Source organism: Flavivirga amylovorans (assembly GCF_030540875.1).
Lineage (GTDB): Bacteria > Bacteroidota > Bacteroidia > Flavobacteriales > Flavobacteriaceae > Flavivirga > Flavivirga amylovorans.
On sequence record NZ_JAUOEM010000002.1, the window covers coordinates 620,624 to 678,294 of the forward strand.

A 57,671-nucleotide genomic window follows, 5' to 3' on the forward strand; every position below is an offset into this window, starting at 1 on the left:
TAAATTCCCGGTTTCAGTATTGAATTCGAGTTGATAAATGCCTTTGCTATCACCATTGGTATAGGTGCCGACATATAAACGAATATTTTGCGCTTGGATATTTAGAAGGATAAAAACAAAACTAAGAAAGGATAATTTAAATTTCATGTGTTAAAGATAAAAATGACTTTCAAAAGTAACATAATTAAAATTAAGTTTTTTTGTTTAAAACTGTTCATAACTTTCATTTCCATAAATTATAATATTCTGTATTTTTATAAACTGCGTTTAATAATTCTAAACGGCTTAACACCAAACATCTAAATATATATGTACTTAATTTTCGATACAGAAACTACTGGATTGCCAAAACGTTGGGATGCACCCATTACCGATACAGATAATTGGCCAAGGTGTATTCAAATTGCATGGCAATTACATGATGCTATGGGGAACTGTATTGAACATCAGGATTATTTGGTGCAACCGGATGGGTTTAATATTCCGTATGATGCAGAAAAAATACATGGTATTTCTACCGAATTAGCTCAAGAACAAGGTATTCCATTAGCGAAAGTTCTTGAAAAATTTAATGATGCTTTAAGTAAAACAAAGTTTGTTGTTGGGCAAAATGTGAAGTTCGATTTAAATATTATGGGCGCCGAATTTGTTCGAGGTGATGTTTCAAACCCATTACAAGAATTACCCGTTTTAGATACTTGTACAGAACATACAGCAAGTTTGTGTCAGATTCCAGGAGGACGTGGTGGTAAATTTAAATTGCCTACACTTACAGAGTTGCATGAGTTTTTATTTAAGACTCCTTTTGCAGAGGCGCATAATGCTACAGCTGATGTTGAGGCAACGACACGTTGCTTTTTTGAGTTGGTTCGACTGGGGGAGTATACCAAAGAACAACTTGATGTAGAACCTGATTATTTTCAGAGTTTTAACGAAGCCAACCCGAAAGAAATTGAGCTTATAAAATTAAAGCACGTTAATCTTAAACAAGAAAGTGCTGAAATTCGAAAGCGTCTTCAAAGTCTTAAGCAAGAAACAGTTTCTACAGAAGATATTAAGAAAAATATATCTGATTTAGCAGATGCTAGTTTTGTACATCTTCATAACCATTCACAGTTTTCTGTATTACAATCAACTATGAGTGTTGTTGACATTGTAGCTGCTGCTGCCTCTCATAACATGCCAGCTGTGGCGCTTACCGATCATGCAAATATGATGGGGGCATTCCATTTTATAAATGCTGTTAACAAACAAAATAGTAGTATAAAGGCGAGTATAGCAGAAGCAGAGGAAAGAGGGGAGGCTTCAGAAAAAAAACTGATAAAGCCAATTGTAGGCTGTGAGTTTTTTGTCTGTGAAAATCATGAGGATAAATCGAGAAAAGATAATGGCTATCAAGTCGTATTAATAGCTAAAAATAAAAATGGTTATCATAATCTAGCAAAACTATCTTCTCATGCCTTTGTTAATGGGTTTTATTATGTCCCTAGAATAGATAAAAAATTGATACAACAATATAAGGAAGACATTATAGTACTTACTGGGAATCTATACGGTGAAATACCAAGTAAGGTTCTTAATATTGGTGAAAAGCAAGCAGAAGAAGCTTTGTTATGGTGGAAAAAAGAGTTTGGAGATGACCTGTACGTAGAACTGATGCGTCATAATCAGGAAGATGAAAATCGCGTAAATCCAACCTTGATAGCATTGGCTAAAAAGCATGATGTAAAATTAGTGGCTACAAATAATACGTATTATCGAAAACAAGATGATGCGAATGCACATGATATTTTATTATGTGTAAAAGATGGAGAAAAACAAGCAACACCAATAGGTCGAGGAAGAGGATATCGCTACGGACTCCCTAATCAGGAATATTATTTTAAGTCTCCTGACGAAATGAAACAATTGTTTCAAGATCAACCTGACGCTATTTTAAATATTGAAGAGTTAGTAGATAAAATTGAAGGGTTTCAGCTTGCAAGAGATGTTCTTTTGCCTGCTTTTGATATTCCTGATAAATTCAAGCATGATGAAGATTTAGTTGATGGAGGAAAACGTGGAGAAAATGCTTATTTAAAGCATTTAACATTTGAAGGCGCTAAAAAACGTTATGGAGAACCGCTTTCAGAAGAAGTGGTTGAACGGCTCGATTTCGAATTAAGTGTTATCGAAAATACGGGATATCCCGGATATTTCTTAATTGTAGAGGATTTTATTCGAGAGGCTCGAAATATGGATGTATCTGTTGGTCCTGGGCGTGGATCTGCTGCTGGATCTGTAGCAGCATACTGCTTGTGGATTACCAATATAGATCCGCTTAAATACGATTTGCTTTTTGAGCGTTTTTTAAATCCGGATCGTATTAGTATGCCCGATATTGATATCGATTTTGATGATGAAGGAAGAAGCCGCGTTATGGATTATGTAATTAATAAATATGGAGCTAATCAAGTAGCACAAATTATTACTTACGGTACTATGGCAGCTAAATCGTCCATTCGAGATACAGCTCGTGTTTTAGATTTACCTTTGTTTGATGCCGATAGAATTGCAAAGTTGATACCTAACATGTCTAAGCTCAATAAGATTTTTGGGTTAGACGAAAAAGCGTTGGCCGGTAAGTTTAGAGCAGAAGAATTAGAAAAGGTTAATGAGCTTTTAAATATTTCTGAGGGATCAGGTTTAGAAGCTGAGACTGTTAACACCGCAAGAGCTTTGGAAGGTTCTGTTAGAAATACGGGAATCCATGCCTGTGGGGTGATTATAACACCTGACGATATTACAAAATTTGTTCCTGTATCTGTAGCTAAAGATTCCGATTTATATGTCACACAGTTTGATAACTCGGTTGTTGAGGATGCTGGTTTATTAAAAATGGATTTCTTAGGATTAAAGACACTAACTTTAATTAAAGATACTGTTAAAATCGTAAAAGCAAAACATAATATTTTGCTGGATCCAGAATCCTTTCCTTTGGATGATGAAGAAACATATGCCTTATTCCAACGAGGAGAAACAGTAGGGGTATTCCAATATGAATCTCCTGGTATGCAGAAGCACCTTAGAGATTTAAAACCAACAGTCTTTGAAGATTTAATTGCCATGAACGCTTTGTATCGTCCAGGGCCTATGGAATATATTCCGAGTTTCGTTAGAAGAAAACACGGAGATGAAGATATTGAGTACGATTTACCAGCCATGGAAGAATACTTAAAAGAAACGTATGGTATTACAGTATATCAAGAGCAAGTAATGCTTTTGTCCCAAAAATTGGCTGGATTTACAAAAGGTGAAGCCGATGTATTACGTAAGGCAATGGGAAAAAAACAAATTGCGGTACTAGATAAAATGAAACCAAAATTTGTAGAACAGGCGAGTGCCAACGGCCATGATGCTAAAGTATTAGAGAAAGTATGGAAAGATTGGGAAGCTTTTGCAAGTTATGCCTTTAATAAATCTCACTCGACATGTTATGCTTGGATAGCTTACCAAACAGCCTATTTAAAAGCGCATTACCCTGCAGAGTATATGGCTGCTGTATTATCCAATAACATGAACGATATAAAACAAGTTACATTCTTCATGGAAGAATGTAAACGGATGAAGTTGGACGTGTTGGGGCCAGATGTTAACGAATCGTATTATAAGTTTTCCGTGAATAACGACTATGCGGTACGTTTTGGGATGGGAGCTATAAAAGGTGTTGGTCATGGTGCTGTAATGACCATTGTAGAGAATAGAAAAGAAGATGGACCGTATAAATCTATCTTCGATTTAGCAAAACGAATCGATTTAAGAGCGGCGAATAAAAAAGCTTTTGAAAATTTGGCTTTAGCTGGAGGTTTTGATTGTTTTGGAGGTACACATCGCGCGCAGTATTTTCATAGAGAAGGAGATGGCATTACCTTTTTAGAAAAAGCAGTCAAATATGGAAATAAACATCAAGAAAATGAAAACTCATCTCAGGTAAGTTTATTTGGAGCATCAAGTGATGTACAAATAGCAGAACCAGAAGTACCGCCTTGCGAAGAATGGGGAACTATGGAAAAATTAGCTCAGGAACGTGAGGTTGTAGGAGTTTATATTTCGGGCCATCCATTAGACGATTTTAAAACGGAAATGAAAACATTTTGTAATGGAACCATTGCTATGTTTAATAATTTAGAACCTTATGTAAACAGAGAAATTGTTTTTGGCGGCGTTGTAACCGATGTACAACATCGTGTGAGCAAGCAAGGAAAAGGATGGGGCATGTTTACTGTTGAAGATTACACCGATAGTTTTGAGTTTAGGATTTTTGGTGAAGAATATTTAAAATACAGACACTTCCTAATGAAGAATAACTTTGTATTTGTAAAATCGTTTATTCGAGAAGGTTGGGTTAATAAAGACACAGGGAAAAAGAGTGACCCAAGATTGCAGTTTAATAGTTTTCAATTATTACATGATGTCATGGAAAACTATGCTAAAAAATTGTCCATTCAGCTGAACATTAAAGACTTACATGAAGAAAGTATTTTGCGTTTAAAAGAATTATTACAAATGCATCCAGGAAACCAAGCATTAAATTTTGTAGTGTATGACAATAGGGAGAAAATAAAATTACAGATGCCTAGTAGAAGACAAAAAGTTAAGGTGTCTCAAGAATTGCTTAGTGAATTAGAGAGTCAAGACGTAATGTTTAAGTTAAATTGATAAATCCCTGCGAAGGCAGGGATCTCATTTCCTGAGCCACCCTTTTAAGCGTTAAGAAAGAATCTGATCGATTATTGAAAGGTTTATTTTTTCGTCTCTAAAAAGTTTTTCAAACCGTTAGTAATAAAACGATCCCAAGTATTAGAACATACGTCATAGCAATCAATATTTGGAGTAAGCCCAACTTGATGAAAGTTAATCACACATTTTCCATTTTGTTCTTCTATTTCCCAATGTAATACGTGACCGATCCATTCTTTATTAAAATCAGGTTCACCATCAATACATTTCCAAACCAATTCCAGATTAGGAGTATATTCAATAATTTTAAAAGTCCACCAATACTCATTTTCGAATTGTATAGTGAATTGCCCACCAGCTTTAAATTCAGAATTACTTATTTTTCCCCACCATGAATGGAGTCCTTGGTTTAATGCTAAGAACGCTTGTTCTGAACTAGTATTGACTTCTAATTTGTTTTTATAGTTCATATCCAGATCTTCCATTAAATTTGGGTTATTATTCATTGTCTTTTGTATTTAAATAATTTTCCAAACCTTGTAGTGAATTATCCCAGAATTGTGAGTAAAACTCAACCCATTTACTAACTTCCTTTAATGGTTTAGCATTGGCATTACAAAAACGTTCCCGTCCGTTTGTATTAATATTAACAAGACCAGCTTCTTCCAATGTTTTTATATGTTTAGTAACGCCTTGCCTGCTAATATCAAACTGACTGGATATTTGTGTAATAGATAAGGCTGAGGTTGCTATAACCAAGGCGTGAAAAATATCACGCCTTGTTGGATCTGCAATAGCTTTAAATAGTTTTGTTATTTTATCCTGCATTAACTAATTGTTTTAAGTAATCTGTTAATCCATTTATACAGTTATCCCAACCACCGTTGAAGCTTTCAAACATTTTCACTGCAGTTTCTCCTTCGTAATTAGAAATACCTGAATGTTCTAGATATAATTTAGTGCCATCTTCAGTAGCTTCTAATTCCCAGGTTACTGTAGTTTCTGTTTTAATTTCAGCAACTACCCAGGTATAAACTAATTTGTAAGGGTTAGATTCTTTTACTTCTCCGCTAATAGTTGTGCATCCTTTTTCGTTAGGTTCTGAAGTAAAGGTGTATTGATATCCTTTTTCAGCTTTAAAATCAGCTTGAATAAACCAAGCAGAGATTTCTTCAGCTTTTGAAATGGCATTCCATACTTTGTCTATGGAGTGCTTAAATACCTTTTCTTTTTTGATAACATCATTCATAATAAGTTCGATTTTAATTAATATGCAACTTTATGGTTGCTAAACTAAAATAAATATTTTTAATACGCAACTTTTTGGTTGCTTAACGTGATTTTAATCTAAGTAAAGAATTGCATAAAACTCTGAAAGGCTAAGGTTTATTGTGTGTCTGTTTTGTTGTTTTGGTAGCGTGGATTTATCTGAAGACTATATTTCATATGGCTTGAGAGTATTTATATAAATATAATAGTGCTAAACAATGTTGATATAGATAAAACAAATTGTTAGTTTGTAAGCTTTCGTAAATATTTTGACTAATTTTGTGATAATAAATAATGAAATACGAACTTAAAACATAAATATTATGGCATTAGAAATAACAGATGCAACGTTTGAAGAAACTGTATTAAAAAGTGATAAACCAGTATTAGTTGACTTTTGGGCAGCTTGGTGTGGTCCTTGTAGAATGGTAGGGCCAATTATTGAAGAAATTAGTGGAGAATATGATGGTAAGGCTGTTGTTGGTAAAGTAGATGTAGATGCTAATCAAGAATTTGCTGCTAAATACGGTGTGCGTAACATACCTACAGTTTTGGTTTTTCAAAACGGAGAGGTTGTTGGAAGACAGGTTGGCGTAGCACCAAAAAATGCATATACAGAAGCTATAGATTCGCTTTTATAGTCAATACATTAAAAGAATATTGAAAAGGTTTGCCATTAAGGTAAACCTTTTTTTATTTTAGATGAAACTTAAAAAGTACATTTACAAAATGAATCTTTTTAAGATTTTTAAAGAGCTCGCTAATTGGTTATGCGTGTTCTCAATTTTATTATTAATTTTAAAAAAAATAATAATGTTTAAACGAGCAAAAATTAAAAATAGATATGAGTAAAGAAATAAAAGTACAAAATGCTATTGATAGTAAATTAATAGAAGAACGTAAAGTGTTTTTATGGGGACAAGTTGATGATGATTCAGCAAAGCACGTCATAGATCGCTTAATGTATTTGGATGCATTAGAAACTAAAGATATTCATTTATATATAAATAGTCCTGGAGGTTATGTAACTTCTGGTTTTGCTATTTACGATTGTATGAAATCTTTAAAGAGTGATGTTTCTACAATTTGTACAGGATTTGCAGCATCAATGGGCTCTATAATATTATCTGCTGGAGAAAAAGGTAAACGTTTTATACAACCTCATGCACGTGTTATGATTCACCAACCAAGTGGTGGTGCACGTGGGCAAGCAAGTGATATAGAAATTACAGCTAAAGAAATTATTATTACTAAAGAGTTAAGTGCGCAACTATTAGCAGATAATTGTGGGCAAACTTTTGCTAAAATAATGAAGGATTTTAATCGTGACCATTGGATGGGAGCAGATGAGTCTGTTTCTTATGGTATTGTTGATGCTGTCTTAAAATAATTTTTACTTTATAAACCTTGAACTTACAAGCAGAACTTAATAAAGCCGATGGTTTTAAAAACCTAGAATTACTTGCAAAACAAGTAGTAGAAGGTTTTATAGCAGGAATGCATAAAAGTCCGTTTCATGGGTTTTCTGCTGAATTTGCTGAGCATAAAATTTACAATCAAGGAGAGAGTACACGCCATATAGATTGGAAACTATTTGCTAAAACGGATAAGTTGTATACCAAGCGTTATGACGATGAAACGAACTTACGTTGCCACATTATTATAGACAATAGTAGTTCAATGCATTATCCAAAAATGGATTCTTTTTCTATTGATAGTTTAAATAAAATAGGGTTTTCTGCATTAGCTTCGGCATCTCTAATGCATATTTTAAAAAAGCAAAGAGATGCAGTTGGCTTAAGTATCTATAGTGACGATTACGACTATTATGCGCCGGAAAAGGGTAGTGAACGTCATCATCAAATGTTATTGAGTCATTTAAGTGATGCGGCAATTTCTAGGTCTTTAAATAAAGAAACGGAAACCTATAAGTATTTACATGAAATAGCTGAAAAGATTCATAGACGTTCCATGATATTTTTATTTACGGATATGTTTCAAACATCGGAAGATGAAGTAAAATTGTTTGAAGCATTACGTCATTTAAAATACAATAAGCATGAAGTGATTTTATTTCATGTATTTGATAAGCAAAAAGAATTAATTTTTGATTTTGATAATAAGCCTAAGCGTTTTATTGATGTTGAAACAGGTGAGTATATTAATTTATATGCAGATACTATAAAAGATAATTATAAAAAGGACGTAAGTAATTATTTTGAAGCCTTGCGTTTAAAATGTGCTCAGTATAAAATTAAATATGTTGAAGCAGATATTAATAAAAATTTCAATAACATCCTCACAACATACATGATAGAGCGTCAAAAGTTCGTGTAGGGTTATTACAGGAAACATTTTTTAAAAATAAAATCCAAAAAACTTTAAAAAACATTTGAGATATAAAAAAAGGCGTGTATATTTGCAACCGCAATAAAGCAACGGTCTGGTAGTTCAGTTGGTTAGAATGTCGCCCTGTCACGGCGAAGGTCGCGGGTTCGAGTCCCGTCCAGACCGCAAAAATTGCAAAAAAGAAAGCTCTGAGAAATTAGAGCTTTTTTTGGCAATAAAAAGAAGTTGTGTTGTTTATCTCAATGAAAGTTGAGGTAAAAAGGTAGAGTTGCTGAAATAAATTCAGCACAAGCCAATGAGAAGCTTTCCTTTTTTCTTTATAGAAGATTGGGATGCTTTTTTGTTTTAGTGAGGTTTCTATGTGATTTTTATTCATCATGTGTGTTTAAATTGCTATTAATAAATAAAAGATTTGCTATGAAACGCATATTTTTAAAAAGAAAAGCTGTAATTTTTTACAGTTTTTTTACTTTAGGGAGAAGCTAAATGAGAAACTTTCTTTTTTTATGTTTTCCGCATAAAAGAGTATAAACTAGGTCGTACTCAAACTTGTAAATATTTATTTTAATTGTGCAGATTTAAATAAAGATATCGACGTCAATTTAATGATGATGGGGAAAATAAATTATTAAAACATAAGCAGTAATTAGATTGATTTAGAAATGATATGGATTGAAAACACAAGAAAATTAATCTTAAAATACATTTAATCAATATAATTTAACCGTTGAACTAATAATTCTTAGTAGTTAAGATGTAAACAACTAAATTGGTCTCACCATAACATAAGTAGGTTAAGTTCATGGTAGATTTGGGGCAAAAAAAGGTGAACATTTAGTTCACCTTTTTTTATTGAAGGGCATTATGTGACTTTTTATTACATCCTGTGTCTTATTAATATTCTTAATTATTATTAAACCCTTATAAGATGGCAAAATTTGAAATTTATAAAGACAAAAGAGGAGAATTTAGATTTAGATTAAAAGCAGGTAATGGGCAATCAATTTTAGCAAGTGAAGGTTATGCTGCTAAACCTGGCTGTACTAATGGTATTGAATCTGTGAAGAAAAATTCGAGAGATGATGCAAGATATGAACGCTTAGAGTCTAAAGGAGGGAGTCCTTATTTTAACTTAAAAGCTACAAATGGACAAGTTATAGGAACCAGCGAAATGTATTCATCTACAAGCGCCATGGAGAATGGAATTGCTTCTGTAAAAAAGAATGCATCAGGAGCAAGCATTGATGATTTATCTTAAGACTAATTAGATTACTCATAATAGATTGTTTTAGGGTTACAAGAAATTGTAGCTCTTTTTTTGTATTAAAAAGGGTTGCAAAAAAGCAACCTTTTTATCTTTCAAAATTTATTTGTTGACTAACTCAAATAATTTACACTAAAACAAAGTTTTATGAAAGATTCTATATTCTTACTTTCCCCTTTTTTGTTAAAAAAACTCATCCTAACTGATAGGTTTTCAATTAATTCACCCGAGTTTCCTAAAAAGAAGAGCCAAATGAGTTTGTGAATTTGAGATACGAACTCCAAGAACAACTCAAGATGCTTCAAGACAACGTTATATCAATTTATTGTTTAGTTGATGACCTCTTGAGCAGTTTTCTTACTTTTTTATTTGAAGTGTTTTTCTTTGAAAAGTCTTCGTAGGCAGCTAAAGAATCAAATATTAAATCGTTATTCAATGTGTTATGAATAGATAGATGATCTTTAAAAATTTTAAGGGTATCTTTTTTCCAACCATTCGCTTAAAGCATCCATTTCAACTTTTGTAGCTTTACTATTAGTATATTTAGAAATAATATTTTCTATGATTTGGTATGAATAGTCTGTGTATTTGTATGAATTTATTTGTTAAATTTGGAATGTAGAAGTAATGTTGTTTTAAATTATTAAAATTAGTTATGAAAAATATTATCCTATTTACTGTTATTTTAATTTCAATGCTTTCTTTCTCCCAAAGCAATTCGATTAATACAAAGTTTTCTTATGAAGAAAAAGGGCTGGTACCCAGAAACTTTATTGTAGAGGTGAAAGGAAAGAATAAAGATGAATTACTATCTAAAACAGAAGCATGGCTTAAAGAAAAATACAAGGAACTAAAGAGCGATAACGATGATAAAAATGATAAGACGGATAAAACCGATAAAACAAAAAGAACTATTATTGGTTATGAAGTTTTTAAAGATGATGAGTTAGATGAAGCAGATAAAAGCGACGCAGGAAAAGCAAATAAAAATATAAAATTGCGTTTTACTGGTTTTACAAATAATGCTATTTGTTTTGGTGATAAATCTAATTTCAGTTGTGAAAGACTTGAATATATTATAGAGTTAAGATTTAGAGATGGAGATTATAGGTTTAGGCCTATAAAATTGATCTATAAAACAGCTTCTGATAAAAAGGAGCAAACCATAAATTTGAAAAAGCATAAGTTTTATTCTAAGGATGGAATCATAAAAAAAGGCTATGAAAAGGTTTCATCACAAGTAGAAGATTTACTTAATAAAATGAATAAAAGCCTTTTAAATTATTTGACTGACAAACCGCAGGAGGATGAATGGTAATTCATTATAAATTGATTAGGTGATCAGAGGATAAATCATCTTTAATTGAAGTTTTTTCTTGCTTTCCGAATAAGTTAGGGTATACTTTATGTTAAATAAAAGCTTTTGTGCTAATTTTAATATAATTAGACTAACTTTATTTTTCTTAATTGACTACTAAGAATGAAATACTACCTATTAGCCCTATTACTATCTTTAACTTCTATCGATTTAAGCTTTTCCCAAGCTAAATCCTCAACAGAAACATATTATAAGTTATTCGATTCGTTTTTTGAATACGATAATAGTAGTGTTTTTAATGGTTTAGAGTACGTGGATCATTATCCAGGTACTTTAAGAACTATAGAAACTAATAATAAATTTTATAAGTCATTTAACTTTCAAAAAGGGTTCGTAATTTATGATGGGCAACCCTATTATGACTTAAAGATGAAGTATGATTTGCTTAATGATCTAGTAATCTTAGAATATGTAAATAAAAAGGTTAATTACTTAAGTCTTAATTCAACAATTATTAATCAGTTTGAATTAATGGGAGGTAAATTTATACGATTAGAAAATAATCCTGTTTTGAACTCAATTTATGGGAATGGATTTTTTGAAGAAAAATATAAAGGAAAACTGTCCTCCCTATATATTAAGCATAAAAAAAATAAATTCGAGAGATTAAGAGGCAAAACAGTGTCTTATGTTTTTAAAACATATAAATTTTATGTGGTAAACATTAAGGACGAATTTTATAGAATAGATTCAAAAAAAGACATACTTAAAGCACTTCCTTTTAAAGAAAAAGAAATTAGAGCCTATTATAGTAAAAATAAGGTCGTCCTCAGAAAAGATAAAGATCTATTTTTAGTGGGGCTCTTAAAATCTTTAGATGCATCGCATCTCTCAAAAATAAGCAAGTAAAGAATATAGATAATGAAAATAATTAAAATCACATGCTTATTCATTTTACTTTCTCATGTGGCTTTTTGCCAATCTAAAGAAAAAATCTCTATTACTTTTAACGAAGTTGAAATTGTTGAAGCTTTATCTGAATTAGAGCGTGTTTCTAGCTATAAGTTTTATTTTAATAAAACATGGTTTAATAATAGTTTTTTGATTTCAAAATCATTTAATGATGTTAGCCTTGAAGACGTATTAACGGAAATTTTAGAGGACACCACCATCAATTATTTTGTGTTAAATGGTAAAATAATTTTAACAAACAACAATATTATAAGGGATAAATTACCACCCAATTTTTTCGGTACTGAGCTAACTGTTGAAGCTGAAGAGATAGAAGAGGAAGTTGATAAGGTTCCTGTGCTTAAAAAACAATATCTTAATAGATCTAAAATAAACAAAACCAAGATTTTTTATATAGGTAAAGAAAGTGAATCATCATCTCAAAAAATGATTACACTATCAGGTTATATTAAGGATGAGAAAACAAAAAAACCAATACAAAACTTAGATGTATTTATCCAAGGAACTAGTATAAATACAGTAACCAATAATCTAGGATACTATTCTCTTAAGGTACCCATGGGTTTTAATGTTTTAGAAATAGCCTCATTAGCTTATGGAAAACATCAAAAACAAATTGTTGTTTATGGGAAAGGAACACTTAGTTTTCAATTAAGTGAAGCCACTGAACAATTGGAAGAAGTGGTGATTAAATCAGACAGAAATGAAAATATTAAAAGTGCTACAGTTGGAGTAACTAAGATAGATGTTAAGGGTATAAAAAACATCCCATTAATTCTAGGAGAAAGAGATGTTTTAAAAGTGGCAACAACAATGCCAGGGATAAAAACGGCAGGAGAAGGTGCATTAGGATATAGTGTTAGAGGCGGGAAAGTAGACCAAAACTTAATCCTCTTTGATGGCGCCGCTATTTATAATCCGTCTCACTTTTTTGGAGTATTTTCTGCAATTAATCCGTTTGCTACTGGAAGTGTCGATATTTATAAAGGAAGTATTCCAGCCGAATTTGGAGGAAAACTGTCCTCAGTTATAGATATTTCTACTAAAGAAGCAAACATGGAAAAGTTTTCTGGGGAAGGTAACATAGGACCCGTAACAGGAAACCTTTTGATTGAAACACCTATAATTAAAGATAAAATATCTGTTTTGGTAGGAGGAAGGGCAACATATTCGGATTGGGTGCTTAAAGCTATTTCAGAAGAATCTATAAAAAATAGCAAAGCCAATTTTTATGATGCCATTATAAAATTCAATTATAAAATTAATGAAAAAAATGATTTACAAGCTACGGGGTATTACAGTAACGATGAGTTTAGTATAACTTCGGATTCTGTTTATAATTATAGTAATCGGATAGGGTCGATAAAGTGGGATCATAAGTTTAATGATAAAAATAGACTTACTACACAATTAGCTTCGAGTCAATATAAATTTAATATTATTTATGATGGGATATTTAATAGGAATTTTGATTTTGGCTATAGTATAAATGAAACAGAACTTAAGTTAAAGGCAAAATATTTATATAGTAAAAAGCATAAATTTAGTTATGGGCTTAGTAGTAAGCTATACAGTATTAAACCAGGGGATATAGTGCCCTTGGGAGGTGAATCTGTAATTGAAAGAAAAAGTGTTGACAAAGAGAGAGGTTTAGAATCTGCTTTATTTATATCAAATTTGTTTGAAGTGAATGATAAGTTGTTATTAGATATTGGTTTTAGATATTCATTCTACGCAGCATTAGGAGCAAGTACTCAGAATGTTTACGATCCAACGGTGCCAATAAGTGCGGAATCTATTATTGAAACTAAGACTTATGAAGAAAACGAGGTTATAAAAACTTACGGAGGTCCAGAAGTCCGATTTTCAGCTAGATATTTTTTAACGCCTAGTATTTCAATAAAAGGTGGGTACAATAGAACCATTCAATATTCTCACTTACTTTCTTCTAATACCACAGCCTCCCCTGTAGATTCATGGAAATTATCAGATTTAAATATTGAACCTCAGAGAGCTGAGCAATTTTCGTTAGGCTTGTACAAGAATTTTGATGATGGTATACATGAACTTAGTATTGAGGGTTACTATAAAAAAATGAAGAATCTTTTGGATTTTAAAATAGGAGCAGAATTACTGTTAAATCAAGATATTGAGACGGAACTATTGCAAGGTGATGGGAAAGCATATGGAATAGAATTCTTGCTTAAAAAGAAAGAAGGTAGGTTGAATGGATGGTTAGGCTATTCTTATTCAAGATCTTTTGTTAAATTAGATAGTGAATTTTTAACGAATCAAATAAACAGTGGCGACTATTTTGCTGCTAATCAAGACCGACCACATGATGTGAGTTTGGTGTCTAATTATAAACTCACCAAACGTTACAGTTTTTCGTTAAATTTTAATTATCAATCAGGGAGACCCATAACATATCCAGTTGGGAAATATATTTATAATGGCGAAGAACAGGTGTTATATAGTGATAGAAATAAGTTTAGAATCCCCGATTATTATCGGTTAGACCTTGGTGTTAATATAGAAGGTAATCACAAAAACGTAAAATTAGCGCACAGTTTTTGGAATATATCGGTTTATAATGTTTTAGGAAGAAATAATCCGTACTCGGTGTTTTTTGTAAATGAAAATGGTCAGATAAAAGGTTATAAGTCGTCCATTTTTTCAATCCCAGTTCCTACTATAACATATAATTTTAAATTTTAAAATGAGATTAAAGAAGATATATTATAATGTATTGTTTCTAGTTTCACTGTTATGTGTTTTTAGTTGTACAGAACCGTTTTCTTTGGTTACAAAATCTTTTGAAGATGTAATTATAGTTGAAGCTACCATTACAGACGAGCTAAAACATCAGCAAATTAAAGTCTCGCGTACATTTTTATTAGAAAGTGACAAACAAGTTTTTGAGAAAAATGCTATTGTTAAAATAGAAACTAATACTAACGAGGTCTATAACTTTTCAGAAACTCAAGATGGGTTATACACATCCGATATCGCTTTTAAAGCAATAGAAGGTTTGTCATATAAACTATCAATATCTACTTCAGATGGAAGTAGTTATAGCTCTAATGAGGAATTTTTGCCTCCTAAAGCTGAAATAAAAAATCTTTATGGAGAATTAGTTAACTTAAACGGCAAGATAGGAATTCAAGTTCTAGTTGATAGTAATGAAAATTTAGGTGATGCAAATTTTTTTAGATATGAGTATGAAGAAACATATAAAATAGTGGTTCCTTTTTATAATGAATATAATGCCTTAATCACTAACGTAATAGGCTCTGGAAAGGATATTGAATATGATATTGAATTTGAACTTAAAGCTCAACAAGGAAAAATCTGTTATTCTAATAACTATTCAACAGAAATATTGTTGGCTAATGTTGATGGCATAAATGAAAATGCGTTAACGCAGGTTCCTATTCGTTTTATTCCTGCAAACGACCCTGTTATAAGAGAACGGTACAGTATTTTAGTAAAGCAGTATGTGCAATCTGCTGAAGCCTATAACTTTTATGATATTTTAAAAGAGTTGAGTGCAGATGAAAGCTTGTTAGTAGATAATCAGCCTGGTTTTATTCAAGGTAATATGTTTTCACTTCAAAGCTCAAGTGAAAAAGTTATAGGGTTTTTTAATGTATCTACAGTGAGCACAAAAAGAATATTTTTTGATTATTCAAATTTTGAAATAGGGTTACCAACATATATTTTTGATTGTGATCTCACTGTATTAGATTATAATATAGATGAAGAACCAACTAATGAAAAATTATTATTATATGAATCGTTGCTTTTTAATGGTTACAAGTATGTATCTCATGTCGAATCTGATAACCCTGATTTAAAACCAACATATACAATCGTGCAGTCAGGCTGTGGAGATTGCACAACCTTTTCATCTAATATAAAACCAGCATTTTGGGAAGATTAATTTATATATATATTGGCGTTTTTAGCTTGATTAGCCTTTGTGTGCTAGGGTGTACAGACCCGTTTCAATTGGAAACAGAATCTTTTGAAGATGTTTTAGTAATAGAAGCTACTATAACAGATGAATTTAAGCGTCAGGAAATTAAAATTTCACGTACGTCTTTATTAGAAAGCGACATGCAAATTTTTGAGAACAATGCCAATGTTAGAATAGAAGCTAGCAATGGTAATGTTTATAGGTTTTCTGAGACCCAAAATGGTCTGTATCATTCAAATGTTCTTTTTCAGGCTGTAGAAGGAATATCTTATAAATTATTAATAACTACAGCTATAGGAAGAGAGTATGTTTCTGATGATGAATTTCTACCACCTAAAGCCGAAATAGAAAACCTTTATGGAGAAGTCGTTAACTTAAATGGAGAAATAGGAATTCAAGTCTTGGTTGATAGTAATGAAGATTTAGGAGAAGCTAACTTTTTTAGATATGAATATGAAGAAACCTATAAAATTATTGCCCCTAATTTTAGCTTTTTTGACGCTACGCTTATAGGTGATGTTATAACTTTAGTGCCAAGAGACCCAAGTAAACAAACGTGTTATTCAACTAATTATTCAGGTGACATAATATTAACTAGTGTAAGTAGTTTAGCAGAAAATAGAATCTCAAAATTTCCTATTCGACTTATCCCAATCAAAAGCTCCATAATAAGGGAGCGTTACAGTATTTTGGTAAAACAATATGTGCAATCTGTTAATGCTAATACGTACTATAAAATATTAAAAGATTTAAATTCTGATGAAGAAGGTGTCTTTATAGATAATCAACCAGGATTTATTAAAGGGAATATTTCTTCAAAACAAAGTATAAATGAAAAAGTTATCGGTTTTTTTGATGTTTCTTCAGTCACTTCAAAAAGAATTTATTTTAATTACCTAGACTTTAATTTAGAGTTGCCCCCTTATTTATTTGCTTGTGATTTTTTAGAATTAGATTCGGCAATGACAGATCCTATTAATGAGCGGTTGATACTCATTGGTTCGTTTAGAGATGGTTATAAATATGTTTCGGGAAATGATGGAGGTGTATTTACAATCGTAAATCAAGAATGTGGAGATTGCACAACGTTTTCTTCTAATATAAAACCAACATTTTGGATAGATTAGTTAAAAAAATAAGAGTAGTTAGCATCATAGTTTTGTGCTTGTTTTTTAATAAGATATATGGTCAATTAAACACTGATAACTATAATTCTTTAATAAATACCGTCCCTAAAGAAAAAGTGTTTCTTACAACAAATACAAACATGTTTTTAGCAGGTGAAGCATTGTATTATAAACTCTACTGTTTAATTAAGGCTCAAAATATATTGAGCCATATTAGCAAGATTGCTTATGTAGAACTCATAGGGAAAAGTGACAATATTTTATTTGAACACAAATTAAAATTAGTTAATGGTATCGTGAATGGTGATTTCTTTATACCTGCATCAACCAAGACTGGGCATTATAAGTTAATAGCATATACTAAATGGACTCTTAATAATTCACAAAATTCCTTTTTTGAAAAGGATATTTATGTTATTAATCCATATATCTTAAACGAAGAAGCGTCCAATAACAAACTAGGACAAGCTAATGATATTAAAATAGGAGTAAAAGAAACTAATATTTTAGCTCAAAAGGATAGTTATGATCGTTTTAGAATTAGTACAGATTCGGAGGTTTATAAAAGCAGATCCAAAGTTTTATTAGAAATTGAAAGCTTGCTTGAAGGTCAAAATCATGGAAATTATTCTATTTCAGTAAGAAAGATAGATTCTGTTGACATATTAAACGTTGGAGACAATTTTAGAGGAGCTAGAGAGGGTATCGATAACAAATTAATGGCTCTTCCTGAAATTAGAGGAGAGATCGTTTCGGGGAAAATAAAACCTCTTAAATCGGGACTAACAGTTTCAGATAAAATAGTGGCGTTAACAATTCCTGGGAAAGATTATGTTTATAAAAATGTAAGCACTAACAAATTGGGTGAATTTCATTTTAACCTTTACGAAGCATATAATAACGATAAAATTATTATTCAAGTTGTAGATGAACATAAGGAAGATTATGAAATTGATTTGAATATAGAATTTATAAAACCAGATGGATTAAATTTTTATAACCTTGCTTTAGAAAAAAATATTAGTAATTGGCTATTAGATAAAAGTATTCAAAATCAAATAGAAAGTGCCTATTATCATTCTAAGCAAGATAGTATAGTTAGCCCAAAGTCTAATGAAATATTTTATGGACGACCAAGTGTTGAGTACTTATTGGATGATTATAAAAGATTTCCAACTATTAAAGAGACTTTTGTAGAAGTTATTGAAGAAGCTGCACTTAGAGGGAATAGTGATGAACAATATAGGTTTGTTGCTTATGACTATGAAGAAGCTCGCAGTAATGCGTTTAATCACTTGAGACCTTTGGTACTCTTTGATGGAGTTCAAATTCAAAATAATTTAGATATAGTACATTACGAGTCAAGTAAGATTAAAAAAATAGATGTAGTTAGAGGAATTTATTTTAATGGTCCAAGCGTATATAACGGTATCATTGACATTAAAACAAATAATGGAGATTTTGATATAGTTACCAAAGCCTATTTAAAGCATTTTGATTTTCGACTGCCACAAAGGAGTAAGATATATTTTAACCCTAAATATGAAAGCAAATCATTAGATAAAATTCCAGACTATAGAACGCAATTACTTTGGATGCCAAATATTACCATTGATTCTAATTTAAAAGAAATAAGCTTTTATACTTCCGATGTGGAAGGTGCCTTCGAGATATCCATAGAAGGATATAACACTAACGGAAACTATATAAAATTGAAAAAAATTATAGAGGTTAAAAATAATTAGGAATTAAAACAATCCATTAATTTCGGCATCTATAGTATTAATAACATTACCTAAGTCTTCAGGGTTATCTACAAAGTTTAAATTATCAACGTCTATAATTAAAAGTTTTCCTTTATTATAACCATGAATCCAAGCTTCGTAACGCTCGTTCAACCGACTTAAATAATCAATACTGATTGAATTTTCATAGTCACGACCACGTTTATGTATTTGAGATACTAAATTAGGAATTGAACTTCGCAAATAAATTAATACATCTGGACCTTTTACTAAGGATTCCATTAAATCGAAAAGCGATCTGTAGTTTTCGTAATCACGATTTGTCATTAAACCCATAGCATGCAAGTTAGGAGCAAAAATATGAGCATCTTCATAAATGGTTCTGTCTTGAATAATGTCTTTACCGCTCTGGCGAATCTGCTGTACCTGACGGAATCTACTGTTTAAGAAATATACTTGTAAGTTGAAGCTCCAACGCTCCATCTGGTTATAAAAATCGTCTAAATAAGGGTTGTCTACAACATCTTCCAGTTGTGCTTCCCATTTATAATGTTTTGCTAATAATTTAGTGAGAGTGGTCTTTCCGGCGCCAATATTTCCAGCAATAGCAATATGCATAGTTTTTCAGTCAATTTTTATTTTGTACTCATGTAAGATTTCGTTTGCGTAAATATACAAGGTTTCATTGGTTACAAAAAACGCATTTATTAATAAATTCGGTATTAATATTGGAATTATAGTTTCAGTACCCTTTTTCAAATAAACTAGAGCGTTTTCCTTTTTTAAAAATATATCTCCATTACTTTCAGATAGTTGGGTATGTCCGTTATTTTTTATCCTTTTTATCAAGCTTCCAAAATAATTGTAAGTATACAAATAGTTTTTTGTGAGTAAATAACAAAAATTGTAATTACTTTTTAAATCTAAAACGATACTTTGAATGGGGACTGTTTGAGCTCGTGTGGTGAGCGATCTATAATCAAAAAGTTCTAGTTTTTGATTATTTTCATTAAAGATCCATATGGTATTATCATGTCCTGTAGAAACATGCGATACATTTTTATAGTCTGGGAGTGTGTTAAAATCAATTTTGAATATTTCAGCTAATCGGTTGTCAAGAATGATAACGCTATTAAAATCTTTATAAAACAAATTTATTTTTAAAGGATTAAAAGCGTTTGCTGTTGTTATATTACCAAGTTGTAAATTGTTATAAGTAATCGTTCTATCGATGCCTTTTTTATTAAAAACATTATTACTTATGAAGTATTTGGTTCCAAAGTTGTCAATAGTAACTATTTGGCTAGCCTTAAAATCTGTTTTTTTTATAAATGAGGTCTCAATAGTCTTTTGAGCAGATATTGAACAAGGTAAAAGTAAAAAAAGATAGATTACATATTTCATACTGATCTGAAAAGTACAAAAACCTTACCACTTATTTATAAATAAATTTATAACCAAATCTTAGAATATTAATAATTTATATAGTATTGTCTTGATACTGTTATCAGAGATATTATTAATAGTGTTTTCAAAATGAAATACATCCAAATTAGCCATTATAGAATTTAATAGATGATAATAAAGTTTATTGTTTTATTTTAGTTTGTATATAGAATTACACATCGATGATGGTGAAAGGGTTGAAATTAGAATAGGCGGATAATTTTAAGACTTATTTAACATTAAGTCATTAAACTACATAAGATGGTTTTAGTCAAATTAAAATTGAAACGTCGTTTTAATAACCTAACTAAAATATCCTATTTTAATGAAAACGAATTCTAAAAGATTAGCAGTACTTATTTTTCTTTTCATGTTTTCCATGACATTTGCTCAAAAAAACTTCCAAGGAAAAGCATATTATCAAACTAAGACAGCTCTTGATATGAGTAGGTTTGGAGGAAGGCAAATGAGTGAAGATCAAAAAAAACGTATTGCAACACGTATGAAAAGTATGTTTGAAAATGTATATGTTCTAACGTTTAACCAAATTGAATCCATTTATAAGCAAGAAGAAAAACTGGATGCTCCTGGCACTGGATCTGGACGTTGGAGAAGTATGATGAGTAGTTTTACAGTAGGAAATCTATATAAAAATGTGAAAGAGCAAACATTGTTACAAGACCATGAGTTTTTTGGAAAACAGTTTTTGATTAAAGATTCCTTACCGCAATTAAAATGGGTCATGGAAAATGAGACAAAGCAAATAGGAAAGTATACTTGTTTTAAGGCTACAGCTATAAAAACCAATACTGAGTTTGATTTCAATAGGTTTAGAAGACCTCCTGATAGAGAAGGAAATAAAGAAAAAGATTCTGCCAATACCCAAACCCAGTCTATAAAAAAAGAAACTCCTGATTTGATTGAAGTCGTGGTATGGTATACGCCTCAAATTCCAGTGAATCAAGGTCCGGGAGAATATTGGGGGCTCCCAGGTTTAATTTTAGAAGTTAATGAAGGGAGAACAACCATTTTATGCTCTAAAATTATCTTGAATCCAGAAGAGAAAGATGATATTAAAAAGCCATCAAAGGGTAAGGAAGTATCAAAAGAAGTATATAATGCTATTGTAAAAAAGAAAACCGAAGAAATGCGAGAAAACTTCAGAAGAGGTGATGGTCGCCCAGGCGGGAGGAGAAGGTAATTTCTATAAATATGTAATCAATCAAAAAACATGTAATGAAATTAAAAATAACCATGTTACTGTTACTGGTAACAAGCTCCTTTTTTGCTCAAGTCAAGCTGGAAGGTTTTGTAAAAGATAGTATAGGCAATCCTTTAGAGTTAGCTAATGTTGTTGCTATAAATCAAGAAACAAAAGCTTTGGATTCTTATGGAATTACAAATGATAAAGGGCGTTATAAACTTAGTTTGAAAAAGAATACAGGATATAAAATTCAAGTGAGTTATATAGGTACAAAAACCAATGAAAAACTGCTGGAAACTAAAGAAGAGCCTATTACAAAAAATTTCATATTACAGTATGATAATGCTTTGGATGAAATAGAATTAGTTTATGAAATGCCCGTGACTATAAAGGGAGACACAATTGTATACAATGCAGATTCTTTTAATCGAGGTACAGAAAGGAAACTGGAAGATGTGCTTGAGAATTTACCAGGTGTAGAAATCAATGATGATGGCGAAGTAGAAGTAGAGGGTAAAGTCGTTTCTAAAGTGATGGTTGAAGGCAAAGATTTTTTTGATGGAGATTCAAAATTAGCAACAAAAAACATTCCTTCTAATGCTGTTGATAAGGTTGAGATTCTTAAAAATTACGCTGAGGTAAGTCAGTTAAGCGGAGTTACTAATAATCAGGATAATATTGCCATAAATATTAAGTTAAAAGAAGGAAAAAAGAGTTTCTGGTTTGGCAATATTACTGCTGGTGGTGGTGCTTCAAGTGAAAATGAATTGTATTTATTTCAGCCAAAATTATTTTATTACAGTCAGGAGTACAGTATCAATGTTATTACCGATCTAAATAATGTAGGCGAAATTGCCTTTACAAGACGCGATTATTTCAATTTTTCAGGCGGGTTTAGAAGTCCAAGCCGACAAAGCGGTACCAATATTAATTTAGGAAGTAATAATCTGGGGTTTTTAACGGTTCAAAACAATAGAGCAAAAGATATTAATACTAAGTTTGGAGCAGCAAATTTTAATTGGTCACCTAATAAGGCATTAGACTTAAGTGGTTTTGCTATTTTTTCTAATAGTAAAACGGAATTACAGGAAGATAGGGATATAAAATATACGAATCCTGATTTAGGTATTCCTGACGAAAATACAGAAAGCAATACCACTCAACGCAGCGATTTAGGTATGTTGAAGCTTTCTGCTAAGTATAAGCCTAACGCCAATAATCAATTAGATTATGATATTTTAGGTCGCGTATCAAAAGAATCACAAGATCAAGGTTTTTTTTCGTCAGTTATTGGAGATATTAATCAGTTAGAAAAATCGAGTCCTTACAGTATCAATCAGAATTTAAACTATTATTATACGCTAGACGACACCAATATTTTTGCACTAGAAGTTCAGCATTTATTACAAGATGAAGATCCTTTTTATAATGCCATTTTAGATGATAAAGCGAATTATGATGACACAGCAAATAATTTAGGCTTAGATGGGGCACAATTAGATTATAATGTGGCACAAGATAAGCGTATAAAGTCAAATCAAATTGATGCAAAATTAGATTATTGGAATGTCATAAATAATAAGAGTGATATCAATTTTACCTTAGGAACTATATTTAGTAGTCAACAATTCAACTCTAATATTTTTCAATTCTTAGACGATGATTCCCAGTTTAATCCAACACCAACTATTAATGATGGCATGGATACAAACGATATTAAATATAATTTTAGTGATTTATATTTAGGTGTTCATTATAGATTAAAGGCAGGTATTTTTACATTTACACCAGGTTTTTCAGCGCATGGCTATAGTTCGAAAAACACGCAGTTTGATAATCGGACAACCGATAATTTTTTCAGGTTATTACCAGATTTCAATATGAGAATGCAGCTAAAAAAGAGTGAGCAAATTATTTTTAATTATAAGATGCAAACACAATTCACAGATGTATCGAAATTTGCAAGTGGTTTGGTTCTTAATAATTATAATGCCTTGTTTTCTGGTAATCCTGAGTTGGAAAACGCTTTATCACATAATGTGAATTTGTCCTATTTTAGTTTTAATATGTTTAATTATACAAATGTGTTTGCTAATATTAATTATAACAAAAGTATAGACAATATAAGAAATATATCTACTTTCGAACCTGGAAGTGTAATACGAGTTAGTTCACCATTTAACTCAGCTTTTGCAGATGAAAGTTTAAGCGCAAATGGGAGCTACGAACGCACATTTGGTAAAGTAAAAGCGAATTTAAGAGGTAGTTTTAATTATTCAAAGTTTAATCAATTTGTGCAAAATGTACAGTCTGTTAATGAAAGTTTTTCGCAAACGTATAGAGCAGGCGTACGAACTAATTTTAGAAATGCTCCTAATATTGATATTAGATACCGCTATAGAATTCAAGATAACAACCAAGGAACTAATAATACTAAATTCTTTACTAAAACACCTTCGGTTGAGGTGGATGCACTCATATTAAAATCTTTTACATTCAGAACAGATTATTCATATAATAACTTTAGTGATGTTTCTGGAACAATAAATAGTTATGAGTTTTTAAATGCGTCTTTGTCTTATAGAAAAAATAAAGACGCCAAGCTGGAATATGAAATAAAGGCAACGAACTTATTTGATACGAAATCGCAAAACAATAGCAGTACAACCAATATATCTGTAAGTGCTACAGAATATTACATTCAACCACTATTTTTATCGTTTAGACTACGCTACGAGTTATAAAAAAATATAACATTTTTATTTGTAGAATTAAAGAACAGTAATATATTTGCGCTCAGTTTAGGGGAGATACTCAAGCGGCCAACGAGGGCAGACTGTAAATCTGCTGACTACGTCTTCGCAGGTTCGAATCCTGCTCTCCCCACTTAACTCGAAAAGTTTGTATTTTTATGCAAACTTTTTTTGTTTTATAATAAAAAGGACGTTGCGATAGTAACGTAGCTTTTCATTTTCAGGAGTGAGAAACCTGTTCTTAGTATAAAGCTCGTTTTTTATTTTGTGGATTCTTCTATTTTCAAAACGTAGCTTACTGGAAAAGCATAATTGAACCAACTTTCTTATTTTCATTCAAATAAAGCATTAAATACAGCATTGAATTGACTTTTCAGATAGTCTCTTTTACTTTAAACAGTCAAAGTTTTTTATTTATAAATCTTGATAATTAAGATTAAAATATTAAATTCACGTCCATTTTTAAATGCTTAACATATTAATCCCAAATCAATATGCTTTTAAAGACTTACTTAGAATATACTGATGAAAAGTCCTCTAAATTTTGGACGATTGAAGTTGATGGAAACAATTATATCGTCACTTATGGAAAACTGAATACCAAGGGGCAACAAATAACAAAAAATGTTGATTCAAATGAAAAAGCCCTGAAAGAAGCCAAAAAATTAATCAATTCAAAAGTAAAGAAAGGTTATGTTGTCGTACCTTCAGAGGAACAAGCAAGGGAAGAAAAAGGTTGGTTTGAAAACTTAGAAGATACGGTTTACAGCATTTATAAAAATGAGATCCTACGCTATAAAGAAAAAGACTACCGCTCGATTCGCCTTACCAGAAGAGGAGATTATAATCGATATGCCTTAGGGTTGGAAACAAAAGAGAATGGTGATTATTGGGAAGGCATAAATGCTGCTTACGATTATGAGTATGAGGTATTTGAATCTTTTTGTTGGGAAGTATTTGGAGAAAAAGGTATAAAAAACAATTGGCCTTCAGAAGACCATTATTTTGATTTAGATGCTTTTTTAACCTCGATCATTCTAGGGAAGGTGTATTTAAAACTTAAACAAGCCCCAGAATTAAAAGGCTATTTAAAAAATATTAGTACGGTATCTATAGATTTCGACGATATGCATAAACTGCCATTTACCGAATATTTTCCAGATGAAGTTACACGTACGGTCTTTGTGAAAAAAGTGGCTGCACAAGAGGTAAACCAACAATTAATATTCGATTTATGGGCAGACAAAGTAAACGGTACTGGAATCGATTTTTTAACGGAATTACAAATACCGTTGCCCCAAAAAAAAGCAGACTCAACAATAGAGCAGTTTAAATCTGTTTTAGATACTTCCAAAGATTTATGGAAAGAAGATAAAACTAAAAAGGCAATTAAATTGTTAGAACCCGCCCTGCACGATTTTGTCACAAATAGCAATGCCGGTCAAAATAGCTTAATAGATGAGGCTAGTGGTTTCCTAGCGAGTTATTTCAAAGAACTTAAACAAATTCCCGAAGCTGTAAAAGCTTATCAAATAGGAATAGCCCACGTTCCTAATGGTTACACTGCTCTGAATTTATTATATCTTCTTAAAGAATCTGCTTTTGATAATGAACTGATGTTTTCTACAGCAGAAGCCTTAGTAAAAAAAGGAAAATTCAATAATAAAGAATACAGGTTTTATGCCTATTATTATTTTGGATATGCCTGTGTCGTTACAGAGAGAGAAGAGGAAGCAAAAAAGACTTTTCAAACGGTTAAAACTTTTGTCGATTCGCTAAAAGATTTAAATAAGCTAGAAGAGATTATAAAAGACCTATCGGCACTTGTAGAGTCTGAAACCCAAGAGGCTGAAATAGCAAAGGAAATTCTTCCCCTTTTTAAAGGTGATATACAAGAAACAGATGAAAAACAAGCAGATAAACTTATAGAATGGTGGGCTTCTGTACCTTCTAATGTAAAGCGTACAGCTATGAAATATGCTAAAGTAAAAGGTGATGCCGACCAATTAGCGCCTTCTGCTTTATTACGGGTTTCACGTATGGATTTTCTTCCTTTAATGAAGCATGAGTTAGAGGAAATATCTTTTTTAACAGGTTTTACTCATTTAGAAACACTTTATATTAATAGGAATCAGATAGCCGATATAAGTGTACTCTCCAAGTGTTTTTATCTTAAAGAATTATACCTTTCCAGTAATCCAATTACTTCAATTGCTTCTTTAAAAAACCTTTATAGGCTTGAAAAATTAGAAGCAGGTAGGTGTGAAATAGACAATATTTCTGTGCTGAGTAATTTGAAAAGACTAGAGGTGTTGGAACTAAATAATAATAAAGTTTCTGATATTGAGTCACTTAATAACTTACATGCGCTTAAGGAATTAAAGCTGTCTAATAATACTATTTCAGATGTTTCTGTAATTGGTACGTGTACAGGTCTAAGAAAATTAGACTTGGAAAACAACCCGATAGAGAAAGGCATGGAAGACATTATTAAATTACCTATTTTACAGAAAATTGAACTGGATTATAGTCTAATTAAAGAATATTTATCAGATTTACCTTATTTAATGAAAGATTGGGAGCATTGGAAAGAACATGCTTTGGAAGAAGAAAAAAAGGAATTAAAGACTTGGTTAAAGGATGCTAAAACACATCCAAAATTCAAGGAAGTATGGTGGAAAGGAGAAGAGCCTAGTGTTAAAGAATTGGCTAAGTTCGTTTATACGGAAGATCATATTAGTCTCGAAAACAAAAAAATAGGAGATTTATCTCTATTATATATCTTTAAAAGGTGTTATTATTTGAATGTTGAAAACACCAAAATTTCAAGTCTAGAAGGCATTGAAAACCTATCCTTATTGGAGTATCTTATAGTAAGTAATAACGATATTTATAATACTTCTGTAGTTGAAAATTTCGAGTATCTTAGAACTTTAAGAGCTTCAAATTGTAAATTAAATAATTTGAGTAAATTAGAAAATTGCCGTAACCTAAAGAACCTAAATGTTAGTGATAATAATTTAAAAGATTTATTTCCTTTAGATAAATTAGAAAACCTTGTTAATTTTAGTGCTTCTAAAAATAAATTAAGGGATATCAAGCCTTTAGCGAATCATAAAAAGTTGTCGAGAGTAACTATTGAAAACAATGAAGAGGCATTAGATCTTTCTCCTTTGGCATCGTGTGGAGAACTTCGTATTATTAAATGTTCTAGCCCAAGAGGCATAACAGGTTTGGTAGCACTTGCTAAGCTTCCTTTATTAAGAGAAGTAAATACAAATGGTACGGCCAGTAAAATTCAAATAGATATGTTAAGAGCAAAGAATCCAGATTTATTAATTAGTTAAGAAGGATTTCTGTAAATATAAAAGAGGTTGTCTAAAAAACATCGAAGATTACTTTGTCAGTTTGAACTTGTTGAAAATGATATTAATTATAAAATAAATCAAAAATATTTTCAACAAGCTCAATGTGACTTGCTTTTTGCTTTTAAACAGTCTCTTTGAAACCTTAATTAGAAGTCAGGATTATAACCCAAACACTTCTTTTACTTTATCAACATAATCCAATTTTTCCCAAGTGAATAATTCTACATCTAACGTTGTAGCTTCTCCATTAGGTTGTGCGAATGTTTTGGTAACCGTTTCGTTATTACGTCCCATATGACCATAAGCAGCAGTTTCACTATACATTGGGGAACGCAGTTTTAAGCGTTCTTCAATAGCAAAGGGGCGCATATCAAAAACCTCAGAAACTTTTTCAGCAATTTCACCATCGGTCATGTTAAAAGAACATGTACCATAAGTATCAATAAAAATCCCCATAGGTTCTACCACACCAATAGCGTAACTTACTTGCACTAAAACTTCGTCGGCTACACCAGCTGCAACCAGATTTTTTGCAATATGACGCGTTGCATAAGCAGCACTTCTGTCTACCTTACTAGGGTCTTTTCCAGAAAATGCACCGCCACCATGAGCGCCTTTACCACCATAAGTATCTACAATAATTTTTCTTCCAGTTAACCCAGTATCTCCATGAGGACCACCAATAACAAATTTTCCAGTTGGGTTTATGTGGTATTTAATATCATTATTAAATAAAACCTGAATTTGCTCAGGTAGTTTAGCAACCACACGAGGAATTAAAATGTTAACAATATCTTTTCTGATTTTGGCTAACATAGTCTCATCTTCATCAAAATCGTCGTGTTGCGTTGATACTACTATAGCATCAATACGTTGAGGGACATTATCATCACTATACTCAATAGTTACCTGACTTTTAGAATCTGGACGTAAATAGGTAATCTCTTTATTTTCTCTTCTTAATTCAGCAAGTTCTATTAGGATTCTATGCGATAGATCTAAAGCCAAAGGCATGAAATTTTCAGTTTCATTAGTGGCATAACCAAACATCATACCTTGATCACCTGCTCCTTGCTGTTCTTTACTTGCTCTATCAACCCCTCTATTAATATCGTCAGATTGTTCGTGAATTGCAGAAAGGACTCCACAAGAGTTACCGTCAAACATATATTCTCCTTTGGTATAACCAATTTTGTTTATAGTTTCTCTGGCAATTTTTTGTACATCTAGATACGTTTTAGACTTTACTTCACCAGCAAGTACAACTTGACCTGTAGTAACTAAGGTTTCACAGGCTACTTTTGAGTCTGTATCGAAAGCTAAAAAATTATCAATGAGAGCATCACTAATTTGGTCTGCTACTTTATCTGGGTGTCCTTCAGAAACACTTTCCGAAGTAAATAAATAAGCCATAAGTTATCTTTTATATTTTAGGATTTGACGATAGCGTCGAAGGAAGTTTACACTGCCTTTAGCATTTTTATTTTATGCTGAAAACAAGCTCAGCATAAAGAGGTTGCAATCAGTCAAATCTTTCCTCTGTTATTTGTGTTGGCAAAAGTAAAAAAATAAAAGGAAACGATAATTTGTTTTTCTTTTTTTTAAAAATAAATTGGTTATTTCATAATAATTGTAAATATTTGTAAAAGTAAAATGAAAAAGCAAATATTAAATATCGTTTCTATTATTGTCATTGTGATTATTTCGCAACGATAGGGAACGCTATATATAAATTTTTAAAAGCCTTCCTTAATCGGAAGGCTTTTTTATTGCATATTTTTTAAATTTTGAACATCATAAAAATAACAGTTTAAAACATTGTTGTACAGTTGTTTATGTCTTTTTAGGTGGTTGTGGATTTAACCAGAAAAACCAAAGAATAATGTAAACAAATACCTAAATAAATTAATTTCGAATATTATTTTAGACGGTTATAGGATTTTTAAAAGAATTCTTAAATCATTAAAAGATTAAATCAAAAAAAGGAAAAGTATAAAATTATCTGTAATAAAGATGAAGGAACTTAATAAATACAGTAAAACAGTAACTCAGGATTCAACACAACCAGCGGCACAAGCCATGTTATATGCCATTGGTTTTTCTGAGGAAGACTTTTTTAAACCTCTTGTAGGGATTGCCAGTACAGGTTATGAAGGGAATCCTTGTAACATGCATTTAAATGATCTAGCAAAATTAGCTAAAGAAGGTACGAAGAATGAAGATCTGGTCGGATTAATTTTTAATACAATAGGTGTGAGTGATGGTATTTCGATGGGAACACCGGGAATGCGTTATTCATTACCTTCAAGAGATGTTATTGCAGATTCTATGGAAACTGTTGTACAAGCTATGAGTTACGATGGTTTAATTACTGTTGTAGGTTGCGATAAAAATATGCCGGGCGCATTAATTGCAATGCTACGTTTAAACAGACCTTCTGTTTTAATTTTTGGAGGAACAACAGACTCTGGCTGTCATGAAGGAAAAAAATTAGATATCGTTTCTGCTTTTGAAGCATGGGGAAGCAAAGTTGCGGGAACAATGGAAGAAAGTGAATTTAAGAGCATTGTAAAAAAATCTATTCCTGGTGCAGGTGCTTGTGGTGGTATGTATACTGCAAACACAATGGCATCGGCTATAGAGGCTTTAGGAATGTCATTACCATATAATGGCTCTAACCCAGCTGGTAGTGATGAGAAAAAAGCAGAATCTATAAAGGCAGGAGAAGCTATGCGTTTGTTGCTTGAAAGAGATATTAAACCTTCTGATATTGTGACGCGTAAATCTTTAGAGAATGCCATTCGTTTGGTAACTATTTTAGGAGGATCTACCAATGCAGTATTACATTTCTTGGCTATAGCCAGAGCAGCGCAAATAGATTTTACTCTTAAAGATTTTCAAGATATAAGCGATACAACACCATTTTTAGCAGATTTAAAACCTAGTGGAAAATACTTAATGGAAGATTTGCATGCTGTAGGAGGTATTCCAGCGGTGTTAAAATATTTGTTGAAAGAAGGATTATTACATGGCGATTGTTTAACTGTAACAGGAAAAACATTAGCCGAAAACTTATTAGATGTTAATGACCTTTCCGAAGGACAGGATATTATAAAACCTTTAGAAAACCCTATTAAAGCAACAGGACATTTACGTATGCTATATGGAAATTTAGCAGAAGATGGAAGTGTGGCTAAAATTACAGGAAAAGAAGGTTTGAGTTTTGTTGGTAAAGCGAAAGTGTTTAATAGTGAATACGACGCGAATGATGGTATTCGTGATGGATTGGTAGAAAAAGGGGATGTCGTTGTTATTCGTTATGAAGGACCAAAAGGAGGACCAGGCATGCCAGAAATGCTAAAACCGACTGCTGCTATAATGGGGGCAGGACTAGGTAAGGATGTTGCTTTAATTACAGATGGTCGTTTCTCTGGTGGAACACATGGTTTTGTTGTGGGGCATATAACACCTGAAGCTCAAGAAGGAGGCACTATTGCATTTGTAAAAGATGGCGATATGATTACCATTGATGCCGAAACAAATAGTATTTCTTTAGAAGTTTCAGAAGAAGAATTACAGGAAAGAAGACAAAATTGGACAGCACCGAAATTAAAATTTGATAGAGGTGTTCTTTATAAATATGCAAGGTCGGTATCATCAGCATCAAAAGGATGTGTTACTGATGAATTCTAAATAGATATTTTTTCATTTCTGCGAAGGCGGAAATCTCAATTTAATGAGTATGGATACAGAAACAGCAAATAAAACACGGGAAGTGCTAAGTAAAACAGAACGAATTACAGGTAGTGAAGCTATTATTAAATGCTTGATAGCAGAAGATGTAGATATTCTTTATGGATATCCAGGAGGTGCTATTATGCCAGTTTATGATGAGTTATATAAATTCAGAAATGAAATTCATCATGTATTAACGCGTCATGAACAAGGTGCAGCACATGCGGCTCAGGGATTTGCAAGAATTTCTGGTAGAGTTGGTGTTGCCATGGCAACATCTGGACCGGGAGCTACTAATTTAATTACAGGAATAGCTGATGCTCAAATCGATTCTACACCATTAGTATGTATTACAGGGCAAGTACCATCTCATTTATTGGGTACCGATGCGTTTCAAGAAACAGATATTATTGGTATTTCTACACCCGTTACTAAATGGAACCACCAAGTTACAAAAGCATCAGAAATTCCAGAAGTTTTAGCCAAAGCATTTTATATAGCTAAAAGCGGTCGTCCTGGACCTGTGTTGATTGATATTACAAAAGATGCTCAGTTTGGAGAACTTGATTTTAAATACGAAAAATGTACAGGTGTAAGAAGTTATATTCCAACACCAAAAACCAATTTAGAATCGGTGAAGGCTGCTGCCGAATTAATTAATGCCGCAAAAAAACCAATGATTGTTTGGGGACAAGGTGTTATTTTAGGAGAAGCAGAAACAGAATTAAAAGCAGTTATTGAAAAAGCTGGTATTCCTGCTGCTTGGACTATTATGGGGGCTTCGGCAATACCAACATCGCATCCCTTAAACATTGGTATGGTTGGAATGCATGGTAACTACGCACCAAATAAATTAACCAACGAATGTGATGTGCTTATCGCAATCGGAATGCGTTTTGATGATCGTGTTACGGGCAGTTTAGATACTTATGCTAAACAGGCCAAGGTGATTCATTTTGAGATTGATCCAGCTGAAGTTAATAAAAATGTATATGCAGATGTAGCGGTATTGGGTAACTCTAAAGATAGTTTAACAGAATTATTACCATTGTTAAATGAAAATTCTCATGAAGCATGGCACCAAGAGTTTAAAGATTTATATGCTATAGAATTTGAGAAAGTAATTAAAGACGATCTTCATCCAACCAAAGAAGGATTAACGATGGGTGAAGTTTTAAAAGAAATAAATGTACAAAGTGGAGGTAACGCTGCTATCGTATCAGATGTTGGTCAACATCAAATGATTGCTTGTCGTTATTCAGAATTTAATAAAACTAAAAGTAATATAACTTCTGGTGGTTTAGGAACTATGGGATTTGCACTACCAGCAGCTATTGGCGCTAAAATGGCAGCGCCAGAACGTGAAGTAGTAGCAATAATTGGTGATGGTGGCTATCAAATGAATATCCAAGAGTTAGGCACTATCTTTCAACAAAAAGTACCTGTGAAAATTGTGGTATTAAATAATGAATTTTTAGGAATGGTACGTCAATGGCAACAGTTGTTTTTTGATAAACGTTATGCATCAACAGAAATGACAAACCCTGACTTTGTGACTATTGCTAAAGGATACCATATAGATGGAAAACGTGTTACTAAAAGGGAGGAATTAGCAGATGCTATTAAAGAAATGATAGCTTCTAAGGAGTCTTATTTCTTAGAAGTGTGTGTAGAAAAAGAAGATAATGTATTCCCAATGATTCCTTCAGGAGCATCCGTTTCAGATATTAGGTTAAGTTAGTTGATAAAATAAGAACAAAGAATATAGAACAAAGAATAAAGATGATACACAGAGAACACTTTTTGCAAACAATGTAATTGTCTTTTCTCTTTCATCTTTCTTCTATTATCTTTTATAAAATGAACGAAGAAATAAAATCATTCACGATTTCAATCTATACCGAAAATAATATAGGTTTATTAAATCGTATTTCTGCAATTTTTCAACGCAGGCATATCAATATTGAAAGTTTAACAACGTCTCAATCAGAAATTGAAGGCGTAAACAGATTTGTCATTGTTGTAAACATTACCGAAGCTCAAGCTCAAAAAATTATAGGACAATTTCAAAAACAAATTGAAGTTATTCGTGCCTATTATCATACAGAAGAAGAAACTATTTTTCAGGAATCTGGTATGTTTAAAATAAAATCTGATTTATTATTTAATGAACCACAAATTCAGAATATAATTAAAGAAAGTAATGCCAGAATAGTTACAGTAAACAAAGAATTCTTTGTTTTGGAAAAATCTGGTAGAAGAAATGAAATAGAATCACTTCGCAGAGATTTAAACATTTTTGGAATCATGCAATTTGTGCGATCTGGACGTATTTCAGTAACCAAAGAAGAAATGAAAATAACAGAAATGCTTTTAGCATTCAATAATCAATAACAACAATAAAATTAAAATGGGAAATTATTTTAACACACTTTCACTAAGAGATAAACTAGATCAATTATCAAAGTGTAGATTTATGGATGCTTCAGAGTTTTCAGATGGAGTAAACGCTTTAAAAGGTAAAAAAATAGTTATAGTAGGGTGTGGAGCTCAAGGGCTTAATCAAGGTTTAAATATGAGAGATTCTGGATTAGACATTTCTTATGCTTTACGGGATGCTGCAATTTCTGAAAAACGTGCCTCTTTTGTTAACGCATCAGAGAATGGATTTACGGTTGGTACTTACCAAGAGCTAATCCCATCTGCAGATTTAGTATTAAACTTAACACCAGACAAACAGCATACCAATGCCGTTAGTACAGTTATGCCTTTAATGAAAAAAGGAGCAACATTATCATATTCTCATGGATTTAATATTGTTGAGGAGGGTATGCAAATTCGTAAAGATCTTACCGTAATCATGGTAGCACCTAAATCTCCAGGTAGTGAAGTACGTGAAGAATATAAGCGTGGTTTTGGTGTGCCAACACTAATTGCTGTGCATGAAGAGAACGATCCAGAGGGAAAAGGTTGGGCGCAAGCAAAGGCTTATGCAGCTGCAACTGGAGGAGATAAAGCAGGTGTTTTAGCATCGTCTTTTATTGCTGAGGTTAAATCTGATTTAATGGGTGAACAAACCATTCTTTGTGGTTTGTTACAAACTGGATCTATCCTTTGTTTTGATAAAATGGTTGAAGAAGGAATTGATCCAGGATATGCTTCAAAATTAATTCAATACGGATGGGAAACAGTAACTGAAGGTCTTAAATATGGAGGTGTCACCAATATGATGGATCGTTTATCTAACCCAGCAAAAATTAAAGCTTTCGAATTATCTGAAGAATTAAAAGATATTATGCGTCCATTATTCCAAAAACATATGGATGATATTATGGAAGGAAATTTCTCTAAAGGCATGATGGAAGATTGGGCTAATGATGATAAAAACCTATTGGGTTGGAGAGCTGCAACAGGAGAAACTGCTTTCGAAAAAACACCAGCTGGAGATATTGAGATTTCAGAGCAAGAATATTATGATAATGGTGTGTTAATGGTAGCGTTTGTTCGTGCAGGTGTTGAATTGGCTTTTGAAGCGATGACAGAATCTGGAATTATTGATGCTTCTGCTTATTATGAGTCTTTACACGAAACACCACTTATTGCAAATACGATTGCAAGAAAGAAGTTATATGAAATGAACAGTGTAATCTCTGATACAGCTGAATACGGTTGTTACCTATTTGATCACGCTTGTAAGCCTTTATTAACAGACTTTATGAAGAATATCAAGACAGATGTTATTGGTAAAGCGTATGCTAAAGATAATGGTACAGGTGTAGATAATGCTAAACTTATTGAAATCAATAAAGTTTTAAGAGACCATCCAGTTGAAAAAGTAGGTGAGTTTTTGAGATCATCTATGACAGCTATGAAGCCAATAGTTTAGTAAATGAAATGATAGTTTTTCAGACCAGTCTGGTTTTAAAACCAAATTGGTCTCATTAACATAAATATATATTATGAACAAGGAGGACAAAACATATTTTCCTAGTATTGATAATATAAAGGTAGCTGCCGATACTATTAAAAAAGTATCGGCAGTTACGCCTTTAAGCCTTAGCTTAAGGCATTCCGATTATTTTAATGCTAACATTTTTTTAAAACGCGAAGACTTACAACAAGTACGCTCTTATAAAATTAGAGGTGCTTATAATAAAATAAGTTCATTAACACCAGAACAATCTAAAAAAGGCGTTGTTTGTGCTAGTGCGGGAAACCATGCACAAGGCGTTGCATTGTCTTGTAAATTATTACAGATTGAAGGTACTATTTATATGCCAGCTCCAACACCAAATCAAAAAGTAGAACAGGTTAAAATGTTTGGTGGAGATTTTATCGAAATTAAACTTATTGGTGATACATTTGATGATGCTTACCATGCGGCCATGCTAGAATGTGAGCAATTACATAAAACGTTTATTCACCCTTTTAATGATGAAAAAGTTATAGAAGGTCAAGCTACTATTGGCTTAGAAATTCTAGAACAATCTACGGCGCCTATAGACTATGTTTTTATAGCCGTTGGCGGTGGCGGATTGGCGGCAGGCTTATCTACAGTTTTTAAGCAGCTATCACCGAAAACAAAAATTATAGGAGTCGAACCAGAAGGTGCCCCTTCTATGTCTGTGTCTATTAAAAATAATAAAAATACAGAGTTAGGTCAAATCGAAAAGTTTATTGATGGAGCTGCGGTAAAACGCGTTGGAGATTTAACGTTTTCAATTTGTAAAGAGAATTTACATGGTATGATAACGGTTCCAGAAGGGAAAGTATGTGAGACTATTTTAGAGCTTTACAATAAAGATGCTATAGTAGTAGAACCTGCAGGAGCATTAAGCATTTCTGCTTTAGATTTTTATGCCGAAGAGATAAAAGAAAAAAATGTGGTATGTGTTGTTAGTGGTAGTAACAATGATATTACCAGAACTTCAGAAATTAAAGAACGCGCCTTACTGTACGCTAATTTAAAGCATTATTTTATCATTAGGTTCCCACAACGTGCTGGTGCGTTAAAAGAATTTGTTGTAGATATTTTGGGAGAGAATGATGATATTACCTATTTTCAATATGCTAAAAAAACAAATCGTGAAAATGGTTCAGCAGTTGTAGGTATTCAATTAAAATCTGCTACCGATTTAGAACCACTTATAAGCAAAATGAAGCGTCAAAATTTTTATGGCGATTATCTTAATAATAAACCAGATTTGTTTCAATTCTTGGTGTGATATTTTTTAAACTAATATAAATCATATTGTCAGAAGGAGGAACGACTGAAGAATCTGAACAAATCTAAAATACAGATTCTTCGCCTTTGGTTTATGCTGAGCGCAGCCGAAGTACTCTGAATGACAAAATTCCATTATTCCTTCCAATACCGAATATCTTCATTATACATAGCATCTAAAGACAGTTGTACGGCTCTGGAAGTATTGGCTCCAGTAAGCACATTTGAAAGAGGTTGTTTGTTTTCTAAAATAGAATCCCTAAAATCTATTAAGGCTTGTCTACTTGGATCTAGGTGTGATACGTTTATTGGAAACCCTTTACCTTGTTGCTGACTGTTTCTAGTAGCTCCCGAAACACCATCTACGTCCGCTATTTCCTTTTTATACCCCTTTTCATAATAGATCCAAGCTTTAGCATAATCTAATAGAATAGTGCCTTTACTGCCATGTATTTTTATTTGATAATCACCTAAAGCATTATTAGTTAAACAGGTGAATTTGGCTTTCACCCCACTTGGATATTCAAATAACAAATGAATATTATCAAAGGTTTCTCTACCATCTTTCCAAAAATCAATACCGCCAGTTCCCATGATTTTTTTAGGATTTTCACCTAAGACCCAGTGTATAAAATCAATTTGATGAGAGCAAAGCTCAGCTGTCATACCTCCAGAATATTCTCTGTACATACGCCAGTTTATGGCACGTTCTAAAGAAGGATCAGGAAGAGGTCTTCTCCAGTTGCCATTTCTATTCCATTGACATTCAAAAGAAGTTATTTGACCAATTTCTCCCTGTTTCAGAAGATCGACCACATGTTTATATAGTTTAGAACTATGATATTGATGACCTGTTTGAAAAATTGTTTTTGAATTTGAAACGCTATCTACAAGATTATTAATTCCTGTAAACCCTTTCGCCATTGTTTTTTCACAATAAATATGTTTCCCGGCATCTAAAGCATCAATAGCAATAGGAGCATGTGTGCTAAACGGAGTTGCTATTAGTACGGCATCGACATCTTTATTGTCTAATAGTTTTTTATAATTTTTATAAGCTTCAACTTTATTCGAAGCTCTAGAAATGCCTTGCTCTAATCGAAAGGGTAAAATATCACAGACAGCAGAAACATGAATGCCTTGAATGTCGTTTAATATAGGGATAAGCCCGCCTCCTCTATTTCCTGAACCTATAATCCCAATATTAATAGTGTTGGTGGTACCGAATCGTTTTGGGATAGCACCTAAGGTAGTAGTACCAGCAATAATTCCAGCAGTTGCTATGCTGCTTTTTGTAATAAACTCTCTTCGTTTCATTAATTATAATTTCTAAATAGTCCTTTTTAAAGGGGGTAATTTATATAGGTTTTATTTCCCAACCAGGTTCATATGTTCTTGACCATAATTTCATGGCATCACGATCGTAAATTCTACCAGTGATTTCATCTACTTCAAAAGATTTATTAATTCTCGAACTAATATTGGCGTAATGTGTTAACATTTGGCTAATAACACCTTGTTCTATGGGTGAAGTTAATGATTCTTTTCCTCTTATTGTTTGAAAAAAGTTTATGGAGTGTCTTGTAGAAAGACTGCCGCCACCGCCAAGAGCTAGACCATCTTCGATTCCTTGCAACAATTTGTCTCTAATTATTTTACCTTTAAGGTCATACAATTTATAACCATCTCTATCTATAAACACGACACCTTTGGAACCATAAATTAAAGTACCCCTACCTGCTCCATATTTATCATATCCATTTCTACTTTGTCCGTCCCACTGAATGGTTTTGTTATTGGAAAACTTGAATGTAGCTTCCATAGTATCATACATTTCCCATCCATCATTTTGGTATTGAAATTTTCCTGAATATACATCTACATGTTCAGGGTATTTAACATCTAAAGCCCAGCGTGCAATGTCTAATTCATGAGTTGCATTGTTGCCAGTTTCAGCAGTTCCATAATCCCATCCATACCAGTGCCAGTTGTAATTCCAGATATCATGCATATACGCTTTTCTTGGAGCTGGTCCTTGAAAAAGCGCCCAATCTAATCCTTCAGGAGGAGCCGCTTTTACTGGAATAGGAACTTTACCTCTGGAATTTGTGTAAAACGCAATGGCTTTATAGGCATCTCCTATAATACCATTGTGAATGTCTTTAATGATTTCAGACGATTCCAAAGAAGACCGTTGCTGATTACCCATTTGGATATGCTTATTATATTTTTTTTGATAAGCAACAAGTAGCTCGCCTTCTCTTGGGTTATGGCTGCAAGGTTTTTCTAAATACACATGCTTATCGGCTTGCATGGCCATACACGCGCCTGGTGCATGCCAATGATCTGGTGTTGCCATAAAAACAGCATCTACTTTTTTATCATCTAAAATAATCCTAACATCATTTTCTAATTTAGGAGTATGATCGATGAATTTTGAAAACCTGCCAGCTGCTTTTTCTCGTTGACTTTTCATCACATCACATAAGTACATGAGTTCAATATTATTTTTTTTATCTGAAATGGCTTCAACAAAACCTCCTAGGCGTCTTCCTAGTCCCTGAACAGCCACATGAATTCTGTCATTGGCTCCTATAATTCGTGAATAACTTTTTGCAGAGGCGCTTGTAATACCTCCTGTGAGTGCTACGCCTAGAGCACCTGCGGATGCCTTTTTTATAAAATTTCTTCTATTTGAACTCATACTTATATAGTTTTAATTAAACTCTCTGATTTTTATACTTCTATAATGTACGGTGTCTCCATGGTCTTGAAGTAAGATATGTCCATTAGGCCATTGCCCAAATTTGGGCCAGTTTTTGTACTTGCTATAAGCTACAAGGGCTCTGAACATTTGTGAGGATCTATCATATTCTATAACCTTTTCATTGTTTAACCAATGTTCAACATGCGCGCCTTTGACAACGATTCTTGCTTTGTTCCAAGCACCAATGCCTTTAAATTGTTTGCTTCTTCCAGATATCGAAAGATTTTCAGCTGTAATTAAATCGTAAAGAGATCCAATGGTTCTATTTCCATTAACACCAGCTTTTGAGTCAGGATGGTTTATGTCATCTAAAATCTGAAATTCACATCCAATAGCAGAACCAGACCCTTTATTAAGTTCGGCATCTACAAAATATTTAATACCACTATTAGCGCCTTTTGTGATTTTAAATTCTAATTCTAATTCAAAACTACTGAAAACTTTTTCGGTAATAATATCTCCAGGACCAGTTGATTCAGCACCATCGGTTGATAAAATAGTTAATTCACCATTTTTAATATCCCAGCCAGATTCAGGGAAATAATCTTGTTTTGCACCCCTCCACCCTTTGGAAGTTTTGCCATCCCAGAGTAAACGCCATCCTTTATCTATTTCATGCTCTGTGAGTTTATTAACTAAATAACTCATTTCTTTTACTTCGGGATCTGAAGCCCAACGCTCTTTTTCTAAGTTATTTGTTTTAATTCTAATATTTTTCCATTTGATTTCTTTACCTACTCGGCTTACATCCGAATAGATTTCATGTACCTGTAATCCTATAAACCCGGAAGCTGTTAAATCATCAATTAAATTTGAGCACTGGATACCATTTACCCATGTTCTGATAGTAGAACCAATGGCTTCAACTCTACATGTATTCCATACACCATTTTTAAAAGTTTTGCGCCCTTTTTGATTTAAAGATAACGGATACAACCAGCCTCTTTTTCCTTCTTCATATATGCCCCCACTAAAAGCACGAGCAGTAGGATCCAACTCAAATTGATACCCATGAACCTGGCCTTTTTTATATTCCTTAAAACTATTTGATCTGAATTGAACACCAGAATTAATGGTTGGATCTAATAGAACATCAAATTCTAAAATAAAATTACTGTATTCTTTTTCAGTGCATAAAAAACTATTTGGAGTTTCTGTTTTTGCAGTACCAATAATTTCTCCGTTTATAACTTTATAAAGAGCAGTTCCGTTTAATTGCTTCCAACCAGTTAGATCTTTCCCGTTAAAAAGAGATATCCATCCGTCTTCTAATGTTTGTGAATTTACAGTAATACCAGTAAAATTTATTACAAGAAAACTAGTAAAAAAAAGGATTTTAAATTGTAGTGCTTTCATGTTTGTTTTTACATTTCGTGTACGTACACAAAATACGGATATTTATAGTGAAAACCAAAATGTTTACCTAGTTAAAATAATTAACAATCGAAAACGATTTCGCTGTAAGTATTTTGTTATCATGTAGTTATTTTGCTGGGAATATCATATTTATTTGAATAAACCTTTTTTTTAAAGCATTATTTATTGATATTAAGAATATCTTAGTCTAAGTCATAATTATTAAATCCAAGTAAATGAGTGCTACTTTTTTAGAAATTCCGGAAGCTTATAAAATTACCTCACTTTTGCATCAAACAGCCTATTTGGTTGATGGTGAATTGAAACAATGGAAAGGCAATACCGCTGAGGTGTTTTCTACTATTTCATCTACGAAAGATTATAAACCAACACTTTTAGGAACCATTCCTCAATTAGGAGAGCAAGAAGCTTTATCGGCATTAGATTCTGCTTGCTTAGCGTATGATAAAGGACAAGGACTGTGGCCAACAATGAAGGTGGTTGATAGAATTGCTTGCATGGAAAAATTTGTAGAGCAAATGAAAACCAAGCGTGAGGAAATTGTGAAACTATTAATGTGGGAAATCGGGAAAAACCTTCCAGATTCAGAAAAAGAGTTCGATAGAACCATTGATTATATATACGACACTATTGAAGCTTATAAACAAATAGATAGAGATTCTGCTAAATTTGAAAAGAACGAAGGTGTATACGCACATATTCGTAGAGGACCTTTAGGGGTTGTTTTATGCCTAGGGCCTTATAATTATCCGTTAAATGAAACATTTACATTGCTTATTCCTGCTTTAATTATGGGGAACCCCGTAATCTTTAAACCTGCAAAGTTAGGTGTGTTATTAATTTCACCATTATTGGAAGCTTTTCAAAATAGCTTTCCTAAGGGAGTTGTAAATGTTATTTATGGGCGTGGACGTGTATTGGCAACACCAATTATGCAATCAGGTAAAATAGATGTATTAGCATTAATAGGTAATAGTAAATCTGCGAATGCTATTCAAAACAATCATCCAAAAAAGAATAGATTACGTTTGGTGTTAGGGTTAGAAGCAAAAAACCCAGCAATCGTTTTGCCAGACGCCGATATAGATTTAGCAGTGAGCGAGTGTATTGCTGGAACATTATCTTTTAATGGACAACGTTGTACCGCTTTAAAAATATTATATGTACACGAATCTATTGTAGATGAATTTAATAAACGATATTCTTCAAAAGTAGATGCGCTTAAGTTTGGGAACCCATGGGACTCCGGAGTTAAATTAACACCGCTTCCAGAAGTAAATAAGCCTTCATATATTAAAGAGTTAATAGATGATGCTCAGGAAAAAGGAGCAAAAATATTAAATAATAAGGGAGGTGAGCTTAGTGAGAATTTTATATTTCCAGCAGTTTTATATCCTGTAAATAAAAACATGCGAATTTATAATGAAGAACAGTTCGGACCATTAGTGCCTATTGTTCCATTTACAGATATTGAAGAGCCTTTAGATGATATGGCAGCATCGAATTACGGACAGCAAGTGAGTTTATTTGGTAAAGATATAAATACATTATCACCATTAATTGATACTTTGGTAAATCTAGTCTGTCGTGTTAATTTAAATAGTTCTTGTCAACGAGGTCCAGATGTATATCCTTTTACTGGAAGAAAGGATTCTGCCTTTAGTACCTTAAGTGTACATGATGCACTGCGATCTTTTTCTATAAGAACTTTTGTAGCATCAAAAGATAATGATTACAATAATGCTATTTTAAATGAATTGCTAGAAAAGAAAACATCCAATTTTATAAGTACAGATTACATTTTATAAACTCATTTAGACTTTTAGGATTTAAGCGAAACTTAGAAGTTTTTGCCTATGTTGAAGACTTTTTAGAGTTGCATAGCAGAGCTACGGAAGGAAAAAAAGACAAAAACAGAGCTGAAAACAGCCATTTTTTAGCAAATTGAAAAAGTCTAAATGAGTTCTATAATAAAAGAGTATTAGCAATAATTATTTTGCTTAGCTTAATAATAAAACAGTGCAATATTTTTCAGTGAAAAATACTGCACTGTTTTTTTTGTTTATCCTACTATCTTTGGTTAATTTATAGCCAGATTTGGGGCGTTTTGTATGCCATCTATAGTAATTCAATATTCTGTCTTTGGGTATTGTTATGACTTAAATTATTAAAAGAAATAACAGATTTTAAAAAAGATTTAAATGAAATTAACAAAGTATGTATTAGGAACCATTTTTTCTTGTATGGTATTAATAGCCTGTGGAGGGAAAGACGAAAAGAAGAAGGAAGGATTTAGTTATGAAAATAAAAAAGACACTTCTAAAAGTACGGAAGAGACAAACGCTAACGAGATCGTTATTTCGGGCAACGATTTAATGCAGTTTGATAAAACTGAAATTAGAGTAAAAGCGGGAGAAAAAATAAAACTTACTTTAAGGCATATAGGAAAATTAGATGTTAATGTTATGGGACATAATTTTGTACTTCTTAAGCAAGGTGTAGATATTGCTGGGTTTGCTGGTAAAGCAGCTACAGAAAAAGAGAACCAATACATACCAAAAGGTGCAAAAGATGTTATTGCTTTTACATCTTTAATTGGTGCTGGACAAACAACTTCTGTAGAGTTTGTTGTACCCGCGGCAGGAACTTACGATTTTTTATGCAGTTTCCCTGGTCATTATGCTATGATGAAGGGTAAGTTCATCGTAGAGTAGTTCCTTTTTCCGAAAATAACCTAATACCTATTTATAAGTATTGCAAAAATGAAAGCAAAGAGATTCAATATAATTATTTTTTCCTTTATAACTTTAACTGTTTTCTGTTGTTAAGAAAAGGAGAATATAGATGAAATTTACGAAAAACCAGAAATGATGAGGGAAGCACCTTCATTAGTTTGTCTTTTTTAATAAATTATTTGAAACCAAATTTATCAGAGTTTTGTACTTTAATACATTACAATTCCAAAATCTCGATATTCTTAAACTCAATTGGGTGACTTTCGCTTTGTAACGAGATATACCCACTTTTTAGAGGTTGAGTCTCCAGAGATTTCCAATATTCATTATTGTAGTCCACTTTGCCGCCGTATTGAGGTTTGTAGTATCGCATCACTTCTTCATCGTTGATGAAATGCTTGATGATGGAGTCGTTCCTAACTTCAATTTCAAGTTTAACCCATTGATCACCGTGATACGTTTTTGAAGAAGATTTAAAACAATGGTCAGTTGCAATGTCATTATCTAAAACAACATGTGTTCCTGGAGTACATAAATTTCCGGTTGGTCTTTCGCCTGTGCCTAGCCCTCCTAAAAGTTGTACCTCAATTGAAACAGGGAAGTTTTGATCTAACCCAATTTTTTTTGGGTCTTCACAATGTATCATGACACCACTATTAGCAGTTGCCCATGATTGACCGTCACTTAATTGTTTTCCTGTAAAACGATATTGTAAGCGTAATTTATAACTAGAAAAAGGCTTGCTATAGTAAATATGACCAAATGTTGAATTGAAAGTGTCATTATATTCGTCATAATTGACTTTAAGAGAACCATCTTCTGCTATGAAAGTATTTTTGTAATTATCGCCAGCAGGATGTCCTTTAATTTTAACGACCCAATCATCCAAATTTTTTCCATTAAATAAAGAAATCCATTCTTCAGCTGTTTCTTTTGTTTCGATTTTCTTTGTGTTTGTCTTTTCTTTACAACTTATTAAAAGTAAAATAAGTATAACATAAATGACACGTGGATAATGATTCATATTTCTATAAATTTTATAAAGACCATGCTTTACTGTTAGTTGATTTTTCAAGTGAAATACATCCTATTTGAGCTCCAGGAATTGGATCGTATGCCAAAACATTTTCTCCAATTTGTTCACTGGTTTTATAGGCCCAGACAGCATTGTTTCTTAACTCTGAAAGTGCATTGAAAATAATAGCATCTACATTGTTCTCGTCACTTTCATTTTCATAAATAATTCTTTGTTCTTTGGAAGCTTTTAAATATTTAGCTAACAAGGCATCATATTCTTTATGCTCTAATTCAGAAGTTCCTTCTTCGGGAATATTCAAGGCTTTTGTAATGGCATCAATTCCTTTTTTGAATTTAAGTTGCTCTTCATCATCATACATTTTATAAGCCAATAAATCGATAAATTCAGGAACATTAACATCGAGAGCTCCCGGAGTTGTTTCCGTTGCTGGAAGTATAATGTCTATTAATTTTTTTATAATAATACCTTCATCTACAGATAAGAATTTAGGGACCCATAATGTTACTTCTGTTTTACAACTTTGAAGCAAACTCATTATACTAGGAGCAGCAATGGTGTAGCCTAATGTAAGTCCTAATCCTTTTAAAGCATCTCTTCTTTTCATCTTACATGTTTTTAAATTGCTTTGCTGCATGGTTTGCAGCTCTTGCTGTTAAAGCCATATACGTTAATGACGGGTTTTGACATCCCGATGAGGTCATACATGAACCGTCTGTTACATATACATTAGAGACTTTGTGTATTTGGTTGTGTTTATTCAAAATAGACGTTTTTGGATTTCTACCCATTCGGGCGGTTCCCATTTCATGAATTCCAATGCCCGGTGCATCTGGATTATCAAATGTTTTAATATCCTTAAAACCAGCCTTTTCTAACATGACCGCAGCTTGCAGAACCATATCTTTACGCATCTTTAGCTCATTTTCTTTCCATTCTGCATCAAATGTTATGGTTGGTAATCCCCAATCGTCTAATTTGTTATAATCCAATGTCATCTTATTATCATGATTGGGCAAGCATTCGCCAAAGCCACCTAGTCCCATGCGCCATTCTCCAGGTTCCAGTATTTTTTCTTTGAATTCTGCACCATACGCTAATTCTGCAACATGCTCAGAAATACCATTTCTACCTGCGCCTCCTTGATAGCCATAACCTCTTAAGAAATCTTTTTTATGTGTTTTATCATCACCCAAATTTCTAAATCTTGGAATGTAAATACCGTTTGGGCGTCTTCCTTTGTAATATTTGTCATTGAATCCATCAAATCTTCCTGAAGCTCCTGCCCCTAAATGATGATCCATAATGTTATGTCCCAATTCTCCTGAATCATTCCCTAGGCCATTTGGAAACCTATCAGATTTAGATTGTAATAATATAGATGTAGATGCCATAGACGATGCACAACAAAAAATGATACTTGCATTAAATACCATTGATTCTTTAGTTTCTGTATCAATAACCTTAACTCCTGTTGCTTTTTTTAAATCTTGATCATAAATAATTTCATGGACAATAGAGTTTGGTCTAAGTGTCATGTTACCAGTAAGCTCTGCAGCTGGTAATGTTGAAGAGTTACTACTAAAATATGCCCCAAATGGGCAACCTCGCATACATCTGTTTCTAAATTGACAGTTACTTCGTCCATCGTGGCTTTTAGTTCCAGTTATGTGAGCTATTCTTCCTATGGTAAGTAGTCTGTCATCAAAATTCTCTGAGAGACTATTTTTTAAGTGTTCTTCTACACAATTAAGTTGCATGGGAGGGCTAAAAATACCATCGGGCAGTTGAGGAAGTCCTAATTTTTCTCCACTAACACCAATATATGATTCTACATAATCGTACCAAGGTGAAATATCTTTATAGCGAATAGGCCAATCAACACCATGTCCGTCTTTTTTATTAGCTTCAAAATCCAGATCACTTAAACGATAACTCTGTCTGCCCCATGTAATAGAACGGCCTCCTACATGATAGCCGCGCATCCAATCGAATCGTTTCGTTTCATTGTAAGGGTGTTTTAAATCGTTAACAAACCAATGTCTGTGTTCTGCTCTTGTAGTATAGCCGGTTCGACTTTGTTTTTGTTGTGTTTCTTTGTCTTTTACAGATATATTTCCTCTTAGTTCAAAATCCCAAGGATCCTTATGCATAGTTGGATAATCTTCGATGTGCCTCACCATGGGGCCACGTTCTAAAACCAATGTTTTTAGTCCGTTTTTACAAAGTTCTTTGGCGGCCCATCCACCCGAAATACCAGTACCTATTACAATGGCGTCATAAGAATCCCTCATTTGTATGTTTTAAAATTTATAAAGCCCATGCGCGACCTCCAGTGGCTTCATCTAGTGAAATACAACCTTGATAACTACCAGGGATTGGATCATAAACTAAAACGTCTTTACCTACTTTTTCAGAGGTAAAATACCCAAATAGGGTATAATATTTAATAGATAATAAGAACTTGTATAAAGAATAATCATCCATTCGATCTTTTTCAATTTTTGCTACGGGAAGCCTTTGCTCTTTTAATATACTTTCTGTATCTTCTTCTGAAATATTAAAATAAGATGATAATGATTTTTCAAAATCCTCTTTTTTAGTATCTAAAACAGATGTGTTCAGATTTTTAACAAAAATAACAGCACCTTTTCTAAAGAGTTCTTGATTTTCTTTTTTCTCGATGTCGTTGTACATTAAATCTAAAAATTGAGGAATATTAACATCAAGTGCTCCCAGTGTATCCGAGGCAGGCAAAATAATATCTGCTAAATGTGTTACCATATGTTTTTCTTCTGGAGATAAAAATAAAGGTGTCCAAGTTTCGGTTTCTGCATTGCAGGAAGCAAGCATATTGAATATAGTTGGAGTGGCTACTGCATAGCCTAAACTCATGGTTAAGTTTTTTAATGCGGATCTTCTGTTCATAACCTTAGCTTGTTTTATTTTTTTTGAATTCTGCAGCTGCATGGTTTGCAGCTCTTGCTGTTAAAGCCATATATGTTAATGACGGGTTTTGACAGGCAGACGATGTCATACAGGCCCCATCTGTAACATAAACATTTGGCACTGTATGAACTTGATTGTGTTTGTTCAAAATGGATGTTTTAGGATCATGCCCCATTCTCGCGGTACCCATTTCATGAATACAAGCGCCAGGAACAGCTTTTCCTAAATGACCTTTTACGTTTTTGTAACCTGCAGCTTCTAGCATGGCGACAGCTTGGTCTCTCATGTCTTCTCGCATTTTTATTTCGTTTTCTTTTATTTCGGCATCCATATCTAATGTAGGTAAGCCCCATTCATCCAGAACGTCATAGTTTAGAGATACTTTATTTTCATGATAGGGCAAGCATTCACCAAAACCAGACATGCCTATACGCCATGGACCAGGTTTTAAAAGGTCCTCTTTTAATTCTTTTCCGAAACTTAATTCTGAAACTGCACGTTGCCATCCTGTTCTGCTAGCACCACCTTGATAACCATAGCCTCTAATAAATTCTTTCTGTTCGGTTTTGTTATCTAAATTTCTGAATCTTGGAATGTAGAAGCCATTAGGTTTTCTGCCTTTGTAATATTTGTCATCGAAACCTTCAATTTCGGCTGATGCTCCTACAGCGTAATGATGATCCATAAGGTTGTGACCGAGCTCGCCGCTATCATTACCCAATCCGTTGGGAAATCTTTTAGATTTTGACTGTAATAAAATAGATGTTGACCCTAATGCCGATGCACAATTAAATATAATATCTGCTTTAAAGAAGAACTTCTCTTTGGTTTCTGCATCAATAACTTTTACACCCGAAGCTAAACCAGAAACTTCATCATAAACAATTTCATAAGCAATAGAATTTGGTCGTAAATGCATGTTGCCAGTTCGTTCTGCCGCTGGTAATGTTGAGGAATTACTACTAAAATAACCACCAAAGGGACACCCACGAATGCATCTGTTTCTATATTGACAGTTAGATCTGCCTTCATGTGTAGCATTTCCTGTTTTATGAGCTACTCTACCAGGAGTTAATACTCTGCCGTCATCAAATTTATTTTCTATTTTTTCTTGTAAATCCTTTTCAACACAATTTAATTCCATAGGATCGGAAAGTTTTCCGTCGGGTAACTGAGAAAGTCCTAAGTTTTGACCTGAAACACCAATAAACTCTTCTACTTTGTCATACCATGGTGCTATGTCTTTATAGCGAATTGGCCAATCAACACCGTGCCCATCTTTTTTATTGGCCTCAAAATCCATGTCACTTAATCTATAACTGTGTCTGCCCCACATTAAAGAACGACCTCCAACATGATAGCCACGAAGCCATAAATATTCCTTTACCTCGTTGTAAGGATGTTTTAAGTCGTCTACAAACCAATGTTTGGTTGCTGGTTTTGTAAGTGCTCCTCTCCATAACCTACTTTGAACTTTTTGATTTTCAAGGTCTTTTTCGGCTATTTGGCCTCGGTGCTTAAAATCCCAAGGATCCATATGCATAGTTGGGTAATCTTCAATATGTTTTACCATACGACCTCTATCAAGAACCAACGTTTTTAATCCGTTTTCGCAAAGTTCTTTAGCTGCCCATCCACCCGAAATTCCAGTTCCTATAACGATTGCGTCATAGGAAGTTGGGTACTCTGTTATTGCGTTTTCTATCATTATTATATTTAGTGTAATTGTTTGTGTCTTTCTTAAAAGATTACTGTAAATGATGATTTGATAATATTCTTTGTTAAAAAAAGAAAAAACAACATTTTAAATTTCTAATTATTGGGAAATTAATTAATTTGCATGATAACAGTGTTCAAATTATTTCAATGAAAGCAAACATACAAGAAATAGAGCCTTATGAAGCAGATGGTGTTGTTTACCATGCAGACACGTGTTTGCCTCTAATTGATGCTTTTAAACGCAAAAAATTAAAGTTTAAAGCGCTGGCTAGACATACTTATCCAGGAGATAGATTGGACGAAAACACACTTGGACTTAATAGTATTGGGTATTGGGATGCTAACGAACCACAAGACTGGGGTTTAGATTGGCATCGAAATGAAGGGATAGAGTTTCATTTTTTAGAATCTGGATCTATGCCCTATGCTCAAGAGAACAAAGAGGTTTTGTTAATGCCAAACCATTTAACAATTACACGTCCTTGGGAAGCGCATAAAGTAGGGAATCCGCATATAGGTATGGGGAAGTTTTACTGGGTAATTATAGATTTGGGGGTTCGTAGACCTCATCAAGAATGGGTTTGGCCAGATTGGATTACTTTAACACCTTCAGACTTAACAAGGCTTACAACTATTTTAAGGCAAAATGAAAAATCCATTTGGAAAACAGATCAGAGAATTCGAGATTGTTTTATGCGAATAAATAAAGCGGTAAATACTGATATAAATGGAAGTAATGCATCTAGAATAAGATTGCTCATAAATTACTTGTTAATTTTATTATTGGATTTATTGAATACCGACGATATTGTTTTAAATGAGTCGCTTACCGATAGTTCTAGAAGTGTTAAGTTCTTTTTGAAAGAACTTGAAAAAAAACTTTCTGAGAATTGGACAATCGAATTGATGGCACAATCAGCAGGAGTGGGTTTGACTCGATTTACGCATCATTGTAAGCGGTTAACAAACTTAACGCCCATGCGTTATTTGACTATGAAGCGATTGGAAATGTCTAAAGGAATACTATTGGAAAATAAAGATTTAACGATTGCCGAGGTTGCTTATATGTGCGGGTTTACTACAGGACAATATTTTGCTACAGTGTTTAAAAAACATGAAAAATGCTCGCCTAATGAATATCGTTTAAAATGCACGATTGATAATCTTCAATTGACCTGAATCTAAATTATCAAATTTGATTTAAAGATCTAATTCCTAATGCTATTTTGGGCATAGAAGTATTGGTACATATAATAAACTTACTGATGTTTAAATTCTTTCACTGAATAAAAATACACAGTATTTTAAATTCAAATATATATTTTCACATAATCATCTCAATTCTTTTATTGTGAGGTGTTTAACTAAAAATGCTTTTATGAAACGTAGAGATTTTGTTAGTAAGACAACTTGTGCTAGTGCTGGACTGTCCATATTAGGTGCTTATGCCTGTAAAGACTCCGAAAAAAAAGAGGTTATGTCTAATCGAATTGAGAATAAGAAACCTTTGTTTTTTAAAATGTCCTTAGCAGAGTGGTCATTGCATCGCGCCTTGTTTGGAAATAAAATGAACAATTTAGATTTCGCAGCAAAATCTAGAAGTTTTGGGTTCGAAGGGTTAGAATATGTAAATGGTTTTTTTAAAGATAAGGCTAAAGATATGCCGTATTTAAAAGAGATGAACTTACGAGCTAATTCAGAAGGGCAGCAAAATGTTTTAATTATGATTGATAGAGAAGGAGCACTTGCGAATGCAGATAGTAAAGAACGAGTTAAAGCTATTGAGAATCATTACAAGTGGGTGGAGGCAGCTAACTTTTTAGGTTGCCATGCTATTCGAGTTAATTTGGCAGGTGGTGTAGACAAAAATGAAGCCTTAAAGGCAAGTATTGATTCTTTACATAGACTTTCAGAATTTGCAAAAGGGTCAGATGTTAATGTTTTGGTTGAGAACCATGGAGGCTTCTCTTCGAATGGAAAATGGATGACCAATGTGTTTTCTCAAATAGAAAGTGAAAATTGTGGCACCTTACCCGATTTTGGAAATTTCTGTATAGAAAAAAACAAAGAAGGTGTTTGCATTGAGGAATATGATAAATATCAAGGCATGAAAGAGTTGTTACCTTATGCTAAAGCTGTAAGTGCAAAATCTTATAATTTTAATGAAAAAGGAGAAGATACTGTTATAAACTACCTTAAGATGATGGAGATGGTTAAGGCATCAGGTTATACTGGATTTGTTGGTGTTGAATATGAAGGTGATATACTACCAGAAGAAAAAGGGATTGAACTAACCAGAGATTTATTGGTTCGTGTTGGAAAACAACTTTCGTGAGAAACTAATTAAACTAAATGTATAATGGAGAATATTAATAAAAACAGGCTTTTTCTGGCAAGTTGTCTTGCGTTAATTACTACAGCAATGACTTTTGCTATTCGTGCACGTTTAGAAACTGTATTTGGTCCAGAAGGTGTAGGGCTTACCCTTGAACAAATAGGATATGCCTTTGCACCTGCTTTTTTTGGATTTACTATAGCTATGATAATAGGTGGTCCATTGGTTGATTTACTTGGTATAAAAAAAATAACCTGGATGGCGTTTATTACACATGCAGTTGGCATCGTTTTAACTATTATGGCAGATTCTATAACGTCCTTATTTATTGCAACGTTATTTGTTGGCATTGGTAATGGATTTGTTGAAGCTGCTTTAAATCCGTTAGTAGCATCCATGTATCCAAATGAGAAAACTAAAATGCTGAATAGGTTTCACGTTTGGTTTCCTGGGGGGATTGTAATTGGAGCACTTTTAGGATGGTTAACAATGGATGTTATGGGATTAAATTGGCAAGTTATGGTGGGAACTTTATTTATTCCATTAATTATTTACGGTACATTATTTATAGGTCAAAAAATTCCTGTAACCGAACGTGTTCAATTAGGAGTTAGTAATAAGAAAATGTTTGCTAGTGTTTTAAATCCTTTGTTTCTTTTTATGGTGGCATGCATGTTTCTTACGGCTGCTTCAGAACTGGGAACAACCCAACGTATTGAGTCTTTATTAAAAGAATCTGTCGCACAACCATTATTAGTATTAGCTTTTATAAACGGTATTATGGCTTTAGGACGATTATTTGCTGGTCAGGTGGTTCATAAATTAAAACCTTCTGGAATGCTATTGTATTCTGCAATATTCACCTTTATAGGTTTATGGATGCTCACAGTAACAAATGGTGGGATGACTTTTGTTGCGGCTGCTGTTTTTGCTATAGGCGTTACTTTTTTCTGGCCAACAATGCTCGGTTTCGTCGCAGAATATTTACCAGAAACGGGTGCTTTAGGGCTTTCTATTATGGGAGGTGCTGGTATGTTTTCTGTGTCCATAGTATTACCTGTTATGGGAAGGCTTATGGATGGAGAAGGAGGTATTAATGAAGCTTTAAGAACCATGTCTATTCTACCTGCTATTTTAATTGTATTATTTTTAGGGCTAAATATCTATATGAAAAAAAGAAATCAAACAGCAGAAGTATAATTAAAATATGAATAGAAAATTAAGAATGGGAATGATTGGTGGAGGCACTGGATCATTCATTGGAGATGTGCATAGAAAAGCGGCATCCATTGATGGCATGATAGATTTGGTATGTGGTGCTTTTAGCAGTAGTGTAGAAAAATCGATAGCATCTGGAAAAGCTTTATATCTTCCTGAGGACAGATGTTATGGGAGTTATGAAGAAATGATTTTAAAAGAAAAAAAACTTCCAGCTGATGTACAAATGGATTTCGTAGCTATAGTAACGCCAAATCATATGCACTTTCCACCTGCAAAACTGGCCTTAGAGAATGGGTTTCATGTGGTTTGTGATAAGCCAATGACTTTAACATTGGATGAAGCGATTGAATTAGAGAAGATCGTTGCTGAAAGCGGAAAATTATTCGCGCTAACACATAATTACACAGGTCACCCATTAGTAAAGCAAGCCAAAGCTATGGTTGCAAATGGTGATTTAGGGAACATTAGAAAAATACAAGTTCAATATTTACAAGGTTGGTTGTCTACGGCAGTAGAATCTACAGAGAATAAACAAGCGGCTTGGAGAATGGATCCTAAGCGCTCTGGAATAGGTGGTGCCTTAGGAGATATTGGTACGCATGCCGAAAACTTAGTAGAATATATTACAGGTTTGAATATAGATGAATTAGCTGCCGATTTAGGGACGTTTGGAAAAGGCAGAATTCTAGACGATGACGGTAATTTATTGCTTCGTATGGAAAATGGAGCAAAAGGCACGATGTCTATTTCTCAAATTGCTTTAGGAGAAGAAAATAATTTAGCCATTAGAGTATATGGTGAAAAAGGAAGCTTAGAATGGCATCAGGAAAACCCAAATCAATTGATTACACGTTGGCTTAAAAATCCTATTAAGATCTTTACACCAAACGGAAACGATCTTTATCCAGAAGCATTAAACGTTTCTAGAATTCCTGCTGGACATCCAGAAGGTTATTTGGAAGCTTTTGCTACTATTTATAAAAATTTCGGAACCCATTTAATGGCAGTCTTAAATGGAGTGACGATAGAAAGGCCAGATTACCCAACAGTAAAAGATGGTGTTCGAGGTATGAAGTTTATTTATGCTGCGGTAGAAAGTGATACGAACAATGGGGCTTGGACAAAGTTCGAAAAGTAATTCTTCGACTTTTTTGTCGAAGTTTCCATTAAAATTCTCATTCCCGAGGCATCGGGAATCCAAAAAAACAAATAACAAATGAAAACAATAAAAGGGCCTGCTGTTTTTTTAGCGCAATTTGCAGGAAGTGATGCGCCATTTAATTCTCTAGATGGAATGTGTAAATGGGCATCAGATTTAGGATATAAAGGCATTCAAATTCCAACTTGGGAATCTAGTTTGATTGATGTGGAAAAAGCAGCAGAAAGCCAAACGTATTGCGATGAGTTAAAAGGAAAAGTAGCATCGTATGGATTAGAAATAACAGAACTGTCCACACACTTACAAGGTCAGTTGGTGGCCGTTAACCCTGCTTATGATACTATGTTTGATGGTTTTGCACCCGAACATGTTAGAAATAATCCCAAAGCAAGAACGGAATGGGCTATAGACTTTGTTAAAAAATCTGGAACCGCCAGTGGAAGATTAGGTTTAAAATCTCACGCTACGTTTTCTGGGGCTTTAATGTGGCATACCATGTATCCATGGCCACAACGACCAAATGGTTTGGTAGAGATGGGCTTTAAAGAATTAGCAAATCGTTGGACACCTATTTTAAATCATTTTGATGAACAAGGTGTTGATGTATGTTACGAAATTCATCCAGGTGAAGATTTACATGACGGGATTTCTTATGAACGATTTTTAGAAGCCACAGGAAATCATAAACGCGCTAATATCTTGTACGATCCAAGCCATTATGTATTGCAGCAGTTAGATTACTTAACGTTTATAGATCATTACCATGAGCGTATTAAATCTTTTCATGTTAAGGATGCCGAATTTAACTCAACAGGAAAACAAGGTGTTTATGGAGGGTATGCCGATTGGAAAGATAGAGCTGGACGCTTTAGATCATTAGGAGATGGTCAGGTAGACTTTAAAGGGATCTTTTCAAAACTAACAAAATATGAATGTAACGTTTGGGCTGTTATGGAGTGGGAATGTTGTATAAAGTCTGCGGAACAAGGAGCAAGAGAAGGTGCCCCGTTTATTCAAAAGCATATTATTGAGTCAGCTGAGCGGAGTTTCGATGACTTTGCTGGTGGCGAGGTTAATGAAGAACAGTTGAAGAATATACTAGGATTGTAATGTCAAACTGAGAGTAGTTGAAGCCTTTAACTAAACTTAAAACGTATAAATTTTGAATATTAGAAAAACAGTTTTAATCGTCTTGGCAGGAGTGTGCGCCTTTGCATGTATTGACGATAAGGAAAATAAAACGCCAGTAGAAACTAAGAAGAAGGTAGAAATTCAAAAAGAACCAACAGATCCTAAAGATACTGAACTTTATGAACCTGTCCCACCTATAGTAAACCCCACAGGACAAGGGGGCGTGCCAAGCGATGCTATTGTATTATTTAATGGTAAGAATTTTGACAATTGGATACATACGAAAGACGAAAGCCCAGTAAAATGGATTTTAAACGATGATGGCTCTATGACCGTTAAAGATAAATCTGGAGATATTCAAACAAAACAAAAATTCGGTAGTATACAGTTACATATAGAATGGCAATCTTCAACAGAAAAAAGAGCCAGCGGTCAAAACAGAAGTAACAGTGGTGTTTTTCTTCAAGAGCGATACGAAGTACAGGTATTAGATAATAATGATAACGATACCTATGTTAACGGACAGGTAGGATCTATTTACAAACAATCTATCCCTTTAGCAAAAGCATCAGTGCCAACTGGAGAATGGAACACCTACGATATTATTTATCATGCGCCCGAATTTAACCCAGAAGGCGAAAAAACAAAGTCAGCAACCATTACCGTGTTACATAATGGTATTTTAATTCAAGATCATTATGAAATAAAAGGGACGACTCCATATATAGGCTGGCCTAAAAATAATCCACACGGAAAAGGTGCACTAAGACTTCAAGACCACGGTGATAATAGTGGTGTAAGTTATCGAAATATTTGGGTTAGGGAGTTGGATTAATTCCTTAGTATTTGAGGGTATATTTAAGGCTGATTTTATTTTCAGCTACTGGTTTCGTATAAGGAAAGTACGGGTTTGTAAGCAAGAAAAATGTACTTATCTTTTGATTAAGAAATAAAAATAATATTTTTTTAGCATTGTTAGCTTTAGTTATTCTTATTTCCTTAAGTTATCGATAATTCTTTTTATAGCAAAAACAACATTCTGAATATCTTTTCGGTCAAAAGTATCCTCTTCTATATAGAACATCATCTCGACTCCCAAATCTAGGCATTTTGCGAATTCCTCTGGAGAAAGTGAACAATCATTAACTAATTTAGAAAAATCTATTTCTTGTTTTTTCATAAAACTTGTCATATATGGCATTAACATATGCAAATATAAACCTTTTATTGACTTGTCAAATATGGCAAGTATGAAAAAGTCAGAAGTTTTAAAAATTGTAGGTCAGAACATAAAAAGAATTAGACTAGAAAAAGGTTTAACGCAGGTGGATTTGGTCGGTAAAATAGAGGCACGAATTGATACAACGAATATTTCAAGAATTGAGCAAGGAAGGACTAATGCTACTATTCATACTTTATTCAAAATAAGTCAAGCATTAGAGGTTCCATTGTCCGAAATATGCGACGTATATTTTTCTGAAAGAATATAATTTATAGTTTTTTATCCTGAATTTAGATTCCACTAGGTTGTTGCCCCGCTCCGCAAAGCCTCCCGACTTTGAGGTCATTATAATTTCGAAAATATTCATATAAAACTTTCATTTTCAATACTGATTATATTTTGTAATTGATGACTTCTTTAAAACGTCTATTACAGGATTATCTATAATTTCAACTTCAATTAAACCTTCGTTATTCACATAATTGCTCGCACTAGAATATCTATAATAAGATGCTTTTTCTACAATTCCGGCACGCACAGGGGTTTAAATGGATATAGTCTAACTTAGACCACATAAACTTGTACGAATATATTTCCTCTGCATGATTTCCATATTGCCAAAATTGATAGTTGGTATTTCTACTATGGGTTTCTGTGGCTTTTTTAAATCTTTCTAGCATCCATTCTCTTCTACTTTCGGGTTCGTTTTTGATTTTTTCTAATATGCTTTTAGCCGTAAATTTTTTTAAATCTCTTATTAAATCTGATAGTTTACCATCTTTAGATTGAATGATTAAATGTATATGATTGCTCATGATAACATAACCATACAAAAGCATGCCTTTATTTTCTATGCAGAAAGCTAAACAATCAATAACAATATCTTTATAAGACTTTCGCGTAAAGACATCTATCCAATCTACTACTGTTGCAGTAATAAAATGTATTTTTTCTTGATCTCGTATAATGTAACCTTCTTTCAAATTTTATACGCTTGGTTGATTAATGTTCCGCTAAGTCGGGAGACTTTGCGGAGCGGGGATTATTTTTACACTTTGTTATGGGCTTTTATTTTGAGTATCTTTCTTTTATAATCTCTTCTACGGGTTTATCGTTAACATACCAACCATTTTCATTAGGATTATTAATCTCTTCATTTGAAAGTATTTTCCATTCCCAAAAAAAACCTCCAGCAACCCAATCTTCATCCCAAAAAGTATCATAAAAAGCAGTATAACCTCTGTTTTGAGCTTCAAAATTATGATTAGTATTAGAAACGTTTCCTAATAACCAAGCTTTCCAAGCTGCGTAATCTATACTTCTATACCCGTACTCTGTAAATAAGATGGGTTTATCGTAGGTACAGGACAAGTCTTTAAGGTTATTCTTTATTGGGTTAAAAGCTTGTTTAATTTCGTTAACAGTAGGTGTCTCTTTATTAACTAAAGGAAAATAGGAGTTTACACCTATATAGTCTAAATCCTCCCAAAAAGAAACCGATTGATACTCATCCCAATTGGCTGAATAAGTTAATTTTATATTAGGAAA

The 57,671-nt window shown here is 32.9% G+C and carries 45 protein-coding genes, 2 tRNA genes and 1 pseudogene (2 of these 48 running past the window's edge); 30 read left to right on the top strand and 18 right to left on the bottom strand.

Annotated elements, in window-relative coordinates:
* Positions 1-147, bottom strand: partial view of a lactonase family protein gene (locus Q4Q39_RS08000; RefSeq protein WP_303281887.1) — the 5' end (the start) only. The gene continues 915 nt to the left of window position 1, outside the view; 147 of the gene's 1,062 nt are visible here — the first part of the coding sequence; the start codon lies at positions 145-147; its stop codon lies beyond the left edge, outside the window.
* A gap of 162 nt (positions 148-309) precedes the next feature.
* Here Q4Q39_RS08000 and dnaE point away from each other — a divergent pair, with 162 nt between their 5' ends.
* A complete protein-coding gene (gene dnaE / locus Q4Q39_RS08005) occupies positions 310-4,698 on the top strand; it encodes a DNA polymerase III subunit alpha (protein ID WP_303281888.1) in 4,389 nt (1,462 codons plus the stop codon).
* Positions 4,699-4,781: 83 nt separating this feature from the next.
* Here the strand turns inward: dnaE and Q4Q39_RS08010 are convergent, their stop codons facing one another.
* Genes Q4Q39_RS08010 through Q4Q39_RS08020 form a run of 3 tightly spaced genes read right to left on the bottom strand, consistent with a single transcriptional unit; the run spans position 4,782 to position 5,968 of the window.
* Positions 4,782-5,225: an SRPBCC domain-containing protein gene (locus tag Q4Q39_RS08010; protein WP_303281889.1), complete on the bottom strand. Its 444-nt coding sequence runs from the start codon at positions 5,223-5,225 to the stop codon at positions 4,782-4,784.
* The gene (locus Q4Q39_RS08015; RefSeq protein WP_303281890.1) at positions 5,218-5,547 is read right to left on the bottom strand and encodes an ArsR/SmtB family transcription factor; all 330 of its coding nucleotides are present in this window, start codon (positions 5,545-5,547) and stop codon (positions 5,218-5,220) included. Before Q4Q39_RS08015 ends, Q4Q39_RS08010 begins: the two co-directional genes overlap by 8 nt.
* Positions 5,537-5,968 carry an SRPBCC family protein gene (locus tag Q4Q39_RS08020; protein WP_303281891.1) on the bottom strand — a complete coding sequence of 144 codons (432 nt, stop codon included), beginning with the start codon at positions 5,966-5,968 and terminating at the stop codon, positions 5,537-5,539. The genes Q4Q39_RS08015 and Q4Q39_RS08020 overlap by 11 nt, the downstream gene beginning before the upstream one ends.
* Positions 5,969-6,311: 343 nt before the next feature.
* Here Q4Q39_RS08020 and trxA point away from each other — a divergent pair, with 343 nt between their 5' ends.
* From trxA to Q4Q39_RS08075, 11 genes are all read left to right on the top strand, one after another.
* A complete protein-coding gene (trxA, locus tag Q4Q39_RS08025) occupies positions 6,312-6,629 on the top strand; it encodes a thioredoxin (RefSeq protein ID WP_136480345.1) in 318 nt (105 codons plus the stop codon).
* A gap of 203 nt (positions 6,630-6,832) precedes the next feature.
* On the top strand, positions 6,833-7,378 hold the full coding sequence (locus Q4Q39_RS08030; protein WP_303281892.1) for a ClpP family protease: 546 nt from the start codon (positions 6,833-6,835) through the stop codon (positions 7,376-7,378).
* A gap of 17 nt (positions 7,379-7,395) precedes the next feature.
* The gene (locus Q4Q39_RS08035; RefSeq protein WP_303281893.1) at positions 7,396-8,325 is read left to right on the top strand and encodes a DUF58 domain-containing protein; all 930 of its coding nucleotides are present in this window, start codon (positions 7,396-7,398) and stop codon (positions 8,323-8,325) included.
* A 103-nt stretch (positions 8,326-8,428) separates the two neighbouring features.
* Positions 8,429-8,502, top strand: a tRNA-Asp gene (locus tag Q4Q39_RS08040).
* A gap of 763 nt (positions 8,503-9,265) precedes the next feature.
* Positions 9,266-9,595, top strand: a complete 330-nt coding sequence (locus Q4Q39_RS08045; RefSeq protein WP_303281894.1) for a YegP family protein — start codon at positions 9,266-9,268, stop codon at positions 9,593-9,595.
* A gap of 661 nt (positions 9,596-10,256) precedes the next feature.
* Positions 10,257-10,919: a hypothetical protein gene (locus Q4Q39_RS08050; protein ID WP_303281895.1), complete on the top strand. Its 663-nt coding sequence runs from the start codon at positions 10,257-10,259 to the stop codon at positions 10,917-10,919.
* A gap of 162 nt (positions 10,920-11,081) precedes the next feature.
* Complete coding sequence (locus Q4Q39_RS08055; RefSeq protein WP_303281896.1) at positions 11,082-11,828, top strand: hypothetical protein; 747 nt, start codon at positions 11,082-11,084, stop codon at positions 11,826-11,828.
* A 12-nt stretch (positions 11,829-11,840) separates the two neighbouring features.
* Positions 11,841-14,609 carry a TonB-dependent receptor gene (locus Q4Q39_RS08060; protein WP_303281898.1) on the top strand — a complete coding sequence of 923 codons (2,769 nt, stop codon included), beginning with the start codon at positions 11,841-11,843 and terminating at the stop codon, positions 14,607-14,609.
* Between the two features lies 1 nt (position 14,610).
* Entirely contained in the window at positions 14,611-15,834 is a 1,224-nt protein-coding gene (locus tag Q4Q39_RS08065; protein ID WP_303281899.1) for a DUF4249 domain-containing protein, read from the top strand.
* Positions 15,822-16,997, top strand: a complete 1,176-nt coding sequence (locus tag Q4Q39_RS08070; RefSeq protein ID WP_303281900.1) for a DUF4249 domain-containing protein — start codon at positions 15,822-15,824, stop codon at positions 16,995-16,997. The genes Q4Q39_RS08065 and Q4Q39_RS08070 overlap by 13 nt, the downstream gene beginning before the upstream one ends.
* Positions 16,985-18,742: a hypothetical protein gene (locus Q4Q39_RS08075; RefSeq protein ID WP_303281901.1), complete on the top strand. Its 1,758-nt coding sequence runs from the start codon at positions 16,985-16,987 to the stop codon at positions 18,740-18,742. The genes Q4Q39_RS08070 and Q4Q39_RS08075 overlap by 13 nt, the downstream gene beginning before the upstream one ends.
* A gap of 3 nt (positions 18,743-18,745) precedes the next feature.
* On the opposite strand, the gene Q4Q39_RS08080 is transcribed toward Q4Q39_RS08075, so the two are convergent.
* Together Q4Q39_RS08080 and Q4Q39_RS08085 are read right to left on the bottom strand one after the other, a co-directional pair.
* Positions 18,746-19,360 (bottom strand): deoxynucleoside kinase, encoded by a 615-nt coding sequence (locus Q4Q39_RS08080; RefSeq protein WP_303281902.1) that lies wholly within the window; start codon positions 19,358-19,360, stop codon positions 18,746-18,748.
* Positions 19,361-19,366: 6 nt separating this feature from the next.
* Complete coding sequence (locus tag Q4Q39_RS08085; RefSeq protein WP_303281903.1) at positions 19,367-20,146, bottom strand: hypothetical protein; 780 nt, start codon at positions 20,144-20,146, stop codon at positions 19,367-19,369.
* 367 nt (positions 20,147-20,513) lie between these two features.
* On the opposite strand from Q4Q39_RS08085, the gene Q4Q39_RS08090 reads away from it, so the two are divergent.
* The 4 genes from Q4Q39_RS08090 (at position 20,514) to Q4Q39_RS08105 (ending at position 27,492) form a co-directional block, all read left to right on the top strand.
* On the top strand, positions 20,514-21,389 hold the full coding sequence (locus Q4Q39_RS08090) for a GLPGLI family protein (RefSeq protein WP_303281904.1): 876 nt from the start codon (positions 20,514-20,516) through the stop codon (positions 21,387-21,389).
* A 35-nt stretch (positions 21,390-21,424) separates the two neighbouring features.
* The gene (locus Q4Q39_RS08095) at positions 21,425-24,136 is read left to right on the top strand and encodes a TonB-dependent receptor (protein ID WP_303281905.1); all 2,712 of its coding nucleotides are present in this window, start codon (positions 21,425-21,427) and stop codon (positions 24,134-24,136) included.
* Positions 24,137-24,196: 60 nt separating this feature from the next.
* A tRNA-Tyr gene (locus tag Q4Q39_RS08100) sits at positions 24,197-24,278 on the top strand.
* Between the two features lie 361 nt (positions 24,279-24,639).
* Complete coding sequence (locus Q4Q39_RS08105) at positions 24,640-27,492, top strand: leucine-rich repeat domain-containing protein (RefSeq protein ID WP_303281906.1); 2,853 nt, start codon at positions 24,640-24,642, stop codon at positions 27,490-27,492.
* Positions 27,493-27,672: 180 nt separating this feature from the next.
* On the opposite strand, the gene metK is transcribed toward Q4Q39_RS08105, so the two are convergent.
* Complete coding sequence (gene metK, locus Q4Q39_RS08110; RefSeq protein WP_303281907.1) at positions 27,673-28,926, bottom strand: methionine adenosyltransferase; 1,254 nt, start codon at positions 28,924-28,926, stop codon at positions 27,673-27,675.
* Positions 28,927-29,526: 600 nt separating this feature from the next.
* On the opposite strand from metK, the gene ilvD reads away from it, so the two are divergent.
* From ilvD to ilvA, 5 genes are all read left to right on the top strand, one after another.
* Positions 29,527-31,206 (top strand): dihydroxy-acid dehydratase, encoded by a 1,680-nt coding sequence (gene ilvD, locus Q4Q39_RS08115; RefSeq protein ID WP_303281908.1) that lies wholly within the window; start codon positions 29,527-29,529, stop codon positions 31,204-31,206.
* Positions 31,207-31,255: 49 nt separating this feature from the next.
* Positions 31,256-32,989 carry a biosynthetic-type acetolactate synthase large subunit gene (gene ilvB, locus Q4Q39_RS08120; RefSeq protein ID WP_303281910.1) on the top strand — a complete coding sequence of 578 codons (1,734 nt, stop codon included), beginning with the start codon at positions 31,256-31,258 and terminating at the stop codon, positions 32,987-32,989.
* Positions 32,990-33,108: 119 nt separating this feature from the next.
* Positions 33,109-33,642, top strand: coding sequence for an acetolactate synthase small subunit (gene ilvN, locus Q4Q39_RS08125; RefSeq protein ID WP_135876193.1), 534 nt, complete (start codon positions 33,109-33,111; stop codon positions 33,640-33,642).
* Between the two features lie 16 nt (positions 33,643-33,658).
* Complete coding sequence (gene ilvC, locus Q4Q39_RS08130; protein WP_303281911.1) at positions 33,659-35,134, top strand: ketol-acid reductoisomerase; 1,476 nt, start codon at positions 33,659-33,661, stop codon at positions 35,132-35,134.
* A 73-nt stretch (positions 35,135-35,207) separates the two neighbouring features.
* Positions 35,208-36,473, top strand: a complete 1,266-nt coding sequence (gene ilvA, locus Q4Q39_RS08135) for a threonine ammonia-lyase IlvA (RefSeq protein WP_303281912.1) — start codon at positions 35,208-35,210, stop codon at positions 36,471-36,473.
* A gap of 134 nt (positions 36,474-36,607) precedes the next feature.
* On the opposite strand, the gene Q4Q39_RS08140 is transcribed toward ilvA, so the two are convergent.
* Genes Q4Q39_RS08140 through Q4Q39_RS08150 form a run of 3 tightly spaced genes read right to left on the bottom strand, consistent with a single transcriptional unit; the run spans position 36,608 to position 40,595 of the window.
* Positions 36,608-37,789: a Gfo/Idh/MocA family protein gene (locus tag Q4Q39_RS08140; RefSeq protein ID WP_303281913.1), complete on the bottom strand. Its 1,182-nt coding sequence runs from the start codon at positions 37,787-37,789 to the stop codon at positions 36,608-36,610.
* Between the two features lie 40 nt (positions 37,790-37,829).
* The gene (locus Q4Q39_RS08145) at positions 37,830-39,176 is read right to left on the bottom strand and encodes a Gfo/Idh/MocA family protein (protein WP_303281914.1); all 1,347 of its coding nucleotides are present in this window, start codon (positions 39,174-39,176) and stop codon (positions 37,830-37,832) included.
* 12 nt (positions 39,177-39,188) lie between these two features.
* Complete coding sequence (locus Q4Q39_RS08150) at positions 39,189-40,595, bottom strand: 3-keto-disaccharide hydrolase (RefSeq protein WP_303281915.1); 1,407 nt, start codon at positions 40,593-40,595, stop codon at positions 39,189-39,191.
* Positions 40,596-40,831: 236 nt separating this feature from the next.
* On the opposite strand from Q4Q39_RS08150, the gene Q4Q39_RS08155 reads away from it, so the two are divergent.
* Together Q4Q39_RS08155 and azu are read left to right on the top strand one after the other, a co-directional pair.
* Positions 40,832-42,424 carry an NADP-dependent glyceraldehyde-3-phosphate dehydrogenase gene (locus Q4Q39_RS08155; RefSeq protein ID WP_303281916.1) on the top strand — a complete coding sequence of 531 codons (1,593 nt, stop codon included), beginning with the start codon at positions 40,832-40,834 and terminating at the stop codon, positions 42,422-42,424.
* Between the two features lie 393 nt (positions 42,425-42,817).
* The gene (gene azu, locus Q4Q39_RS08160; protein ID WP_303281917.1) at positions 42,818-43,330 is read left to right on the top strand and encodes an azurin; all 513 of its coding nucleotides are present in this window, start codon (positions 42,818-42,820) and stop codon (positions 43,328-43,330) included.
* A gap of 238 nt (positions 43,331-43,568) precedes the next feature.
* Here azu and Q4Q39_RS08165 read toward each other — a convergent pair whose 3' ends face one another.
* The 5 genes from Q4Q39_RS08165 to Q4Q39_RS08185 are packed head-to-tail and all read right to left on the bottom strand — an operon-like array spanning position 43,569 to position 49,044.
* Positions 43,569-44,375, bottom strand: a complete 807-nt coding sequence (locus tag Q4Q39_RS08165) for a 3-keto-disaccharide hydrolase (RefSeq protein ID WP_303281918.1) — start codon at positions 44,373-44,375, stop codon at positions 43,569-43,571.
* A 13-nt stretch (positions 44,376-44,388) separates the two neighbouring features.
* On the bottom strand, positions 44,389-44,994 hold the full coding sequence (locus Q4Q39_RS08170) for a gluconate 2-dehydrogenase subunit 3 family protein (RefSeq protein ID WP_303281919.1): 606 nt from the start codon (positions 44,992-44,994) through the stop codon (positions 44,389-44,391).
* A gap of 1 nt (position 44,995) precedes the next feature.
* Positions 44,996-46,681 (bottom strand): GMC oxidoreductase, encoded by a 1,686-nt coding sequence (locus Q4Q39_RS08175; protein WP_303281920.1) that lies wholly within the window; start codon positions 46,679-46,681, stop codon positions 44,996-44,998.
* Positions 46,682-46,697: 16 nt separating this feature from the next.
* Complete coding sequence (locus tag Q4Q39_RS08180; protein ID WP_303281921.1) at positions 46,698-47,315, bottom strand: gluconate 2-dehydrogenase subunit 3 family protein; 618 nt, start codon at positions 47,313-47,315, stop codon at positions 46,698-46,700.
* Between the two features lie 4 nt (positions 47,316-47,319).
* Positions 47,320-49,044, bottom strand: a complete 1,725-nt coding sequence (locus tag Q4Q39_RS08185; protein ID WP_303281922.1) for a GMC oxidoreductase — start codon at positions 49,042-49,044, stop codon at positions 47,320-47,322.
* A 158-nt stretch (positions 49,045-49,202) separates the two neighbouring features.
* Here Q4Q39_RS08185 and Q4Q39_RS08190 point away from each other — a divergent pair, with 158 nt between their 5' ends.
* The 6 genes from Q4Q39_RS08190 (at position 49,203) to Q4Q39_RS08215 (ending at position 55,736) form a co-directional block, all read left to right on the top strand.
* Entirely contained in the window at positions 49,203-50,234 is a 1,032-nt protein-coding gene (locus tag Q4Q39_RS08190) for a helix-turn-helix transcriptional regulator (RefSeq protein WP_303281923.1), read from the top strand.
* 199 nt (positions 50,235-50,433) lie between these two features.
* Positions 50,434-51,390, top strand: a complete 957-nt coding sequence (locus Q4Q39_RS08195; protein WP_303281924.1) for a sugar phosphate isomerase/epimerase family protein — start codon at positions 50,434-50,436, stop codon at positions 51,388-51,390.
* A 24-nt stretch (positions 51,391-51,414) separates the two neighbouring features.
* On the top strand, positions 51,415-52,590 hold the full coding sequence (locus tag Q4Q39_RS08200) for an MFS transporter (RefSeq protein ID WP_303281925.1): 1,176 nt from the start codon (positions 51,415-51,417) through the stop codon (positions 52,588-52,590).
* A 7-nt stretch (positions 52,591-52,597) separates the two neighbouring features.
* A complete protein-coding gene (locus Q4Q39_RS08205; RefSeq protein ID WP_303281926.1) occupies positions 52,598-53,749 on the top strand; it encodes a Gfo/Idh/MocA family protein in 1,152 nt (383 codons plus the stop codon).
* A 78-nt stretch (positions 53,750-53,827) separates the two neighbouring features.
* Entirely contained in the window at positions 53,828-54,880 is a 1,053-nt protein-coding gene (locus Q4Q39_RS08210; protein WP_303281927.1) for a sugar phosphate isomerase/epimerase family protein, read from the top strand.
* 58 nt (positions 54,881-54,938) lie between these two features.
* Positions 54,939-55,736 carry a 3-keto-disaccharide hydrolase gene (locus tag Q4Q39_RS08215; protein WP_425555567.1) on the top strand — a complete coding sequence of 266 codons (798 nt, stop codon included), beginning with the start codon at positions 54,939-54,941 and terminating at the stop codon, positions 55,734-55,736.
* A gap of 156 nt (positions 55,737-55,892) precedes the next feature.
* Here the strand turns inward: Q4Q39_RS08215 and Q4Q39_RS08220 are convergent, their stop codons facing one another.
* On the bottom strand, positions 55,893-56,081 hold the full coding sequence (locus Q4Q39_RS08220; RefSeq protein WP_303281928.1) for a hypothetical protein: 189 nt from the start codon (positions 56,079-56,081) through the stop codon (positions 55,893-55,895).
* A gap of 70 nt (positions 56,082-56,151) precedes the next feature.
* Between Q4Q39_RS08220 and Q4Q39_RS08225 the strand changes: the two genes are divergently transcribed.
* On the top strand, positions 56,152-56,391 hold the full coding sequence (locus Q4Q39_RS08225) for a helix-turn-helix domain-containing protein (protein WP_303281929.1): 240 nt from the start codon (positions 56,152-56,154) through the stop codon (positions 56,389-56,391).
* Between the two features lie 114 nt (positions 56,392-56,505).
* Here the strand turns inward: Q4Q39_RS08225 and Q4Q39_RS08230 are convergent.
* Positions 56,506-57,106 (bottom strand): annotated as a pseudogene (locus Q4Q39_RS08230) (REP-associated tyrosine transposase).
* An 85-nt stretch (positions 57,107-57,191) separates the two neighbouring features.
* Positions 57,192-57,671 carry the end of a glycoside hydrolase family 113 gene (locus Q4Q39_RS08235; protein WP_303281930.1) on the bottom strand. It continues 573 nt past the right edge of the window, so the window shows 480 of its 1,053 coding nt (coding positions 574-1,053); its start codon lies off the right edge, out of view; its stop codon occupies positions 57,192-57,194.

Coding starts and splice junctions, on each gene's coding strand:
- dnaE (WP_303281888.1), top strand. CDS start 310: ATGTACTTAATTTTCGATACAGAAACTACTGGATTGCCAAAACGTTGG.
- Q4Q39_RS08010 (WP_303281889.1), bottom strand. CDS start 5,225: ATGAATAATAACCCAAATTTAATGGAAGATCTGGATATGAACTATAAA.
- Q4Q39_RS08015 (WP_303281890.1), bottom strand. CDS start 5,547: ATGCAGGATAAAATAACAAAACTATTTAAAGCTATTGCAGATCCAACA.
- Q4Q39_RS08020 (WP_303281891.1), bottom strand. CDS start 5,968: ATGAATGATGTTATCAAAAAAGAAAAGGTATTTAAGCACTCCATAGAC.
- trxA (WP_136480345.1), top strand. CDS start 6,312: ATGGCATTAGAAATAACAGATGCAACGTTTGAAGAAACTGTATTAAAA.
- Q4Q39_RS08030 (WP_303281892.1), top strand. CDS start 6,833: ATGAGTAAAGAAATAAAAGTACAAAATGCTATTGATAGTAAATTAATA.
- Q4Q39_RS08045 (WP_303281894.1), top strand. CDS start 9,266: ATGGCAAAATTTGAAATTTATAAAGACAAAAGAGGAGAATTTAGATTT.
- Q4Q39_RS08050 (WP_303281895.1), top strand. CDS start 10,257: ATGAAAAATATTATCCTATTTACTGTTATTTTAATTTCAATGCTTTCT.
- Q4Q39_RS08055 (WP_303281896.1), top strand. CDS start 11,082: ATGAAATACTACCTATTAGCCCTATTACTATCTTTAACTTCTATCGAT.
- Q4Q39_RS08060 (WP_303281898.1), top strand. CDS start 11,841: ATGAAAATAATTAAAATCACATGCTTATTCATTTTACTTTCTCATGTG.
- Q4Q39_RS08065 (WP_303281899.1), top strand. CDS start 14,611: ATGAGATTAAAGAAGATATATTATAATGTATTGTTTCTAGTTTCACTG.
- Q4Q39_RS08080 (WP_303281902.1), bottom strand. CDS start 19,360: ATGCATATTGCTATTGCTGGAAATATTGGCGCCGGAAAGACCACTCTC.
- Q4Q39_RS08085 (WP_303281903.1), bottom strand. CDS start 20,146: ATGAAATATGTAATCTATCTTTTTTTACTTTTACCTTGTTCAATATCT.
- Q4Q39_RS08090 (WP_303281904.1), top strand. CDS start 20,514: ATGAAAACGAATTCTAAAAGATTAGCAGTACTTATTTTTCTTTTCATG.
- Q4Q39_RS08095 (WP_303281905.1), top strand. CDS start 21,425: ATGAAATTAAAAATAACCATGTTACTGTTACTGGTAACAAGCTCCTTT.
- Q4Q39_RS08105 (WP_303281906.1), top strand. CDS start 24,640: ATGCTTTTAAAGACTTACTTAGAATATACTGATGAAAAGTCCTCTAAA.
- metK (WP_303281907.1), bottom strand. CDS start 28,926: ATGGCTTATTTATTTACTTCGGAAAGTGTTTCTGAAGGACACCCAGAT.
- ilvD (WP_303281908.1), top strand. CDS start 29,527: ATGAAGGAACTTAATAAATACAGTAAAACAGTAACTCAGGATTCAACA.
- ilvB (WP_303281910.1), top strand. CDS start 31,256: ATGGATACAGAAACAGCAAATAAAACACGGGAAGTGCTAAGTAAAACA.
- ilvN (WP_135876193.1), top strand. CDS start 33,109: ATGAACGAAGAAATAAAATCATTCACGATTTCAATCTATACCGAAAAT.
- ilvC (WP_303281911.1), top strand. CDS start 33,659: ATGGGAAATTATTTTAACACACTTTCACTAAGAGATAAACTAGATCAA.
- ilvA (WP_303281912.1), top strand. CDS start 35,208: ATGAACAAGGAGGACAAAACATATTTTCCTAGTATTGATAATATAAAG.
- Q4Q39_RS08140 (WP_303281913.1), bottom strand. CDS start 37,789: ATGAAACGAAGAGAGTTTATTACAAAAAGCAGCATAGCAACTGCTGGA.
- Q4Q39_RS08145 (WP_303281914.1), bottom strand. CDS start 39,176: ATGAGTTCAAATAGAAGAAATTTTATAAAAAAGGCATCCGCAGGTGCT.
- Q4Q39_RS08150 (WP_303281915.1), bottom strand. CDS start 40,595: ATGAAAGCACTACAATTTAAAATCCTTTTTTTTACTAGTTTTCTTGTA.
- Q4Q39_RS08155 (WP_303281916.1), top strand. CDS start 40,832: ATGAGTGCTACTTTTTTAGAAATTCCGGAAGCTTATAAAATTACCTCA.
- azu (WP_303281917.1), top strand. CDS start 42,818: ATGAAATTAACAAAGTATGTATTAGGAACCATTTTTTCTTGTATGGTA.
- Q4Q39_RS08165 (WP_303281918.1), bottom strand. CDS start 44,375: ATGAATCATTATCCACGTGTCATTTATGTTATACTTATTTTACTTTTA.
- Q4Q39_RS08170 (WP_303281919.1), bottom strand. CDS start 44,994: ATGAAAAGAAGAGATGCTTTAAAAGGATTAGGACTTACATTAGGCTAC.
- Q4Q39_RS08175 (WP_303281920.1), bottom strand. CDS start 46,681: ATGAGGGATTCTTATGACGCCATTGTAATAGGTACTGGTATTTCGGGT.
- Q4Q39_RS08180 (WP_303281921.1), bottom strand. CDS start 47,315: ATGAACAGAAGATCCGCATTAAAAAACTTAACCATGAGTTTAGGCTAT.
- Q4Q39_RS08185 (WP_303281922.1), bottom strand. CDS start 49,044: ATGATAGAAAACGCAATAACAGAGTACCCAACTTCCTATGACGCAATC.
- Q4Q39_RS08190 (WP_303281923.1), top strand. CDS start 49,203: ATGAAAGCAAACATACAAGAAATAGAGCCTTATGAAGCAGATGGTGTT.
- Q4Q39_RS08195 (WP_303281924.1), top strand. CDS start 50,434: ATGAAACGTAGAGATTTTGTTAGTAAGACAACTTGTGCTAGTGCTGGA.
- Q4Q39_RS08200 (WP_303281925.1), top strand. CDS start 51,415: ATGGAGAATATTAATAAAAACAGGCTTTTTCTGGCAAGTTGTCTTGCG.
- Q4Q39_RS08205 (WP_303281926.1), top strand. CDS start 52,598: ATGAATAGAAAATTAAGAATGGGAATGATTGGTGGAGGCACTGGATCA.
- Q4Q39_RS08210 (WP_303281927.1), top strand. CDS start 53,828: ATGAAAACAATAAAAGGGCCTGCTGTTTTTTTAGCGCAATTTGCAGGA.
- Q4Q39_RS08220 (WP_303281928.1), bottom strand. CDS start 56,081: ATGAAAAAACAAGAAATAGATTTTTCTAAATTAGTTAATGATTGTTCA.
- Q4Q39_RS08225 (WP_303281929.1), top strand. CDS start 56,152: ATGAAAAAGTCAGAAGTTTTAAAAATTGTAGGTCAGAACATAAAAAGA.